Source organism: Zestomonas ipomoeae, assembly GCF_057128665.1.
The window spans coordinates 113252-169342 of sequence record NZ_JBSKHQ010000004.1; the positions used below are offsets into that span (position 1 = coordinate 113252).

General features: G+C 66.0%; 55 protein-coding genes (2 of these 55 only partly in view). 17 read left to right on the plus strand and 38 right to left on the minus strand.

Annotated elements, in window-relative coordinates:
* The 16 genes from atpG to rpmH form a co-directional block, all read right to left on the minus strand.
* On the minus strand, positions 1-210 hold the 5' portion of the coding sequence (gene atpG, locus ACWKV7_RS07580) for a F0F1 ATP synthase subunit gamma (RefSeq protein WP_483857053.1). 651 nt of this gene lie to the left of the window's left edge; only the first 210 of its 861 coding nucleotides appear in the window; it begins with the start codon at positions 208-210; its stop codon lies off the left edge, out of view.
* A gap of 50 nt (positions 211-260) precedes the next feature.
* On the minus strand, positions 261-1805 hold the full coding sequence (gene atpA, locus ACWKV7_RS07585; RefSeq protein ID WP_483857054.1) for a F0F1 ATP synthase subunit alpha: 1545 nt from the start codon (positions 1803-1805) through the stop codon (positions 261-263).
* Positions 1806-1826: 21 nt separating this feature from the next.
* Positions 1827-2363, minus strand: coding sequence for a F0F1 ATP synthase subunit delta (locus tag ACWKV7_RS07590; RefSeq protein ID WP_483857055.1), 537 nt, complete (start codon positions 2361-2363; stop codon positions 1827-1829).
* Between the two features lie 12 nt (positions 2364-2375).
* Positions 2376-2846 (minus strand): F0F1 ATP synthase subunit B, encoded by a 471-nt coding sequence (locus ACWKV7_RS07595; RefSeq protein WP_483857056.1) that lies wholly within the window; start codon positions 2844-2846, stop codon positions 2376-2378.
* Positions 2847-2900: 54 nt separating this feature from the next.
* Positions 2901-3155: a F0F1 ATP synthase subunit C gene (gene atpE / locus ACWKV7_RS07600; protein ID WP_090378669.1), complete on the minus strand. Its 255-nt coding sequence runs from the start codon at positions 3153-3155 to the stop codon at positions 2901-2903.
* A 141-nt stretch (positions 3156-3296) separates the two neighbouring features.
* Complete coding sequence (atpB, locus tag ACWKV7_RS07605; RefSeq protein ID WP_483857057.1) at positions 3297-4166, minus strand: F0F1 ATP synthase subunit A; 870 nt, start codon at positions 4164-4166, stop codon at positions 3297-3299.
* 16 nt (positions 4167-4182) lie between these two features.
* Positions 4183-4590, minus strand: coding sequence for a F0F1 ATP synthase subunit I (locus tag ACWKV7_RS07610; RefSeq protein WP_483857058.1), 408 nt, complete (start codon positions 4588-4590; stop codon positions 4183-4185).
* Positions 4591-4736: 146 nt separating this feature from the next.
* Positions 4737-5609, minus strand: coding sequence for a ParB/RepB/Spo0J family partition protein (locus ACWKV7_RS07615; protein WP_483857059.1), 873 nt, complete (start codon positions 5607-5609; stop codon positions 4737-4739).
* Between the two features lie 9 nt (positions 5610-5618).
* Entirely contained in the window at positions 5619-6407 is a 789-nt protein-coding gene (locus tag ACWKV7_RS07620) for a ParA family protein (RefSeq protein WP_483857060.1), read from the minus strand.
* A gap of 11 nt (positions 6408-6418) precedes the next feature.
* Positions 6419-7066 (minus strand): 16S rRNA (guanine(527)-N(7))-methyltransferase RsmG, encoded by a 648-nt coding sequence (rsmG, locus tag ACWKV7_RS07625; protein WP_483857061.1) that lies wholly within the window; start codon positions 7064-7066, stop codon positions 6419-6421.
* On the minus strand, positions 7066-8958 hold the full coding sequence (mnmG, locus tag ACWKV7_RS07630) for a tRNA uridine-5-carboxymethylaminomethyl(34) synthesis enzyme MnmG (RefSeq protein WP_483857062.1): 1893 nt from the start codon (positions 8956-8958) through the stop codon (positions 7066-7068). Before mnmG ends, rsmG begins: the two co-directional genes overlap by 1 nt.
* Before the next feature lie 517 nt (positions 8959-9475).
* A complete protein-coding gene (mnmE, locus tag ACWKV7_RS07635; RefSeq protein ID WP_483857063.1) occupies positions 9476-10843 on the minus strand; it encodes a tRNA uridine-5-carboxymethylaminomethyl(34) synthesis GTPase MnmE in 1368 nt (455 codons plus the stop codon).
* 81 nt (positions 10844-10924) lie between these two features.
* Entirely contained in the window at positions 10925-12634 is a 1710-nt protein-coding gene (gene yidC / locus ACWKV7_RS07640; protein ID WP_483857064.1) for a membrane protein insertase YidC, read from the minus strand.
* 2 nt (positions 12635-12636) lie between these two features.
* On the minus strand, positions 12637-12882 hold the full coding sequence (gene yidD / locus ACWKV7_RS07645) for a membrane protein insertion efficiency factor YidD (RefSeq protein WP_483857065.1): 246 nt from the start codon (positions 12880-12882) through the stop codon (positions 12637-12639).
* A complete protein-coding gene (gene rnpA / locus ACWKV7_RS07650; RefSeq protein WP_483857066.1) occupies positions 12875-13279 on the minus strand; it encodes a ribonuclease P protein component in 405 nt (134 codons plus the stop codon). The genes yidD and rnpA overlap by 8 nt, the downstream gene beginning before the upstream one ends.
* A gap of 13 nt (positions 13280-13292) precedes the next feature.
* Positions 13293-13427 carry a 50S ribosomal protein L34 gene (gene rpmH, locus ACWKV7_RS07655; RefSeq protein WP_003246698.1) on the minus strand — a complete coding sequence of 45 codons (135 nt, stop codon included), beginning with the start codon at positions 13425-13427 and terminating at the stop codon, positions 13293-13295.
* Between the two features lie 518 nt (positions 13428-13945).
* Between rpmH and dnaA the strand changes: the two genes are divergently transcribed.
* From dnaA to gyrB, 4 genes are read left to right on the plus strand one after another with little or no spacing between them, the layout of a single operon-like run.
* Positions 13946-15442: a chromosomal replication initiator protein DnaA gene (dnaA, locus tag ACWKV7_RS07660; RefSeq protein WP_487249200.1), complete on the plus strand. Its 1497-nt coding sequence runs from the start codon at positions 13946-13948 to the stop codon at positions 15440-15442.
* A 29-nt stretch (positions 15443-15471) separates the two neighbouring features.
* A complete protein-coding gene (gene dnaN, locus ACWKV7_RS07665) occupies positions 15472-16575 on the plus strand; it encodes a DNA polymerase III subunit beta (RefSeq protein WP_483857068.1) in 1104 nt (367 codons plus the stop codon).
* A gap of 8 nt (positions 16576-16583) precedes the next feature.
* Positions 16584-17681 carry a DNA replication/repair protein RecF gene (gene recF, locus ACWKV7_RS07670; RefSeq protein WP_483857069.1) on the plus strand — a complete coding sequence of 366 codons (1098 nt, stop codon included), beginning with the start codon at positions 16584-16586 and terminating at the stop codon, positions 17679-17681.
* A gap of 3 nt (positions 17682-17684) precedes the next feature.
* Positions 17685-20102, plus strand: a complete 2418-nt coding sequence (gene gyrB, locus ACWKV7_RS07675; protein ID WP_483857070.1) for a DNA topoisomerase (ATP-hydrolyzing) subunit B — start codon at positions 17685-17687, stop codon at positions 20100-20102.
* A 215-nt stretch (positions 20103-20317) separates the two neighbouring features.
* On the opposite strand, the gene ACWKV7_RS07680 is transcribed toward gyrB, so the two are convergent.
* Genes ACWKV7_RS07680 through glyQ form a run of 4 tightly spaced genes read right to left on the minus strand, consistent with a single transcriptional unit; the run spans position 20318 to position 24692 of the window.
* Positions 20318-21091, minus strand: coding sequence for a lysophospholipid acyltransferase family protein (locus ACWKV7_RS07680; protein WP_483857071.1), 774 nt, complete (start codon positions 21089-21091; stop codon positions 20318-20320).
* 2 nt (positions 21092-21093) lie between these two features.
* A complete protein-coding gene (gmhB, locus tag ACWKV7_RS07685) occupies positions 21094-21630 on the minus strand; it encodes a D-glycero-beta-D-manno-heptose 1,7-bisphosphate 7-phosphatase (protein ID WP_483857072.1) in 537 nt (178 codons plus the stop codon).
* A gap of 60 nt (positions 21631-21690) precedes the next feature.
* Positions 21691-23745, minus strand: a complete 2055-nt coding sequence (gene glyS, locus ACWKV7_RS07690; protein WP_483857073.1) for a glycine--tRNA ligase subunit beta — start codon at positions 23743-23745, stop codon at positions 21691-21693.
* Entirely contained in the window at positions 23742-24692 is a 951-nt protein-coding gene (gene glyQ, locus ACWKV7_RS07695; protein ID WP_483857074.1) for a glycine--tRNA ligase subunit alpha, read from the minus strand. The genes glyS and glyQ overlap by 4 nt, the downstream gene beginning before the upstream one ends.
* An 80-nt stretch (positions 24693-24772) precedes the next feature.
* On the opposite strand from glyQ, the gene ACWKV7_RS07700 reads away from it, so the two are divergent.
* From ACWKV7_RS07700 to ACWKV7_RS07710, 3 genes are all read left to right on the plus strand, one after another.
* Entirely contained in the window at positions 24773-25333 is a 561-nt protein-coding gene (locus tag ACWKV7_RS07700) for a DNA-3-methyladenine glycosylase I (protein WP_483857075.1), read from the plus strand.
* Between the two features lie 77 nt (positions 25334-25410).
* A complete protein-coding gene (locus tag ACWKV7_RS07705) occupies positions 25411-26298 on the plus strand; it encodes a lysophospholipid acyltransferase (protein ID WP_483857076.1) in 888 nt (295 codons plus the stop codon).
* A 65-nt stretch (positions 26299-26363) separates the two neighbouring features.
* The gene (locus ACWKV7_RS07710; RefSeq protein ID WP_483857077.1) at positions 26364-26630 is read left to right on the plus strand and encodes a PilZ domain-containing protein; all 267 of its coding nucleotides are present in this window, start codon (positions 26364-26366) and stop codon (positions 26628-26630) included.
* A 21-nt stretch (positions 26631-26651) separates the two neighbouring features.
* On the opposite strand, the gene ACWKV7_RS07715 is transcribed toward ACWKV7_RS07710, so the two are convergent.
* The 13 genes from ACWKV7_RS07715 to def all read right to left on the minus strand — a co-directional run bounded on the left by ACWKV7_RS07715 (position 26652) and on the right by def (position 39326).
* Positions 26652-27098 (minus strand): hypothetical protein, encoded by a 447-nt coding sequence (locus ACWKV7_RS07715; protein WP_483857078.1) that lies wholly within the window; start codon positions 27096-27098, stop codon positions 26652-26654.
* A 110-nt stretch (positions 27099-27208) separates the two neighbouring features.
* Positions 27209-28237, minus strand: coding sequence for a Rieske 2Fe-2S domain-containing protein (locus ACWKV7_RS07720; RefSeq protein WP_483857079.1), 1029 nt, complete (start codon positions 28235-28237; stop codon positions 27209-27211).
* Entirely contained in the window at positions 28234-29361 is a 1128-nt protein-coding gene (locus ACWKV7_RS07725; RefSeq protein ID WP_483857080.1) for a GNAT family protein, read from the minus strand. The genes ACWKV7_RS07720 and ACWKV7_RS07725 overlap by 4 nt, the downstream gene beginning before the upstream one ends.
* Entirely contained in the window at positions 29358-30512 is a 1155-nt protein-coding gene (locus ACWKV7_RS07730) for an ATP-grasp domain-containing protein (RefSeq protein WP_483857081.1), read from the minus strand. The genes ACWKV7_RS07725 and ACWKV7_RS07730 overlap by 4 nt, the downstream gene beginning before the upstream one ends.
* Positions 30500-31852 (minus strand): F390 synthetase-related protein, encoded by a 1353-nt coding sequence (locus tag ACWKV7_RS07735; protein WP_483857082.1) that lies wholly within the window; start codon positions 31850-31852, stop codon positions 30500-30502. Before ACWKV7_RS07735 ends, ACWKV7_RS07730 begins: the two co-directional genes overlap by 13 nt.
* Complete coding sequence (locus ACWKV7_RS07740) at positions 31842-32693, minus strand: MBL fold metallo-hydrolase (RefSeq protein WP_483857083.1); 852 nt, start codon at positions 32691-32693, stop codon at positions 31842-31844. The genes ACWKV7_RS07735 and ACWKV7_RS07740 overlap by 11 nt, the downstream gene beginning before the upstream one ends.
* On the minus strand, positions 32690-33688 hold the full coding sequence (locus ACWKV7_RS07745) for an NAD-dependent epimerase/dehydratase family protein (protein ID WP_483857084.1): 999 nt from the start codon (positions 33686-33688) through the stop codon (positions 32690-32692). The genes ACWKV7_RS07740 and ACWKV7_RS07745 overlap by 4 nt, the downstream gene beginning before the upstream one ends.
* Positions 33685-34701, minus strand: a complete 1017-nt coding sequence (locus ACWKV7_RS07750) for a 3-oxoacyl-[acyl-carrier-protein] synthase III C-terminal domain-containing protein (RefSeq protein ID WP_483857085.1) — start codon at positions 34699-34701, stop codon at positions 33685-33687. Before ACWKV7_RS07750 ends, ACWKV7_RS07745 begins: the two co-directional genes overlap by 4 nt.
* A gap of 105 nt (positions 34702-34806) precedes the next feature.
* Positions 34807-35118 (minus strand): tetratricopeptide repeat protein, encoded by a 312-nt coding sequence (locus tag ACWKV7_RS07755; RefSeq protein ID WP_487249201.1) that lies wholly within the window; start codon positions 35116-35118, stop codon positions 34807-34809.
* Positions 35119-35131: 13 nt separating this feature from the next.
* Positions 35132-36505 carry a Trk system potassium transporter TrkA gene (trkA, locus tag ACWKV7_RS07760; protein ID WP_483857087.1) on the minus strand — a complete coding sequence of 458 codons (1374 nt, stop codon included), beginning with the start codon at positions 36503-36505 and terminating at the stop codon, positions 35132-35134.
* 12 nt (positions 36506-36517) lie between these two features.
* Complete coding sequence (gene rsmB, locus ACWKV7_RS07765) at positions 36518-37831, minus strand: 16S rRNA (cytosine(967)-C(5))-methyltransferase RsmB (RefSeq protein ID WP_483857088.1); 1314 nt, start codon at positions 37829-37831, stop codon at positions 36518-36520.
* The gene (gene fmt, locus ACWKV7_RS07770) at positions 37828-38772 is read right to left on the minus strand and encodes a methionyl-tRNA formyltransferase (protein ID WP_483857089.1); all 945 of its coding nucleotides are present in this window, start codon (positions 38770-38772) and stop codon (positions 37828-37830) included. The genes rsmB and fmt overlap by 4 nt, the downstream gene beginning before the upstream one ends.
* Positions 38773-38819: 47 nt before the next feature.
* The gene (gene def, locus ACWKV7_RS07775; RefSeq protein WP_483857090.1) at positions 38820-39326 is read right to left on the minus strand and encodes a peptide deformylase; all 507 of its coding nucleotides are present in this window, start codon (positions 39324-39326) and stop codon (positions 38820-38822) included.
* A 152-nt stretch (positions 39327-39478) separates the two neighbouring features.
* Here def and ACWKV7_RS07780 point away from each other — a divergent pair, with 152 nt between their 5' ends.
* The 3 genes from ACWKV7_RS07780 (at position 39479) to tsaC (ending at position 42320) form a co-directional block, all read left to right on the plus strand.
* A complete protein-coding gene (locus ACWKV7_RS07780; protein WP_483857091.1) occupies positions 39479-40504 on the plus strand; it encodes a LysM peptidoglycan-binding domain-containing protein in 1026 nt (341 codons plus the stop codon).
* 78 nt (positions 40505-40582) lie between these two features.
* Positions 40583-41689 carry a DNA-processing protein DprA gene (gene dprA, locus ACWKV7_RS07785; RefSeq protein ID WP_483857092.1) on the plus strand — a complete coding sequence of 369 codons (1107 nt, stop codon included), beginning with the start codon at positions 40583-40585 and terminating at the stop codon, positions 41687-41689.
* Positions 41690-41762: 73 nt separating this feature from the next.
* On the plus strand, positions 41763-42320 hold the full coding sequence (tsaC, locus tag ACWKV7_RS07790) for an L-threonylcarbamoyladenylate synthase type 1 TsaC (protein ID WP_483857093.1): 558 nt from the start codon (positions 41763-41765) through the stop codon (positions 42318-42320).
* Between the two features lie 195 nt (positions 42321-42515).
* Here tsaC and ACWKV7_RS07795 read toward each other — a convergent pair whose 3' ends face one another.
* On the minus strand, positions 42516-43493 hold the full coding sequence (locus ACWKV7_RS07795; RefSeq protein ID WP_483857094.1) for an NADPH:quinone reductase: 978 nt from the start codon (positions 43491-43493) through the stop codon (positions 42516-42518).
* Between the two features lie 146 nt (positions 43494-43639).
* Between ACWKV7_RS07795 and hemF the strand changes: the two genes are divergently transcribed.
* Both hemF and aroE read left to right on the plus strand, forming a co-directional pair.
* Positions 43640-44554: an oxygen-dependent coproporphyrinogen oxidase gene (gene hemF / locus ACWKV7_RS07800; protein ID WP_483857095.1), complete on the plus strand. Its 915-nt coding sequence runs from the start codon at positions 43640-43642 to the stop codon at positions 44552-44554.
* Between the two features lie 4 nt (positions 44555-44558).
* The gene (aroE, locus tag ACWKV7_RS07805) at positions 44559-45377 is read left to right on the plus strand and encodes a shikimate dehydrogenase (RefSeq protein WP_483857134.1); all 819 of its coding nucleotides are present in this window, start codon (positions 44559-44561) and stop codon (positions 45375-45377) included.
* A gap of 84 nt (positions 45378-45461) precedes the next feature.
* Here the strand turns inward: aroE and ACWKV7_RS07810 are convergent, their stop codons facing one another.
* The 3 genes from ACWKV7_RS07810 to betC all read right to left on the minus strand — a co-directional run bounded on the left by ACWKV7_RS07810 (position 45462) and on the right by betC (position 49948).
* Positions 45462-47027: a SulP family inorganic anion transporter gene (locus tag ACWKV7_RS07810; protein WP_483857096.1), complete on the minus strand. Its 1566-nt coding sequence runs from the start codon at positions 47025-47027 to the stop codon at positions 45462-45464.
* A gap of 457 nt (positions 47028-47484) precedes the next feature.
* A complete protein-coding gene (choX, locus tag ACWKV7_RS07815; protein ID WP_483857097.1) occupies positions 47485-48405 on the minus strand; it encodes a choline ABC transporter substrate-binding protein in 921 nt (306 codons plus the stop codon).
* 34 nt (positions 48406-48439) lie between these two features.
* Positions 48440-49948, minus strand: a complete 1509-nt coding sequence (gene betC, locus ACWKV7_RS07820; protein ID WP_483857098.1) for a choline-sulfatase — start codon at positions 49946-49948, stop codon at positions 48440-48442.
* 109 nt (positions 49949-50057) lie between these two features.
* Between betC and ACWKV7_RS07825 the strand changes: the two genes are divergently transcribed.
* Complete coding sequence (locus ACWKV7_RS07825; RefSeq protein WP_483857099.1) at positions 50058-50966, plus strand: choline sulfate utilization transcriptional regulator; 909 nt, start codon at positions 50058-50060, stop codon at positions 50964-50966.
* A gap of 23 nt (positions 50967-50989) precedes the next feature.
* Here the strand turns inward: ACWKV7_RS07825 and ACWKV7_RS07830 are convergent, their stop codons facing one another.
* Complete coding sequence (locus ACWKV7_RS07830; RefSeq protein WP_483857135.1) at positions 50990-51517, minus strand: dihydrofolate reductase; 528 nt, start codon at positions 51515-51517, stop codon at positions 50990-50992.
* Positions 51518-51654: 137 nt separating this feature from the next.
* Between ACWKV7_RS07830 and ACWKV7_RS07835 the strand changes: the two genes are divergently transcribed.
* The 4 genes from ACWKV7_RS07835 to ACWKV7_RS07850 form a co-directional block, all read left to right on the plus strand.
* Positions 51655-52806 carry a glycerophosphodiester phosphodiesterase gene (locus ACWKV7_RS07835; RefSeq protein WP_483857100.1) on the plus strand — a complete coding sequence of 384 codons (1152 nt, stop codon included), beginning with the start codon at positions 51655-51657 and terminating at the stop codon, positions 52804-52806.
* A 70-nt stretch (positions 52807-52876) separates the two neighbouring features.
* On the plus strand, positions 52877-54283 hold the full coding sequence (locus tag ACWKV7_RS07840; protein WP_483857101.1) for a DUF2868 domain-containing protein: 1407 nt from the start codon (positions 52877-52879) through the stop codon (positions 54281-54283).
* A gap of 180 nt (positions 54284-54463) precedes the next feature.
* Complete coding sequence (locus ACWKV7_RS07845) at positions 54464-55843, plus strand: DUF3482 domain-containing protein (RefSeq protein WP_483857102.1); 1380 nt, start codon at positions 54464-54466, stop codon at positions 55841-55843.
* Positions 55844-55911: 68 nt separating this feature from the next.
* On the plus strand, positions 55912-56091 hold the 5' end (the start) of the coding sequence (locus tag ACWKV7_RS07850; protein ID WP_483857103.1) for a DEAD/DEAH box helicase. It continues 3912 nt past the right edge of the window; the window shows 180 of its 4092 coding nt (coding positions 1-180); its start codon is at positions 55912-55914; its stop codon lies off the right edge, out of view.

The following is a 56091-nucleotide window of genomic DNA, read 5'->3' on the forward strand; positions in this document are numbered from 1 at the left end:
CTCGACCATGAACGGGTGGCGGTATTCCGGGTTGGCGTTGGCCAGATGACCGATCACCTGACGGATGCGCTCGGCGTAAGGACGGCTGGCAGCCATGCGCATTTGTGCCTTGCGCATCTTGCTGACCGCGACCTTTTCCATGGCGCTGGTGATCTTCTGCGTGCTTTTGATGCTCGCAATCTTGCTGCGAATCTCTTTTGCGCCTGCCATTTCACACCTTTCGGGTTAGCAGGCGGGGGCCGCGAAGCCCCCGCTGCGGCTTACCAGGTTTGGGTGGCCTTGAACTTCTCGATGCCGGCCTTGATGCCTGCGTCGATATCGTCGTTGAAGTCACCCTTCTCGTTGATCTTCGCCATCAGGTCGGCATGATCACGGTTGAAGTAGGCAACCAGCGCCGCTTCGAAGCTGCCGATCTTGGCCAGTTCGACGTCGGTCAAGAAACCACGCTCGGCGGCGTACAGCGACAGGGCCATCTCGGCGATGGACATCGGCGCGTACTGCTTCTGCTTCATCAGTTCGGTAACGCGCTGACCATGCTCGAGCTGCTTGCGAGTCGCTTCGTCCAGGTCCGAGGCGAACTGGGCGAAGGCCGCCAGTTCACGGTACTGGGCCAGGGCGGTACGGATGCCACCGGACAGCTTCTTGATGATCTTGGTCTGCGCGGCGCCACCGACGCGGGATACCGAGATACCGGCGTTGACGGCCGGACGGATGCCTGCGTTGAACATGGCCGATTCCAGGAAGATCTGACCGTCAGTGATGGAGATCACGTTGGTCGGAACGAACGCGGAAACGTCGCCCGCCTGGGTTTCGATGATCGGCAGCGCGGTCAGCGAGCCGGTCTTGCCGGTCACGGCGCCATTGGTGAACTTCTCGACGTACTCTTCGGATACGCGGGAAGCGCGCTCCAGCAGACGGCTGTGGAGATAGAACACGTCGCCCGGGTAGGCTTCGCGGCCCGGCGGGCGGCGCAGCAGCAGGGAGATCTGGCGGTAGGCCACGGCTTGCTTGGACAGATCGTCATAGACGATCAGTGCATCTTCGCCGCGATCGCGGAAGTATTCGCCCATGGTGCAGCCGGCGTACGGAGCCAGGAACTGCAGCGCAGCGGATTCGGAGGCGGAGGCGGCCACCACGATGGTGTTGGCCAGCGCGCCGTTCTCTTCCAGCTTGCGCACCACGTTGGCGATGGTCGATTGCTTCTGACCGATGGCTACGTAGACGCAGCGGATGCCGCTGTTCTTCTGGTTGATGATGGCGTCGACAGCCAGGGCGGTCTTACCGATCTGACGGTCACCGATGATCAGCTCGCGCTGGCCACGGCCGACCGGGATCATGGCGTCCACCGACTTGTAGCCGGTCTGTACCGGCTGGTCGACCGACTTACGCCAGATCACGCCCGGAGCCACTTTCTCGACGGCGTCGGTAGCGGTGGCGTTGATCGGACCCTTGCCATCGATCGGGTTGCCCAGGGCATCGACCACGCGACCCAGCAGTTCCGGACCGACCGGAACCTCGAGGATGCGCCCGGTGCACTTGGCGCTCATGCCTTCGGCCAGGGTCAGGTAGCTACCCAGGACCACGGCACCGACGGAGTCTTGTTCCAGGTTCAGCGCCATACCGTAGACGCCGCCCGGGAATTCGATCATCTCGCCGTACATCACATCGGCCAGGCCGTAGATGCGCACGATGCCGTCGGAGACGGAAACGATGGTGCCTTCGTTACGGGCTTGGGAAGAGACGTCGAGTTTCTCGATACGTCCCTTGATGATTTCACTAATTTCGGAAGGATTGAGTTGCTGCATTGCTCTGCTGCCCCTTCAAACTCAAGATTTCAACGCTTCGGCCAGTTTCGCGAGCTTGCCGCGAACCGAGCCATCGATAACCAGGTCGCCGGCGCGGATGACGACACCACCGATAAGGCTGGCGTCCTCCGCGGCGTGCAGACGCACTTCCCGGCTGAGCCGTGCGCTGAGAACCTTGGCGAGTTTGTCTTGCTGTTCTGCGCTCAATGCGAAGGCACTGGTCACTTCCACGTCCACCGACTTTTCCTGCTCGGCCTTGTACAGCTCGAACAGTTCGGCGATCTCCGGCAACAGCAGGAGACGTTCGTTCTCGGCGAGAACATGGATGAAATTCTGTGCCTGGGCGTCGAACTTGTCGCCGCACACCTCGACAAAGGTGGCGGCCTTCTGTGCACTCGTCAGACGCGGGGCCTTGAGTACGCGCTGCAGGGTGTCGTCCTGCGACACCGCTGCAGCCAGGCCGAGCATGGCCGACCAAGCGGCCAGCTGCTGATGGGCCTGGGCGTACTCGAAAGCAGCCTTGGCGTAAGGTCGGGCCAGCGTGGTCAGTTCTGCCATGATCGCCCTCGCTTAGATTTCGGCGGCCAGTTTGTTAACCAGCTCCGCGTGCGCGTTTTGATCGATTGTGGCACCCAGGATCTTCTCGGCGCCGCCGACGGCCAGGGCACCCAGTTGGGCACGCAGGGCGTCCTTGACGCTGTTGAGTTCCTGTTCGATCTCTGCCTGAGCCTGCGCCTTGACGCGATCCGCTTCGCTACGGGCCTGATCACGGGCCTCGTCGACGATCTGGTTCGCGCGCTTCTTCGCTTGCTCGATGATTTCGGCTGCCTGGGCTTTCGCCTCGCGCAGTTGCTGGCTCACTTTGTCTTGAGCCAGCTCCAGGTCACGAGCCGCGCGATTGGCAGCGTCCAGGCCGTCAGCGATCTTCTTCTGGCGTTCGCGCAGAGCCGTGATGACCGGAGGCCACACGAACTTCATGCAGAACAGCACGAAAATGAAGAACGCAACTGCCTGGCCAATCAGGGTTGCATTAATGTTCACGCCAACACCTCGCTCGTTCGTTGTCCGTCCACAACCTCAAGAAAAACTTGAGAGTTACTGAACTTGGGCCAGGAACGGGTTAGCGAAGGTGAAGAACAGGGCGATACCCACACCGATCATGGTCACGGCGTCGAGCAGACCGGCGACGATGAACATTTTCACTTGCAGCATCGGAACCATTTCCGGCTGACGCGCAGCGCCTTCCAGGAACTTGCCGCCCAGCAGACCGAAACCAATGGCGGTACCCAGGGCACCCAGGCCAATCAGCAGTGCAACGGCGATAGCGGTCAGACCAACTACAGTTTCCATTTTTCCTCCCGACTTAATGTCGTATTGGTTAGGTTTTTAGGTTGAAGCGGTAAAGCGAAATCGTTTCCAGCCAGCCCTTGCGGGCCCTCACTGATAACACTGCGCTCCCTGCTGGAACAGCGACGGGAGCGCTCAGTGCCGTTAGTGATTGTCTTCGTGCGCCATCGACAGGTAGACGATGGTCAACATCATGAAGATGAACGCCTGCAGGGTGATGATCAGAATGTGGAACACCGCCCACGCCCAGTTCAGCGCAACGCCCAGCCCGCTGAGCAGCAGCATGCCGCTGCCAAACATCACGGCAATCAGGATGAAGATCAGTTCGCCGGCATACATGTTGCCGAACAGACGCAGGGCCAGGGAAACCGGCTTGGCGATCAGGGTGACGAACTCGAGCAGGAAGTTGACCGGTACCAGCAGCGCCTGCATGACGATGTTCTTGCTGCTGAACGGGTGCAGGGTCAGCTCGCCGAGGAAGCCGCCGATGCCCTTGACCTTGATGCTGTAGAAGATGATCAGGGCGAACACCGACAGGGCCATGCCCAAGGTGGCGTTCGGGTCGGTGGTCGGAACCACGCGGAACGGCAGATGACTATCCCCGGTGATAGTCGCGGCCAGCATCGGCAGGAAGTCCACCGGTACCAGGTCCATCAGGTTCATCAGGAAGATCCAGACGAAGATGGTCAGGGCCAGCGGGGCAATCAGGTTGTTGCGGCCGTGGAAGGTGTCCTTCACGCTGCCGTCGACGAACTCGACCATGACTTCGACGAAGTTCTGCAGGGCGCCCGGCTGGCCGGAAGTGGCCTTCTTGGCAGCCATGCGGAACAGCAGGATGAACACCAGGCCGAGAACCACGGACCAGCCCAGGGTATCCACATGGAATGCCCAGAAGCCCATTTCTTTGGCTTGTTCTGCGGTGTGGGCGAAGCCCCAGTCACCATTCGGCAGCTTCCCGAAAGTCAGGTTCTGCAGGTGGTGCTGGATATAGCCCGAAGCGGTTTGTTCTGCCATATATCCCTCAAACGCTCTAAGGTCTCGAAAGTCTTCTTCTCAGCAGCAGGGGAGCGAACCAGCTGACCATCTGGGTCAGCAGGAACACGCCGAACAACGCCAGCGGTTCCAGTGGCTTCACGCCTGCGAACACCAGTGCGAAGAGCACTGCCGTCAGAATCAGTTTTCCCGCTTCGCCGGCATAAAAGGACCGGACGATGTTCTGCGCCGCCCGCGCTCCACTGAAACGGAACGCCTTGTGGGCGAAATACAGATTGGGCAGCCAGACGATAAGCCCCCCGCACAAACCCGAATAACCTGAAACCGTGCCGCGCCACGCAAACAGAACGACAGCGGCTAACACTAGTACAACGCATTGGGCCAGCAAGACCGGAAATACCGGTAGACGATGGAAGGGCAGGCGGTTTTGCATGCGGGGATCCATCGCAGCTGTTCCTTGAATGTCGGCGTTGAAATCAACAACTTGGCATATTTTATGCCGACAAAATGCGCGCAGAGTATAGGGGGGGTTCCCCCAGGGTTCAACTGCCGGGTAGTGATTTCCGACTACCCGCTACAACGCGAAATGTTTCAGCGAATGTGGGCCAGCACACCCTGCAACTCGTCTAGTGAGTTGTAGCGGATCACCAGTTGGCCCTTGCCCTTCTGCCCGTGCTTGATCTGCACCGGCGAGCCCAGCCGTTCGGCCAGACGCTGTTCCAGGCGGGCGATGTCAGGATCGGCCTTGGCCTTTTCCACGGGCCGTTCCTTGCTGTTCAGCCACTGACGGACCAGTGCCTCGGTTTGGCGCACGGTGAGGCCGCGTGCGACAACATGTCGCGCCCCTTCCACCTGCTGCTCCGCGGGCAGGCCGAGCAGCGCGCGGGCATGGCCCATTTCCAGGTCGCCGTGGGAGAGCAGGATTTTGATCTCCTCCGGCAGGGCAATCAGCCGCAGCAGATTGGCAATGGTGGCGCGCGACTTGCCCACGGCTTCGGCGACCTGTTGCTGGGTCAACTGGAATTCCTGCTGCAGGCGCTGCAGAGCTACGGCTTCCTCGACCGGATTGAGGTCTTCGCGCTGGATGTTCTCGATCAGTGCCATGGCAATGGCGGCTTCGTCCGGCACTTCGCGGACCATGGCCGGGATTCTGTCCAGCCCGGCCTGCTGGCTCGCGCGCCAGCGCCGCTCGCCGGCGATGATCTCGTAGCGCCCGGCGCCGATGGGGCGCACCACGATGGGTTGCATCACGCCCTGGGCCTTGATCGATTGCGCCAGTTCCTCCAACGCACCCGGGTCCATGTCGCGACGCGGCTGGTATTTGCCGCGCTGGATCAGATCCAGCGGCAGGTGTTGCAACTCGCGGGTATCGGCCTGTACGGCTTCCTGTTCCAGAACAGTGACACTGGCGCCCCCGAGCAGGGCGTCCAGGCCTCGTCCCAGACCACGTTTCTTGACGGCCATGCGGATTCCTTAGGCGGTAACGGTTTTACCGTGGGCACGCTGGCGGCGAACCAGTTCGCCGGCCAGCGCCAGGTAGGCGATGGCACCACGGGATTGCTTGTCGTAGACCAGCGCCGGCATGCCGAAGCTGGGCGCCTCGGCGAGGCGCACATTGCGCGGGATGACGGCGTCGTAGAGCTTGTCGCCGAAGTGTTCCTTGAGCTGCGCGGAGACATCGTTGGTCAGGCTGATGCGCGGGTCGTACATGGTGCGCAGCAGACCTTCGATGCGCAGCGACGGATTGAGCCGCTGGGCGATGCGCTGGATGCTGTTGACCAGGTCGGACAATCCCTCCAGGGCGTAGTACTCGCACTGCATGGGGATGATCACGCCATCGGCGGCGACCAGGGCGTTGACGGTCAACATCGACAGCGACGGCGGGCAGTCGATCAGCACGTAGTCATAGTTCTCGCGGATCGGCGCCAAGGCCTCGCGCAGGCGATTTTCCTTGGCCGGCATGTCGAGCAGGGCGACTTCCGCGGCGGTGAGGTCGCGGTTGGCCGGCAACAGCTGGTAGCCGCCGTGCTCGGAGAACTGCATGGCCTCGGCCAGGTTGCACTCGCCGATCAGCACGTCGTAGATGGAATGATCCAGGGCCTGCTTGTCGATGCCGCTGCCCATGGTGGCGTTGCCCTGGGGATCGAGGTCGATCATCAGCACCCGCCGCCGGGTGGCGACCAGCGAAGCGGCCAGGTTGATGCAGGTGGTGGTCTTGCCCACCCCGCCTTTCTGGTTGGCGATTGCGAATACCTTGGCCATGCTGTGTCCCCCTAGACCGAGCGTCGCAGTATCAACAGATGGCGCTGGCCTTGGCAACCGGGAACCTTGAGCAGATGGCAGCTTTGCAGGCGGAAGTCCGCCGGCAGCGCTTGCAGCTCGTCGTCGGGGTGCACGCCCTTCATAGCCAGCCAGCGAGTCTCGCCGTCGCCCAGGTGGCGCGTCCAGCTGGCGAAATCCTCCAGCGAGCTGAACGCCCGGGAGCAGATGCCAGTGAAGGGGCGTTCGGGCGCGTAGGCTTCGACCCGGCTGTGGATAACCTCAAGATTGGCCAGCTTCAGCTCGAGCTTCACCTGGGTCAGGAAGCGGGTCTTCTTGCCGTTGGAGTCGAGCAGGGTGAACTGCCGCTCGGGAAACAAGATCGCCAGCGGTACGCCGGGCATGCCGCCGCCGCTGCCCACGTCGAGCCAGGTCTCGCCACCTTCGGCGACGTAAGGCAGCACACTCAGGCTGTCGAGCAGATGGCGCGAGACCATTTCGTCCGGGTCGCGTACGGCCGTGAGGTTGTAGGCCTTGTTCCACTTGATCAGCAACGCCAGATAGGCGAGCAATTGCCCCTGCTGGCGGCTATCGAGCGGGATGCCAAGCTGCTGGGCGCCGCGGGCGAGTTCGTCGGCATGACGATCGGTGACCTGGGTCATCAGGCGCTCTGCTCCAGCTGGCGGCCGGCGCCGCGTTTCTTCAGGTGGATCAGCAGCAGGGAGATCGCCGCCGGTGTGACGCCGGGAATGCGCGAGGCCTGGCCGAGCGTTTCCGGACGGGCCTGGCCGAGCTTGTGCTGGATCTCCTTGGACAGTCCGGAGATGGCGGCGTAGTCCAGGTCTTCCGGCAAGCGGGTATTTTCGCTGGCCCGCAGGCGGGCAATCTCGTCCTGCTGCCGTTCGATATAGCCGGCGTACTTGGTCTTGATCTCGACTTGCTCGGCCACCTGCGGATCCTCGGCGCCGCCGCCGGTAATCTCGGCCAGTGCGACGTAGTCGATTTCCGGGCGGCTGAGCAGGTTGAGCAGGTTGTATTCATGGGTCAGCGGCGTGCCGAAGCGTTCGGCGATCGCATCCCCCTGGAGAGTGCCGGGCCGCACCCAGGTGCTCTTCAGGCGCTGCTCCTCGCGCTCGATGCCGTCGCGCTTGGCGCAGAACGCGGCCCAACGGCGATCGTCCACCAGGCCCAGTTCGCGGCCCTTCTCGGTCAGGCGCAGGTCGGCGTTGTCCTCGCGCAGGATCAGCCGGTACTCGGCGCGCGAGGTGAACATGCGGTACGGCTCCTGGGTGCCGAGGGTGATCAGGTCGTCCACCAGCACGCCGATATAGGCCTCGTCGCGGCGCGGGCACCAGCTGTCCTTGCCCTGGGCGCGCAGCGCGGCGTTGGCGCCAGCCAACAGCCCCTGGGCGCCGGCCTCCTCGTAGCCGGTGGTACCGTTGATCTGGCCGGCGAAGAACAGCCCGCCGATGACCTTGGTTTCCAGGCTGTACTTGAGGTCGCGCGGGTCGAAGTAGTCGTATTCGATGGCGTAGCCCGGGCGCACGATATGGGCGTTTTCCATGCCGCGGATGCTCTGCACGATCTGCAGCTGCACGTCGAATGGCAGCGAGGTGGAGATGCCGTTGGGATAGAGCTCGTGGGTGGTCAGGCCCTCAGGCTCGAGGAACACCTGATGGCTGTCCTTGTCGGCGAAGCGATGGATCTTGTCCTCGATCGACGGGCAGTAGCGCGGGCCGACGCCCTCGATGACGCCGGAGTACATCGGCGAACGATCGAGGTTGGCGGCGATGATCTCGTGGGTGCGCGAGTTGGTGTGGGTAATCCAGCAGCTAACCTGGCTGGGGTGTTGTTCCCTGGAGCCGAGGAAGGACATCACCGGGATCGGGGTGTCGCCGGGCTGCTCGGTCATCGCCGAGAAATCCACCGTGCGGCCGTCGATGCGTGGCGGGGTGCCTGTCTTCAGCCGCCCGACACGCAACGGCAGCTCGCGCAGGCGCTGAGCCAGCGCGATCGAGGGCGGATCGCCAGCGCGCCCGCCGGAGTAGTTCTGCAGACCGATGTGGATAAGTCCGCCGAGGAAGGTGCCCGTCGTCAGCACCACCGATTGGGCGAAGAAACGCAGCCCCATCTGGGTCACGACGCCCTTCACTTCATCGTTTTCCACAATCAGGTCGTCGGCCGCCTGCTGGAATATCCACAGGTTCGGCTGGTTTTCCAGGATTTCGCGAATCGCAGCCTTGTACAGCACGCGGTCGGCCTGGGCGCGAGTGGCGCGCACCGCCGGGCCCTTGCGGCTGTTCAGCACACGAAACTGGATGCCGCCCTTGTCGGTGGCGATGGCCATGGCGCCGCCGAGGGCGTCGATTTCCTTGACCAGGTGGCTCTTGCCGATGCCGCCGATGGCCGGGTTGCAGCTCATCTGGCCGAGGGTTTCCACGTTATGGGTCAGCAGCAGGGTCTTCACGCCCATGCGCGCGGCTGCCAGGGCAGCTTCGGTGCCGGCATGGCCGCCGCCGATCACGATCACATCAAAACGGGAAGGGAAATCCACCACGCACCTCGGGGGCCTGTCAGAGGAAGGCTTGTCTGGAAAATCGGGAAGGCGGCAAGTATAGGGACATCGGCGGGGTGAATGAAGTCTTTTGCACAAAAAATAGCCAGTCGTGCCGCGATGCGGCTATTCCTCACCCGTCAATGCCTGGGTCCCTTGCCGGCGATGACGTCCGGTGAACTTATAAAGAATAGAAAGAGAGAATTTTTATAAAGCTTATTCTTTATGTTTATGTATAGAGCCAAGCCTTTCTGTGGATAAGTATCTGTAGGCCCTGTCTGCCGCTGTCTGGAGGAAAGGATAAGCCTGTGTCGTTCCTGGGCGGTTCCGCTGGGAAAGCTGGTCGTCGACTGTGGATAAAGGTTGCCGTTATGCACAGGGGGATTTTTCCCCCGCTTTGCCACGGGGTTATATGCAGACTTCAGGGCGGGTTTTCCACAGAGTTCAGGCGACTCGAAAATGCCTCTCCAGGGGCTACGCTGGCGAGCGCAAGTCGCGTCTGACCGGCGTGGACGGTCTACTTGCCGATGCAGAAACTGGAGAAGATGCGCCCGAGCAGGTCATCGGAGCTGAACGCGCCGGTGATTTCGCCCAGGCACTGCTGTGCCTGGCGCAGGTCCTCGGCCAGTAGCTCACCGGCGCCGGCCAGGGTCAGCTGGGCGCGGCCGTGCTCCAGATGGCCCGAAGCCCGGCGTAGCGCCTCCAGGTGGCGCCGACGTGCACTGAAACCGCTCTCGGCAGTCTGTTCGTAGCCCATGCACGCCTTGAGGTGTTCACGCAGCAAGTCGAGCCCCTCGCTGGACCTGGCCGACAGGCTGATGGTCACGTGACCGTCTGCGCTGCGCTCTAGGGCTATGGCCTCGTGGGTCAAGTCCGCCTTGTTGCGGATCAAGGTGACCCGGGAAGGGTCGGGACGAACGTCGAGGAACTCCGGCCAAAGAGCGAACGGGTCGCTTGCTTCCGCTGCGCTGGCGTCCACTACCAGCAGGATGCGGTCTGCTTCGCCGATGGCCTTGAGGGCACGCTCGACGCCGATCCGTTCGACTTGGTCCAAGGTGGCCCGCAGCCCCGCGGTGTCCACCACGTGCAGGGGCATGCCGTCGATGTGGATATGTTCGCGCAGCACGTCGCGGGTGGTTCCGGCGATATCCGTGACGATTGCCGCTTCCCGCCCGGCCAGGGCGTTGAGCAGGCTGGATTTGCCGGCGTTCGGTCGACCGGCAATGACCACCGTCATGCCCTCGCGCAGCAGGGCGCCCTGGCCGGCCTCGCGCAGCACTGTGGATAAGTTGTCGCGGACGCCATCGAGCAGGCGCAACACATGACCATCGGCGAGGAAGTCGATTTCCTCCTCAGGAAAGTCGATGGCGGCCTCGACGTAGATGCGCAGTTCGATCAGCTTTTCGGTAAGGCCGTGCACGCGCCGCGAGAACTCGCCCTGCAGCGAGCGCAGCGCATTGCGCGCCGCTTGCTCCGAACTGGCTTCGATCAGGTCGGCGATGGCCTCGGCCTGAGCCAGGTCGAGCTTGTCGTTGAGGAAGGCGCGTTCACTGAATTCGCCTGGCCTGGCCTGCCGGGCACCCAGTTCCAGGCAGCGGCGCAGCAGCAAGTCGAGCACCACCGGCCCGCCGTGTCCTTGCAGCTCCAGGACATCTTCGCCCGTGAACGAGTGAGGGCCTGGAAAGTAAAGCGCCAGGCCTTCGTCTAGAACCTGCCCATGGCTATCGGTGAACGGCCCGTAGTGAGCATGGCGCGGCGTCAGCTCGCGGCCGGCGATGTGCTGAGCAATCCTCCGCGCCAGTGGCCCGGAAACCCTGACGATGCCCACGCCGCCCCGGCCCTGGGCGGTGGCGACGGCTGCGATGGTGTCCTGGGCTGCATTCATGGCGGCGCTCTCTCGGTCAAACGGCGGATAGCAAGACGCCCCACGAGGGGGCGTCTTGTTCGAGCGTGGCGAGGTGGGGCGTCAGGTTGCCTTGCTCGCGGCCTCGATCTTGCGGGTAATGTACCACTGCTGGGCGATGGACAAGCAGTTGTTGACCACCCAGTACAGTACCAGGCCGGCGGGGAACCAGAGGAAGAAGAAGGTGAAGATCACCGGCATCATCTTCATCACCTTCGCCTGCATGGGATCCGGCGGAGTCGGGTTGAGCTGCTGCTGGATGAACATGGTGGCACCCATGATGATCGGCAGGATGAAGAACGGGTCCTTGATCGACAGGTCGGTGATCCAGAACATCCATGGCGCCTGGCGCATCTCCACGCTTTCCAGCAGTACCCAGTACAGCGACAGGAACACCGGCATCTGTACCAGGATCGGCAGGCAGCCACCGAGCGGGTTGATCTTTTCCTTCTTGTACAGCTCCATCATCGCCTGGGACATCTTCTGGCGATCGTCGCCGTACTGTTCCTTCAGCGCCTGAAGTTTCGGCGAAACCGCGCGCATCCGCGCCATCGACTTGTAGCTGGCAGCGGACAGCGGGAAGAACGCCAGCTTGATCAGGATGGTCAGGACGATGATCGACCAGCCCCAGTTGCCCAGCAGCGCATGGATGTGCTGCAACAGCCAGAAGATGGGCTGGGCGAGGAACCAGAGCACGCCGTAGTCGACGGTCAGCTCGAGTCCGGGGGAAAGCTCCTTCAGGTGGCCCTGGATCTTCGGGCCGGCGTACAGGGTGGCCGAGGTTTCGCCTTCGGCACCGGCGGGCACGGTGAGGTTGGAGCCGACGAAGCCGACGATGTAGTTGCCCTTGGAGTCCTTGCGGGTCTGGATGACGTTGGTCTGGCCCTTGTCGGCCACCCAGGCGGTGACGAAGTAGTGCTGCAGCCAAGCCACCCAGCCGCCGGTCACGCGCTCCTTGAACCAGGCTTCCGGGTTTCCTTCACGGCGCTTTTCCTCCTGTTTGTCCATGTCCTTGATCGAGATCTTTTTATAGGGCTCGTCAGGGGTCCAGACGGCGGCACCCAGGTAGGTGGCCGTGCCGGTGGCGGTGCTGGAGGACGGATCAGCGCTGTTGTCGCGCTTGAGCTGCGCATACATGGCGCCGGTCCAGGGCTGGTTGCTCTGATTGTCGATGAGATAGCTGACCTGCATGTCGTAGTCGCCACGGGTCAGGGTGAAGCGTTTGGTGTAGCGGACGTTGTCCTGGGCGTACGTCAGGTCAACGACCAGCTTGTCCTGGCCTTCCTGCAGTTCGTATTGCTGCTGGGCGCTGGCATAGAGGGGGCGACCGCTGGCCTGTGCGTCCGGCCCATTGCTGCCGATCAGGCCGCTCTGCGCTTGGTAAAGGCGCTCGCCGCCGTTGTCGAACAGCTGGAACGGCACGTCCGGACGATCCTGGCGACGCGGGTACTTGGGCAGGGTGAGCTGCACGATGTCGCCGCCGCGCGGATCGATGGCCAGGTTCAGCACATCGGTCTCGACCCGGATCAGCTGTTCGCTGGCCGCGGCCACGGGCTGGCTGCTGGGCTCGGCGACGGTTTCATCGGTGGCGCTGGGCACATCGTCGCTGGCCGCGGTGGGGCTGGCGGTGTCCGGCAGGGTCGCAGCGGTACCGTTGACTACAGAAGTCTGCTCCGGCAGGGCGGCTTGACCGTAGTCCTGGTTCCACTGGAGAACCATCAGGTAGGACACGACTGCCAGGGCGACGATCAGGATCGAACGTTGGATATCCATGATTACTCGGCCATCGAAGAGGATCGGGAAGAAGAGACGGGTGGAACCGGGTCGTAGCCGCCGGGGTTCCACGGATGGCAACGACCGAGCCGGCGGAGGCTCAGCCAGCCGCCGCGCAGCAAGCCATGGTTGGAAATGGCTTCATGCGCGTAGCAGGAGCAGCTGGGATAGAAGCGACAGTGGCTGGCCATCAGCGGGCTGATGGCGTAGCGGTAGAACTGGATCGAGGCGAGGGCCAGTTTACGCATGGGAGCTGTCGGCCACCCCTGAGTCGGTGCGGGCTTGCGGCCGAGGCCGATTGCGTGCGAGGCGTTTCCAGAGTTTGCCGAACTGCTCTGCCAGCTCGGCATTCTCCAGATCGCCCAGGCCTTTGCGCGCCACCACCACGATGTCCCAGCCGGCCAGGGTGTCCTGGTTCAGGCGAAACGAATTGCGGATCTGGCGCTTGAGGCGATTGCGTTCAACGGAGAGCTTGACGCTCTTCTTGCCGATCACGAGGCCCAAGCGGGGGTGATCGAGCTCGTTTTCACGCGCAAGGAGCAGGACGTTCTTGCCCGGAACCTTGCCGCTGGGGGAGTCGAAGACTGCCTTGAATTGTCGGGGTGTCAGTAGACGTTTTTCCCGACCGAAGCCTCGACTCACCACCCGTTCCGGCTGATCAGACGGTCAGGCGCTTGCGGCCCTTGGCGCGACGACGCGACAGGACAGCACGGCCGTTCTTGGTGGCCATGCGAGCACGGAAACCGTGGGTACGAGCGCGCTTGATGGTGCTGGGTTGGAAAGTGCGTTTCATGATGCGTTACCTGGTGGTCACTACGGGCCGGGAGTGGCCCCCGTTTAAAGAGACCGGCGATTCTAGAGAAACCGGCGGCTCAGGTCAATTTCCAACCAGGCTTCTCGCTTATAAAGAATAGAGAGAAGGAATTATTTAAAGCTTTTCTGAATCTCTTAATACGTTTAGGGCTTGGCCCATCTGTGGAAAACTCGATGCAGACCTTTCGTTCCGTGGCCTGCAGCAGAGGAAAAGCCTGTCAGGAACCGGTGCGCCGACTGTGTGGCGGGCGGGGAGAAGCTGAGGACAACTTCGGGTGTTATCCACAGTGCGGATATCCCCATGCTTTTCCCTACGCTTATACCAAGGGCTCACGGGGTGTTATCCACAGATTTTCGGCAGGCCCACGAACACTGTGGAAAATCGATAACACCTTGATTTTACTTAGCCATGAGGCAACGCATGTGTGGATAACTTCGGGGGCGACGGCTACAATGGCGGCTTGTTTTCTGGCCTTGGCGCCTTTTCACACTTAGGGGATGCCTGTGTCTGTGGAACTTTGGCAGCAGTGCGTGGAGCTTCTGCGCGATGAGCTGCCTGCCCAGCAATTCAATACCTGGATTCGCCCGCTACAGGTGGAAGCCGAAGGTGATGAGCTGCGCGTCTATGCGCCGAATCGATTCGTGCTCGACTGGGTCAACGAAAAATACATGACCCGCCTGCTGGAATTGCTGGATGAGCGCGGTAACGGCTTGGCACCTGCGCTTTCCCTGCTGATTGGCAGTCGACGCAGTGCCGCGGCGCCGCGTGCGGCAGCCAACACATCCGGCGCCTATGCCACGCCGCGCAGCGAGCCGGCCCGGGCTCCGGTGGAAAGTTCGCGTCCGGCGATTGCCGCTGTGCATGACGGCATGGTAGCCAGTGCGTCCACTGCCAGCGTGCAGCCGGCCGCCGTGGTTGCGCCGATGCCGGCCCGCAGCGAACGCTCGGTGCAGGTCGAGGGCGCGCTCAAGCACACCAGCTACCTCAATCGCACGTTCACCTTCGAGAACTTTGTCGAGGGCAAGTCCAACCAGTTGGCCCGCGCGGCAGCCTGGCAAGTGGCGGACAACCCCAAGCATGGCTACAACCCGTTGTTCCTCTATGGCGGTGTGGGCCTGGGCAAGACCCACCTGATGCACGCGGTGGGCAACCACCTGCTGAAGAAGAACCCCAACGCCAAGGTGGTCTACCTGCATTCCGAGCGCTTCGTCGCCGACATGGTCAAGGCGTTGCAGCTCAACGCGATCAACGAGTTCAAGCGCTTCTATCGCTCGGTGGATGCGCTGCTGATCGACGATATCCAGTTCTTCGCCAAGAAGGAGCGCTCCCAGGAGGAGTTCTTCCATACCTTCAACGCCCTGTTGGAAGGTGGCCAGCAGGTGATTCTCACCAGCGACCGCTATCCGAAGGAAATCGATGGCCTGGAAGAGCGTCTCAAGTCCCGTTTTGGCTGGGGCCTGACGGTGGCGGTGGAACCGCCTGAGCTGGAGACCCGCGTTGCGATCCTGATGAAGAAGGCCGACCAGGCCAAGGTCGATCTGCCCCATGACGCCGCCTTCTTCATCGCCCAGCGCATTCGCTCCAACGTTCGCGAGCTGGAAGGCGCGCTGAAGCGAGTGATTGCGCACGCCCACTTCATGGGACGGGATATCACCATCGAGCTGATTCGCGAATCGCTGAAGGACCTGCTGGCTTTGCAGGACAAGCTGGTAAGCGTCGACAATATCCAGCGCACGGTCGCCGAGTATTACAAGATCAAGATCTCCGATCTGCTCTCCAAACGCCGTTCGCGCTCGGTGGCCCGGCCGCGTCAGGTAGCCATGGCGCTGTCCAAGGAATTGACCAACCACAGCCTTCCGGAAATCGGCGATGCCTTCGGCGGGCGTGATCACACCACAGTCTTGCACGCCTGTCGTAAGATTGCGGAATTGAGGGAATCCGACGCGGACATCCGCGAGGACTACAAGAATCTGCTGCGAACCCTGACCACCTGACGCAGCTCCACGAGGCAAGGGACGAGACCATGCATTTCACCATTCAACGCGAAGCCTTGTTGAAACCCCTGCAACTGGTCGCCGGCGTCGTGGAACGCCGCCAGACCTTGCCGGTGCTCTCCAACGTCCTGCTGGTGGTCGAAGGCCAGCAGCTGTCGCTGACCGGTACCGACCTGGAGGTCGAACTGGTCGGTCGCGTCGCACTTGAAGAATCCGCCGAGTCCGGCGAGATCACCGTGCCGGCGCGCAAGCTGATGGATATCTGCAAGAGCCTGCCGAGCGATGCGCTGATCGACATTCGCGTCGACGAGCAGAAGCTGCTGATCAAGGCTGGCCGCAGCCGCTTCACCCTTTCCACCCTGCCCGCCAATGACTTTCCCACCGTCGAGGAAGGCACCGGTTCGCTCACCTTCAGCCTGGTGCAGAGCAAGCTGCGCCGGCTGATCGAGCGCACCAGTTTCGCCATGGCCCAGCAGGACGTGCGCTACTACCTGAACGGCATGCTGCTGGAAGTCAGCGCCGGTGTGCTGCGCGCGGTCGCTACCGACGGCCACCGCCTGGCGATGTGCTCCCTGGAGGCGAATATCGAGCAGGCCGATCGGCACCAGGTCATCGTGCCGCGCAAAGGCATTCTCGAGCTGGCTCGCCTGCTGACCGAGCAGGACGGGACGGTCAGCATCGTGCTCGGCCAGCATCACATTCGCGCGACCACTGGCGAGTTCACCTTCACGTCCAAGCTGGTGGACGGAAAATTCCCGGACTACGAGCGCGTGCTGCCGCGGGGTGGCGACAAGCTGGTGGTGGGCGATCGCCAAGGGCTGCGCGAAGCGTTCAGCCGCACGGCGATTCTGTCCAACGAGAAGTATCGCGGTATTCGTCTGCAGTTGGCGTCCGGCCTGCTGAAGATCCAGGCTAACAACCCCGAGCAGGAAGAAGCCGAGGAAGAAGTGGCGGTCGACTATGAGGGCGGCAACCTGGAGATCGGATTCAACGTCAGCTATCTGCTGGATGTGCTGGGCGTCATGACCAGCGACCAGATTCGCCTGATCCTCTCCGATGCCAATAGCAGCGCATTGCTGCAGGAAGCCGACAACGACGATTCCTCCTACGTCGTGATGCCCATGAGGCTGTAAGCCCTTCAATGTCCCTCAGCCGCGTTACGGTCACCGCGGTGCGCAACCTGCACCCGGTGACTCTCTCTCCCTCCCCTCGCATCAATATTCTCTACGGCGCCAACGGCAGCGGGAAAACCAGCCTGCTCGAAGCCATCCATCTCCTGGGGCTGGCGCGCTCCTTTCGCAGTCTGCGCCTGCAACCTGTCATCCAGCACGAGCAGGGGGCCTGCACGGTGTTCGGCCAAGTGCGTATGGCCGATGGTGGACAGAGCAACCTTGGGGTTTCCCGCGAGCGGCAAGGCGATTTTCAGATTCGCATCGATGGGCAGAACGCCCGGAGCGCGGCTCAGCTGGCAGATACGTTGCCGCTGCAGTTGATCAACCCGGATAGCTTTCGCTTGCTCGAAGGCGCACCGAAGATTCGGCGGCAGTTTCTCGACTGGGGAGTGTTCCACGTGGAACAGCGATTTCTTCCCGCCTGGCAGCGGCTGCAGAAGGCCCTGCGGCAGCGAAACTCATGGCTGCGGCATGGTACACTAGACGGTCTTTCCCAGGCGGCCTGGGACCGTGAGCTGTGCCTGGCGAGCGAGGAGATCGACGGCTACCGACGTGCCTACATCCAGGCGCTGAAACCGGTCTTCGAGCGCACCCTCAGCGAACTGCTCGAACTGGAGGGGCTGACGCTCAGTTACTACCGGGGCTGGGACAAGGAGCGGGCGCTCAGCGAGGTGCTGGCCGCCAGCCTACCGCGGGATCAACAGCTTGGCCATACCCAGGCAGGCCCTCAACGAGCCGACCTGCGGTTGCGACTGGGCTCGCATAATGCGGTGGATATCCTATCCCGCGGCCAGCAAAAGCTGGTGGTTTGTGCGCTGCGCATCGCCCAGGGGCATCTCGTTGATAAGGCAAAGCGGGGGCAGTGCATCTATCTGGTGGACGACCTGCCCTCCGAACTCGATGAGCAGCATCGTCGGGCGCTTTGCAGATTGTTGGAAGATTTGAATTGCCAGGTGTTCATCACCTGCGTGGATAAAGAATTGTTGAGAGAAGGCTGGCATACGGATACGCCAGTCGCCATGTTCCACGTGGAACACGGTCAGATCACCCAAGACCATCGGGAGTGAAGCATGAGCGAGAACAAAACGTACGACTCCTCCAATATCAAGGTATTGAAGGGCCTGGATGCCGTACGCAAGCGCCCTGGCATGTACATCGGCGATACCGACGATGGCACCGGTCTGCACCACATGGTGTTCGAGGTGGTCGACAACTCCATCGACGAAGCCCTGGCAGGTTACTGCAGTGAAATCAGCATCACTGTGCATCCGGACGAGTCCATCACCGTGCGTGACAACGGTCGGGGCATCCCGGTGGACACCCATAAGGAAGAAGGGGTCTCCGCCGCCGAAGTGATCATGACCGTGCTGCACGCCGGCGGTAAGTTCGACGACAACTCCTACAAGGTTTCCGGCGGCCTGCATGGCGTAGGCGTTTCGGTGGTCAACGCGCTGTCCGAAGAGCTGCGCCTGACCATTCGCCGCGAAGGCAAGGTCTGGGAGCAGATCTACCACCATGGCGTTCCGCAGTTTCCGCTGCGTCCGGTGGGCGAGACCGACAGCACCGGTACCGAGGTGCACTTCAAGGCGTCGGCCGAGACCTTCAGCAACATCCACTTCAGCTGGGATATCCTGGCCAAACGCCTGCGCGAACTGTCCTTCCTCAATTCCGGTGTCGGCATCGTCTTGAAGGACGAGCGCAGCGGCAAGGAAGAGCTGTTCAAATACGAAGGCGGACTTAAGGCGTTCGTCGAGTACCTGAACACCAACAAGACCGCGGTCAACCAGGTGTTTCACTTCAACGTTCAGCGCGATGACGGCATCGCCGTGGAAGTCGCCCTGCAATGGAACGACAGCTTCAACGAGCACCTGCTCTGCTTCACCAACAACATTCCCCAGCGCGATGGCGGCACCCACCTCGCCGGCTTCCGCTCGGCACTGACACGCAACCTGAACACCTACATCGAGCAGGAAGGACTGGCGAAGAAGTTCAAGGTCGCCACCACTGGCGATGATGCCCGGGAAGGCCTGACCGCGATCATTTCGGTCAAGGTCCCGGACCCGAAGTTCAGCTCGCAGACCAAGGACAAGCTGGTTTCCTCCGAAGTGAAGACTGCCGTCGAGCAGGAGATGGGCAAGCACTTCGCCGATTTCCTGCTGGAGAATCCCAACGAGGCCAAGGCCGTGGTCGGCAAGATGATCGACGCCGCCCGTGCCCGCGAAGCCGCGCGCAAGGCCCGCGAGATGACCCGACGCAAGGGGGCGCTGGATATCGCCGGCCTGCCCGGCAAGCTGGCCGACTGCCAGGAAAAAGACCCGGCGCTGTCCGAACTCTACATCGTGGAGGGTGACTCCGCGGGCGGCTCCGCCAAGCAGGGCCGTAACCGCAAGACCCAGGCCATCCTGCCGCTCAAGGGCAAGATCCTCAACGTCGAGAAGGCTCGCTTCGACAAGATGCTTTCCTCCCAGGAAGTCGGCACGCTGATCACCGCCCTCGGCTGCGGTATCGGCCGCGAGGAATACAACATCGACAAGCTGCGCTACCACAACATCATCATCATGACCGATGCCGACGTTGACGGTTCGCACATCCGCACGCTGCTGCTGACCTTCTTCTTCCGCCAACTGCCGGAGTTGATCGAGCGCGGCTATATCTATATCGCCCAGCCGCCGTTGTACAAGGTCAAGCGTGGCAAGCAGGAGCAGTACATCAAGGACGACGAGGCCATGGACGAGTACATGACCCAGTCGGCCCTCGAAGGCGCCAGCCTGCACGTCAACGAGAGCGCGCCCGGCCTGTCCGGCGAGTCGCTGGAGAAGTTGGTCAACCAGTACCGCGGCGTGATGAAGACGCTCGGACGCCTGTCGCGCCTGTATCCGCAGGATATCACCGAACACTTCGTCTACCTGCCGCGGGTCAGCCCGGAACAGCTGGCCGACCAGGGCCAGATGCAGAGTTGGCTGGAGCTGCTCAAGGCGCGCCTGAAGAACTCCGAGAAGTCCGGCCAGACCTATGTCGCCAACCTGCGCGAGGATCGCGAGCGTCACCTGTGGCTGCCCGAGGTGGAAATCATGTCCCATGGTCTGTCCAGCTACATCACCTTCAACCGCGACTTCTTCGCCAGCAACGACTACAAGACCGTGACCAGCCTTGGCCAGCAGCTGAACAACCTGCTGGAGGAAGGGGCCTACGTGCAGCGCGGTGAGCGCAAGAAATCGGTCAGCACCTTCAAGGAATCCCTGGACTGGCTGATGAGCGAGAGCACCAAGCGCCACAGCATCCAGCGCTACAAAGGACTCGGCGAAATGAATCCGGACCAGCTGTGGGAAACCACGATGGACCCGAACGTGCGGCGCATGCTCAAGGTCACCATCGAGGATGCCATCGCCGCCGACCAGATCTTCAACACGCTGATGGGCGATGCAGTGGAACCCCGCCGCGACTTCATCGAAAGCAACGCGCTGGCGGTATCCAACCTGGACTTCTAGGGACAACTGCGCGACGGTGGCATCAGCCAACCGTTGAAACAGAAAACCCGGCCGGTGCCGGGTTTTTTGCTGTTTAGAAAGGGCTGTGGCGAGCGCCGGGAAACTTATGCACCTTTCAGCGAACGCGGAGCATCGAATAAATAGTCATATCGATCAAGCAGTTAAAGAATAAAGCCGGCCATGCGCCGGCATTTATCCCACAGCTTATCCACAGGCTAGACGGCGCTGCCGGTTTCCACGGGCATGGCGGTGGCCGGCAGGGCGCCGATTTCCTTCTGTGCCTGCTCGACCCAGGCGAAGGCACGGTCGTTGAGCTCGGCGATGGCACGTGGGCCGCTACCTTCGGCGGCCATCGGCGGTCCGATGACGACCTGGATGGTGCCAGGGAACTTGGCCCAGCCCTGCTTTGGCCAGAACATGCCGGCGTTGTGGGCGATGGGCAGTACCGGCAGCCCGGCGTTGACCGCCAGGGCGGCTCCGCCTCGGGAGAACTTGCCGATCTGCCCCACCGGTACCCGGGTACCCTCGGGAAATACCAGCACCCAGACGCCCTGCTCCAGGCGTTCATGACCCTGCTTGGCCAACTGCTTGAGCGCCGCCTTGGGATTGCCACGGTCGATGGCGATCGGCCGCAACAGGGCCATGGCCCAGCCGAAGAACGGCACGAACAGCAGCTCGCGCTTGAGCACCTGGCTGAGCGGCTCGAAATGTGCCGAGAGGAAGAACGTCTCCCAGGTGCTCTGGTGCTTGGCAAGGATCACGCAGGGCCGCTCGGGCACGTTCTCCTGGCCTTGGATCTCGTAGCGCAGACCGACTACCACCTTGGCCAGCCACACGGCGAAGCGACACCAGGTCTGGATCACCAGCCGATAGCGCGAGCGGAACGGCAGCAGCAGCGCGATGGGAACGCAGAACACGCACCAGAACAGCGAACTGCCGGCGAGCAGCAGGTAGAACAGAACGGTCTTGAGGCGCTGAGTGAGGCTCATCGTTATCCTTCGAGCAGATGGTCGACGACGGCCGCCAGGTCCGGGAAAACCTGGGTGCCGGGCGGCAGCACGCCTTCCAGGGTGCGCAGGCCCTTGCCGGTCTTGACCAGATAGGGAGTGCCGCCCAGCATCAGGCCGGCATGCAGGTCGCGGTGGCTGTCGCCGACGACCGGTACGCCCTTCAGATCGGGCAGGCCGAAGTGTGTGGCGATGGTTTGGAACATGCCCGGCTTGGGCTTGCGGCATTCGCAGCTGTCCTGGGGGCCATGGGGACAATGCACGATCAGGTCGATGCGTCCGCCCTGCTCCATCACCAGCTGTTGCATGCGCAGGTGCATGTCGCCGAGTACGGTGAGGTCGAACAAGCCACGGGCAATGCCGGACTGGTTGGTGGCGACCGCCACGGTCCAGCCTGCCTTGCACAGGCGCGCGATGGCCTCAATCGAGCCTGGGATGGGAATCCATTCCGCAACCGATTTGACGAAGGCGTCGGAGTCCTGGTTGATGACCCCATCGCGGTCGAGAACGATCAATTTCATACAACAGCCTCAAGCGGAAGGCCCCGACCGTAGCGGCTCGGGGCTAGCCGCCACCGGGCGTCAGCCCAGCAGCGAGATATCGGCGACCCCGAGGAACAAGCCGCGCAGCTGCGCCAGCAACGCGTAGCGATTGGCGCGCACGGATGCCAGCTCGGCGTTGACCAGTACGGCCTCGAAGAAGGCATCCACCGGCTCGCGCAGGCTGGCCAGGCGTTCCAGCGCCTCGCGATAGCAACGGGCGGCGGACAGCGGGCCGACCGCGTCTGCGGCAGCTGCCACGGCTTGGGCCAGGGCCTTCTCGGCGGCATCCTGCAGCAGCGCCGGGTCGACGCTGGCCGGCACCTGCCCTTCGAACTTGCCGAGCAGATTGGACACGCGCTTGTTGGCCGCGGCCAGCGCCTCGGCTTCCGGCCGGGCACGAAACGCCTGCACGGCCTGCACGCGTTGGTCGAAGTCCAGCGGCGCGGTGGGCGTCAGCGCTCGCACGGCCTGGTACACGGCGACATCGACGCCTTCGTCCTCGTAGCGGGCACGCAGGCGGTCGAACACGAAGTCCTGGACCTGGGCGGCGAGCCCCTCGACCTTGACCTTGTCGGCGTATTGCTCGATGGCGAAGGCAATGGCCTGGGCCAGATCGAGGTCGAGCTGCTTCTCGATGAGGATGCGCAGCACGCCGAGCGCGGCGCGGCGCAAGGCATAGGGGTCCTTGCTACCGGTGGGCAGCATGCCGATGCCGAAGATGCCAACCAGGGTGTCCAGCTTGTCGGCCACCGCCAGGGCGGCGCCGGTCAGGGTGCTCGGCAGCTCGGCGCCGGCACCGCGCGGCATGTACTGCTCGTTCAGCGCGAGGGCGACGTCTTGCGCCTCGCCGTCATTGAGTGCGTAGTAGTAGCCGGCGATGCCCTGCATCTCGGGGAACTCGCCGACCATCTCGGTGGCCAGGTCGCATTTGCACAGCAGGCCGGCGCGGGCGGCGCGCTCGGCGTCGCCGCCCACCTGGCCGGCGATGAACGCGGCCAATCGGGATACCCGTTCGGCCTTGTCGAACACCGAGCCCAGCTGGGCCTGGAACACCACGTTGGCCAGGCGTTCGTTGAAGCTTTCCAGCTTCTGCTTCTTGTCCTGCTTGAAGAAGAATTCGGCGTCGGTCAGGCGCGGGCGCACGACCTTCTCGTTGCCGGCGACGATCTGCGCCGGGTCGCGGCTCTCGACGTTGGCGACGGTGATGAAGCGCGGCAGCAGCTTGCCGTTGGCATCCAGCAGGCAGAAGTATTTCTGGTTGTCCTGCATGGTGGTGATCAGCGCTTCCTGCGGTACTTCGAGGAAGCGTTCTTCGAAGGAACAGACCAGCGGTACCGGCCACTCCACCAGAGCAGTGACCTCGTCGAGCAGGCCGGCGGGCACGATGGCCCTGCCCTGCTCCGCCGCGGCCAGTTCGTCGACGCGCCGGGCGATCAGCGCGCGGCGCTCGGCGAAGTCGGCCAGCACATAGGCGCCGCGCAGGTCCTCCAGGTAGCTCGAAGGCTTGGAGATATGCACCTGGCCCGGACTGTGGAAGCGATGGCCGCGGGACTCGCGGCCGGCCTTCTGGGCGAGGATCTCGCAGTCGATTACTGTGTCGCCGAACAGCATCACCAGCCACTGGGTCGGGCGGACGAACTCTTCCTTGCGCGCGCCCCAGCGCATGCGCTTCGGAATCGGCAGTTCGTTCAGCGATGCTTCGACGATGCCGGGCAGCAGGTCGGCGGCGGGCTGGCCGGGGATGTTCTGGCTGAATTTCAGCTTCGGGCCGCTCTTGTCGATCTGCTCCAGATCGACGCCGCACTTCTTGGCGAAGCCAAGGGCAGCCTGGGTCGGGTTGCCGCCGGCGTCGAAGGCTGCCTGCAACGGCGGGCCATCGAGGTTGAGGCTGCGGTCCGGCTGCTGGGTTGCCAACTGCTCGACCAGCACCGCCAGGCGGCGCGGCGCGGCGTACGCGCGGGCACCTGCATGGGCCAGCCCGGCCGTCTTGAGGCCTTTTTCAATACCGGCGAGGAACGCGTCGGCAAGGCTCTTCAGGGCCTTGGGCGGCAGCTCTTCGGTACCCAGTTCGACGAGAAAATCCAGTGCACTCATTCCGCGGCCTCCTTCAGCTTGGCCAGCACTTCATCACGCAGTTCGGGTTTGGCCATGGGGAAGCCGAGTCTGGCGCGGGCTTGCAGGTAGCTCTGCGCCACGGCGCGGGCCAGGGTGCGCACACGCAGGATGTAACGCTGGCGCTCGGTCACCGAGATGGCGCGGCGGGCATCCAGCAGGTTGAAGGTGTGGGACGCCTTCAACACCATTTCGTAGGTCGGCAGCGGCAGTTCCAGTTCGCTTAGGCGATTGGCTTCGCTCTCGTAGAAATCGAACAGCTCGAACAGCTTGGGCACGTTGGCGTGCTCGAAATTGAAGGTGGACTGCTCCACCTCGTTCTGGTGGAACACGTCGCCGTAGGTGACGGTGCCGAACGGTCCGTCGGTCCAGATCAGATCGTAGACCGAGTCGACGCCCTGCAGGTACATGGCCAGGCGTTCCAGGCCGTAGGTGATTTCGCCGGTCACCGGGTAGCACTCGATGCCGCCGACCTGCTGGAAGTAAGTGAACTGGGTGACTTCCATGCCGTTCAGCCAGATTTCCCAGCCCAGGCCCCAGGCGCCGAGGGTCGGCGACTCCCAGTTGTCCTCGACGAAGCGGATGTCGTGCACCAGCGGGTCGATGCCGATGCGCTTGAGCGAGCCCAGGTAGAGCTCTTGGAAATTGTCCGGGTTCGGCTTCAACACCACCTGGAACTGGTAGTAGTGCTGCAGGCGGTTGGGGTTCTCGCCGTAGCGGCCGTCGGTGGGACGCCGGCTGGGTTGCACGTAGGCGGCGTTCCAGGTCTCGGGGCCGATGGCACGCAGGAAGGTCGCGGTGTGGAAGGTGCCGGCGCCAACTTCCATATCGTAGGGCTGGAGCACCACGCAGCCCTGCTCGGCCCAGTATTGCTGGAGCGCGAGGATCAGGTCTTGGAAGGTGCGCACGGCGGGCGTAGTCTGGCTCACAAATTCACCTGTGCTGAAGCTTCGACGTAAAGCGCCGGAGTATACCCGATTAGTCCCCGTCTCAACGCAAGGAAAGCCTTATGCCGCGCTGCTTCTGGTGTACCGACGACCCCCTGTACATCGCCTACCACGACCACGAATGGGGCGTGCCCCAGTACGACAAACAGGCCCTGTTCGAACTGCTGCTGCTGGAGGGATTCCAGGCCGGATTGTCGTGGATCACCGTGCTGAAAAAGCGCGAGCGCTATCGCGAGGTATTGTTCGGCTTCGACGCCGAGCGCCTGGCGCGGCTGAGCGACGAGGAAATCGAAACGCTCATGCAGGACCCCGGCATCATTCGCAACCGCTTGAAGCTCAAGGCCGTGCGGCAGAACGCCCAGGCCTGGCTGAAGCTGGCAGACCCGGTCGCCCTGCTCTGGTCCTTCGTCGGCGGCGAGCCGAAGATCAACCGCTTCAGCGGCCGTGGCGACATGCCGGCGCTGACCGACCAAGCGGAGGCGATGAGCAAGGCGCTGAAGAAGGCCGGCTTCACCTTCGTCGGGCCAACCATCTGCTACGCGTTCATGCAGGCGGCGGGCATGGTGATGGACCACACCACCGATTGCGATCGCTATGCCGAGCTGGTGGGCGAACCGGCCTGAGCGGCTCGCAGCCGGCTCGCGCCCGGGACGGATCGCTCGGGTACAATACGCGCCTTTCGATTCACGGGAGACCGTCTGTGGAGAAGCTCAAGGGCGCGCTGGTGGTGGCCTTCCTGCGTCTTTTCGCGCTGTTGCCCTGGCGCCTGGTGCAGCGTGTCGGCGCCGCCATCGGCTGGCTGATGTGGAAGCTGCCCAACCGTTCGCGCGACGTGGCGCGCATCAACCTCGGCAAGTGCTTTCCCGCGCTCGACGCGGCCGAGCGCGAGCGCCTGGTCCGCCGCAGCCTGCGCGACATCGGCATGACCATGACCGAAAGCGCCTGCGCCTGGATCTGGCCGGCGTCCAAGTCCCTCGGGTTGATTCGTGAAGTCCAGGGCTTGCCAGTACTGGAAAGCGCCCTGGCCAGTGGCAAGGGCGTGGTGCTGATCAGCAGCCACCTGGGCAACTGGGAAATGCTGCTGCAGTACGTCTGCTCGAAATGCCAGCCGATGATTCTCTATCGCCCGCCGAAGCTGAAGGCCGTCGACGAACTGCTGCTGCGCCAGCGTACCCAGCTGGGCAACAGCATGGCGGCGTCGACCCGCGAGGGCATCCTGTCGATGGTCAAGTCGGTGCGCAAGGGCGGTGTGGTCGGCATTGCCGCCGACCCGGAGCCGAGCGTATCCAGCGGCCTGTTCGTGCCCTTCTTCGGCGTGTCGACGCTGACCAGCAAGTTCGTGCCGTCCCTGGTGCAAGGGCGCAAGGCCGAGGCGGTGTTCATGCATGCGCTGCGCCTGGAAGACGGCAGTGGCTACCAGGTGGTGATCGAGGCGGCGCCCGAGGCGCTGTACGGCGAGGACATGGACGCCGCGGTGGCCGCGCTCAACCAGGGCATCGAGCAACAGGTGAAGCGCTTCCCCAGCCAGTACATGTGGAGCATGAAGCGCTTCAAGAAGCGTCCTGCCGGAGAGGCCAAATGGTATTGAAGGCGCTTCGTCATCGCTGTAGCGTGGCGCCATCTACCTGAAAAAACACAACAACAGGGTCGATCATGGAAAACAAGCGCGAAAGCCCCCGCACATCGCTCAAGGTTCGCATCCGCATCGACCATCCGCAGCACGGGCAGATGCTGGTGCGCACCCGGGACATTTCCAATACCGGTGTTTTCGTGATCCTCGACGATGCGCAGAGCCTGTTGAAGATCGGCGAAGTAGTCAGCGGCCAAGTACAGGACCTGCCGGTCGAAGCGCCGGTGGTGGCGATGGAAGTGGTGCGCTTCGAGGCCACGGGCATGGGCCTGCGCTTCATCGAGACGTAGGACCGGCCGACGCCCGCCCGCTCAGCGTTCGGCCGGCGCGTCTTCCGGCATCATCAGGACCAGCGGTTCGCAGTCGGCCTGGCGGCAGCCGCGGAACTGCCGGTCGTCCGGTTTCTGCCAGAGGCTGGCGACGGCGGCGGCGTTGATCTCGAAATTCCATACCGTTCCTGCGCGATCGCGCAGCCGGCCTTCGACCCGGCAGGGCAGCCAGTCGAACTGGTAATGCAGCGCCTGGCCATCGACCACCTCGCTGAGGCTGAGGAATCGCTCGGCATCCGCCGCCGATAGCTGCCAGTGGCGGCAGGCTTCGGGCAGTCCCGGGTCCTTGGCGGCCTGCATGCTCAGCAGCGGTTGCCCCACCTCCAGCACTTCGAAGGGTTCCAGCGGCTCCGCCGCGGCCAGGCTGAGGGACGCCGCGCCGCTGGCGGCGAGCAGCAGCAGGACGCGGGCTGGGTGGCTTATCGACATGAACGCACTCCTGCGACGGTGTGAGCATGCAGACCGCGCCGGAACAGTGAAGTGCCGAGCGCCAGCCGGAGTGGAGCACACGCCGAAGGCGGCAGCGAGAGACCCGTCGCTCAAAGGTCGAGCTCCAGGCGGCGGCCGACGAAGCCGTCCAGCGCACCGACTTCGAGCAACTGGCGAATCCAGGGGCCGAGCAGGTCCTGGCGGCTGTCCAGCGGTCGTCCCGGTCCCCAGCCGTGGGGGCTGTCGGCGAAACGTGCGTGGTTGGCGCTCAGCGCTTCGAGAATCCGCTTGTCCTGGCCCAGCACCACGCCGAACAGCGGTCGCAGGGTCAGGCGCTTGAGCCATCCCGGCAGACGGCCACGGCGTGTCGCGACCCGGGCGATCACCTGCAACCGGCCACGCTCGGCGGGCACCAGCCAGGCACTGACCAGCAGGGTGAGGCGACCGGCGCGGTCGCGGTACTCGATTTCCGCCAGTCCCGGCAGCCGAAAGCGACCGAAGCTCTCGCCGCGGCTGCCCTCCAGCAGGCGCGAGACCAGCCCGTCCTGCGTGCCTTCCTCGCTGTAGCGCGCCTCGATGCCGTCGTCGAGTGCGCGCACCTCGGCAATCACTCGTTGCCGCCGCGCGTCCCGGCGAATCCAACCGGCGTGCACGAAGTGGGTATGGAAGGCGTCGAGGAAATTCTCGGCAGCTTCCAGCAGGCTGCAGCGCACCTGGTCATGCAGCCAGAACACGTCCAGCGCCTCCTTCGTCTGCGCCGGCGCACAGGGCGCGCTCCCCGCCCCCGCGGTGGCACGCACCCACACCAGGCCGTGGGCTTCGCAGGTTTGCAGCGACTGCAGCAGCGGCCCCCGGCTGCGTTGCTCGTGCGTGCCGGGGACCCGGGTGCAGTGGCCGCCCGCGTCGAAGCGCCAGCCGTGGTAGGGGCATTCGACGGCGCCGTCGCGCACGCAACCTTGGCTCAGCGGCGCCAGGCGATGGGGGCAGCGGTCCGGCAGCGCCGCCGGCTGGCCGCCGCTGTCGCGGAACAGCACCAGCGGCCGGCCGTGCAGCACCCGCGCCAGCGGCCTGCGGGCGCCGAGCTGGCGGGTGGTCGCCAACGGCCACCACCAGGCAAACGGATCGTCGCCCTGTCTCATAGCTTGAGCATCCTCATCAGCGGCACGCCGATGCCCTGCAGCAGCGCGGCGAGCAGGTGCCAGACCAGGCGCTGGCGCAGCGGCAGATGAGCGATATGCACCAGGCTGTATTCGATTTGCGCCTGGCCGCCGCGCAGGCGCTTGAAGTGCGCGGCACCGGAGCTGAAGTTGAGCACCATGCGCCGGTTCGCTGCCTCCGCCAGGCACAGCCGGGTCAACTGGCGGTAGAGGCCGGCGCGCTGCGGCAATGCGGTGTCGTAGCCGACGATGGGCGCGCTGAGCACCGCATCGCTGGCGAACCAGCCGGCCACGCCGTCGATGCGCCCGCTGGCGCTGCGCAGCACGCGCAACTCCAGCCAGCCGTCGGCCACGCCCTGGCGCAGCCAGGCGGCGCGATAGTGCGGGTTGAGCGGCGAGTACTTGTCCAGGTAGAGCAGGTTGTAGAGCTGCTCCAGGCGCTCGAACTCCACCGCGGCCAGCGCCTCGCCGCGTTCGACCCGGTAGTCGCTGCGGCGCAGCAGGCGGGCGTCGTGGCGGCAGTTCTGGTGTTGCAGGTAACGGCTGTCCGCGCCGGCCCGGCCATCGAACAGGTAGACCTGGCGGCTCGGTACCGCCAGGTAACCCAAGCCCCGCAGCCGGGCGAGCAACGTGCCGTTGTTCGCCGGGTTCAGCGAGCGGAAGCCGAAGGCGTGCTGGGGAAAGCGGGTGCGCAGCAGCTCGGTCAGTTCAGCCAACTGTTCGCCGTGCCAGTCGCCGGGATACAGGTTGGTCGACAGCAGCCAGTTGTTGACCTGCACGATGCGCTCGAGGCGTGCGTCGGCCAGCAGGCGCTCCACGCCGTCGACCAGGGGCCGCAGCAGGCGCGCCAGCCACGGGCGCCGCAGCCGCTGCAATTCGTCGCGGGCGTAGCCGCTGTAGGCGGTCAATGGCGAGACCACGTAGCAGTTGTCCGGCCGCTCGCCGCCATCATTGAGCGACACCGGCATCTGCCAGCGACCGAGATCGAGCAGCAGCAACTGCGTGTGCAAATTGTCGATGCCACGCTCGGCGTGGCCGCGCACATAGCGCGCGGCGGGGCTGTCGCAGGCCGCCAGGCTCGGCTCGTCGGCCGCCAGCAACCTCATGGCTGCGGCGCCTCCAGCGATTGGCCATCCCACTCGATATCCACGGTGGATGCGGCCAGCAAGCCGCGCCGGCGTGCCAGTGCGCGGCCGGTGATCTCGCCGACGCCCACCAGTTGTGCCCACAGCGGACCGAGGTCGCCGTCACGCACGATCACATCGCGGCCCAGCCGATAGTCTTGCCAGAAGTCCCGGGAGAACAGATGGCGCGGTGCGGCCACCAGCAGCATCGCCAGCGCCACCATGCGCGGCGCCGGGCTGGCCAGCAGCGCGCTGGGCCGGGGTTCGCAGAGCGCGGCGAGCAGTTGCTGCGGCTGGTCGTCGAACAGGTGGATGCCGCTGGTGGCGCGCGGGTTGCACTCGAGCACCTGGAACTGGCCGGCGCTGTCCTCGATGAAGTCGAAGCCGACCTGGCCGGTGTAGCCGGTGGCGCGGCCGAACGCCTCGACGAAGGCCAGCACCGCGGCGGGCCGGGTCGGGCTGAAGTAGATGCCCGAACCGCGGCCGACGCGGTAGCGCGGCTGGTAGCAGGCGTGGGCACGCAATTCGCCGTCGACCAGCAGGCTGAAGCTGCAGTGCTCACGGCCGGCGACGAAGCGTTGGGCCACCCAGGGCTGCGCCGGCGTTGGCCGCAACGCGCGAACCTGGCCCGCGGTCGGTCGGATCAGGGTGCGCGAGGCGAAGCGCGAGTAGGCCGGCTTGAATACCCAGGCCTCGCTGTCCGAGGCCAGCGCCTCGGCCTGGTCGCGGGTTTCCAGCAACCGCGTCGGCGGTGCTGCTATCGGCCAACCGCGGGTCAATTCGGCGAACTGCCCCTTGTGATGGAGCTGGTGCAGCAGCGCGAAGTCACTGGTCAGCACGCGGCACAGCGACGCCAGCTGCGGCAACCCATGGGCCAGGTAGAAGACTTCCTCGCAGGTCGGCAGCAGCAGGTCGATGCGTCGGTCCCGGACCAGCGCCGCCAGCGCTTCGATCCAGGTCTGGGGATTGGCACGGGGCTCGGGCAGGCGGACGAAGGCCTGCACGGCGCGGCTGGAACGCGCCAGCGGCCAGGCCAGCGAATCGGCAACCGTCACCCGGTGGCCGCTGGCGGCACAGGCGCGCGCCCATTCCAGGCACGCCGGGGCGCGGGCACCGAGGATCAGTACGTGCATGAAGGCTCCTCCGGGCGCTGTGCCAGCCGCAATCGGCGACGCTTGGCTCCGGCCTCGGGTGCCTGCCAGGGGCCGAATGCCAGTCCTGCGGGGCGCACGCCCTGCCGTTCGAACAGCTCGCCCAGGGCCCGTCCGATCGCCGCCTGCGCCTGTTCCGGCGAATCCGCCAGCAGGCCCAACTGCCAGGTCATGCCCTGCTGGCACACGCTCCACTCGTGGATGTCCGCGGCGGCGGTGGTGATGGCTCGTCGCACCAGGTCCGGATACAGCGGCCGCAGTTCACCGCCGTCCTGCGCCGGCAGCCAAAGCACCTCGTCGGCGCGGCCCTCGATGGCCTCCAGGGTACGCTCCGCCCTGCCGCACGGGCACGGCTGCGCGGCCAGGCGCAGGATGTCGTTCAGGCGGTAGCGCACGATGGTCTGGGTGGTACGGGAGAAGTCGGTGATCACCGGCAGGAAGCGCCGCTGCTCGGCGTCGAGCCACTCGGGTTCGACCATCAGGTGGCTCTCGTTGAGATGCAGGTTGCCCCGCTCGCAGCTGTAGCCGAGAAAGCCCTCGCTGGCCTGGTAGATCTGTGCCGGACGGCGGCCGAAGGCCTGCTCGATGCGCGCGGCGTCGGCTGCTTCGAGCACTTCGGCCACCGCGACCAGATGCCGTGGGGCGATGCGCAGGCGGCCGGCCAGCTTCGCCTCGGCCAGGCCGCGCAGCACCGTGGCTGGGGCCACCAACACGTCCGGCTGCTGGCGCTCGAGCACGGGCCGCGCGGCGTCCAGGCCGAGCAGCAGGTCATGGAAGGCGAAGTCGATCCGCCGGCTGGCCAGGGTGGTGTAGAGGCGGCTGTTGGCACGCAGGAAGAAGGCGATGCGCAGCGGCGGCTGCCCAGGCAGCAGGTGCCTGAGCAGTGCCCGTGGCAGGGTACGGGCGAGCAGCGTGCCGGCCCAGCGCTCGCGTTCCTCGGCGCTGACCAGGAACACCCCGCGATGCCCGGAAGTGCCGCTGGACAGGCCGACGGTGAACTCGCCCAGCAGCGGCGCGAAATCGCGCGATTCCTCGGCCCGCAACGCTACCTCGAGGGCCGGTTGCAGCTCGATGCCGCGCGTGTTGCAGGCGGCGAACTGGCTCATCAGCACGTGCTTGTCCATGTACGGCAGCTGCTCCAGGGGCAACCCGGCCAGTGCATGGAAACGGGGCGCCCGCGGCATCACCCCACGGAGGAATCGCTTCAGCCGGCGCCGCTGCCAGGCTTCCAGCGCGGCGCGGCTGCGAAAACGCAGGCACCAGCGGCTGTGGGCGAAGCTGACGGCGATCCGCGCCAGGCTGCGCAAACGTTCAACGGCCATGTTGGAAGGCCTCCCGGGCCGCGCTGCAGTGCGATGGCAGGATCGCCAGGACCGGTTCGCGCCGGTGCAGCGCACCGAGGGCGGCGAAGGTCGTGCGGTAGGCCCGGACATCGGCGCTGCTGAACCAGAGGGTCGCTGGAGGCGGCAGGCGACCGTCGCGACAGGCCGGCAGGGAGTAGCAGGCGTCCGCCGCGAGCAGCACCGGGCGGCCGCCGGCGTCGGCGATGAACAGGCCGAGCTGGCCGTGGCTGTGGCCCGGCAGCGGCACGCCGAGCAGGCTGCCGTCGCCGAACAGGTCGAGGCCGTCGGCGAAGGGTGCCATCCAGGCCGGCAGCGGCCGCGTCGGGCAGTCGTCGGCCTGGCTCAGGCGGGCCAGGAAGTCGTCCGGCAGCAGGCTGGGCAAATGGCCGTGCAGGGTTGCCTGCCAGCGCTTGCCGCGCAGCCCGAGCAGTTGCTCGCTGTCGGCGCGCAGGGCGATGTAGCGGGCACGCGGGAAGTCGCGCAGGCCGGCGACATGGTCGCCGTGATAGTGCGAGACGATGATGTGGCCAATGTCGTCGGCCGTCAGCCCGCGCGCGGCCAACTGCGCCAACAGGCATTCCTCGGCCGGCAGCGAGACCGGCAGCATGCGGCGATAGAGGCGCTCGGGCAGCCGCTCGGTGGCGGTGAGGAAGTGTTCGGCGTAGCCGGTGTCGTAGAGCATCCAGCCGTGCTGCGGATGCCGCAGCAGGCCGCAGTAGGAGGGAAACTCCACCCGGGCCAGGCGTGCGCCGCGTGCGGCCATGCACTCCAGATGGCGGCACCAGCCGACTCGCAGCCATTCGAACGGTACGCTGCTCATCGGATCTGCTCCCTCCACCAGTGGGCATGGCGGCGGATGCCCTCATCCAGGCCGACGCGCGGCTGCCAGCCCAGCTCGTCGCGAATGGCGCGGGTGTCCAGGGTCTGGCTGAAGGCGAGCACCCCGGCGCTATAGCGGGTCAGCAGCGGTTCGGCGCCCGAGCCCAGGCGCGCGGCGGTCTCCAGTACGCGGGCAAGGGTCGAGACCAGTGGCCAGGGCAGGCGGCGGGTGCGCAGTGGCAGGTCGAAGGCGTCGGCGACTCGGGCGAGCAGATGGTCCAGGCGGATCGGTTCGCCGTTGCTCAGGTTGTACAGGTTGTAGCGGCGCGGCAGCGGGTGGGTCAGGCCGAGGCAGATCGCGTCGACCAGGTTGTCGATGTAGGTCAGGTCCAGCTCGGCCTCGCCGCCGCGCATCAAGGGGATCGCCCCGCGCCGCATCACCCGCAGCATGCGCGGCATCAGGGTGGCGTCCCAGGGGCCGAAAATCGCTCGCGGGCGCAGCACCAGCGTCTGCCCAAGGTCCGCCTGTTGCAGCAGGACTTCCGCCTCGCCCTTGGTGCGGGCGTAGCGGTTGACCGGTGGCGGTAACGGCTCGTCCTCGCGAATACCCAGGCGGTCGCGGAAATCGAAATACAGGCTCGGCGTCGACAGGTGAACCAGGCGCGCCACGCCGTGGGCGCGGCAGGCGTCGATCACCTCCCCGGTCGAGTCGAGGTTGGCGCGGCGAAACGCTTCCTGGCTGCCCCAGGGGGCGGACAGCGCGGCGCAGTGGACCACCGCGTGCGCACCCTCGACCGCCATCAGCAGGCTCGCGGCGGCGCCGTCGGTGCCATGTTCGAGCGGCACGAAGCGCAGCGGAGCCGGCGTCAGGCGCAGTACCTCCTCGGCCGCCGCGCGGTTGCGGCCGCAGAAGACCACCTCGCAGCCCTCGGCTGCCAGACGCCAGGCGATATGCCGCCCGACGAAGCCGGTGCCGCCGGTGACCACGACCTTCATGCCAGCTCCAGCAGCATGCCGCCCAGCGAAAGCCCTGCGCCGCTGCCGAGCAGCAACACCCGCTGGCCGGGCTGGAGACGCCCGTCGCGCAGGGCGATGTCCAGGGCCGTGGGTAGCGAGGCGGCGACCTGGTTGCCATGCTCGGCGAAGATGTCGACCACCTTCTGCGGGGCGAAGCGCAGGCGTCGGGTCAGGTGCTCCATGGCCAGGCGGCTGGCCTGGTGCGGGATCACCCAGTCGATCTGCTCGCGGCTGATCCCGGCCTCGCCGAGCAGGCTGGCGAGGAACCCCGGCAAATGGCTCGAGGCCAGGCGATAGACCGCCTTGCCCTGCATGGCGAAGCGCGTCAGCGGCAGGAAGGCTTCGCCGACCCGCGTCGGATGGTGCCGCGAGCCGCCGGCGGGAATCTGGCAGAACGCTGCGCCCTGGGAATAGGTGCGCAGTTGCGAGGCGAGGATGCGCAGGCCGCGGCCGCTGCCCGGCGCGCCGAGCACCACGGCGGCGGCGCCGTCGCCGAAGATCGTCGCGCTTTCCAGGTGCTGCCAGTCCAGGCCGCAGGAGGCGATGTCGGCGCAGACCAGCAGCACCCGCCGGTAGCGCCCTGCGGCCAGCGGCCAGGACAGTTGGTCGAGTGCGGCGATGAAACCGAGGCAGCTGGCATTGATGTCGAACGCCGGGATGCCGCTGCGGCCGAGGCCGAGTTCGCGGTGGACCAGGGCGGCGTTGCAGGGCATGCCCTGGTCCATGGTGCCGCTGGCGGCGACCACGCAGTCGAGCTGTTCCGCGGTCAGGCCGGCGGCCTCAAGCGCACGCTGGGCGGCCAGCGCAGCAAGGCTGGCGGCGGTTTCGTCAGGGCCGGCGAAGGCGCGGCTGCGTACACCACCGACTCGTTCCACGGTTCCGGCCTTGAGACCCAGCGAATGGTCGAGTTCGGTGCTGGTCAGGCGGCGTTGGGGCAAAGCGCGGCCGCTGCCGAGAAGTGCGAGGCGGCGGACTTGGGAGGAGTCGATCAAGAGGCACAATCCATTGTTCGGACAACGATTCAGCCGTGCATGATGAAGCAGTCGAGCCGGTCCGCCTACCTTGGCGCCGACCGACGCGTATATTTTGCGACGGCGTCAGCTCTGGCGCTGCAACCGACGGAGGAAGACGCTCATTTCCTTCTCCGCCTGCTTGTCGCCATGTTCGCGGGCGGCGGCCAGGCCCTGTTCCCAGGCGTGCCGGGCCGCATCCTTGTCGCCTTGAGCGTCGAGGGCTTTGCCGAGCAGCTTCCAGGCGGCCGAATACTTGGGGTCGAAGGCCACGCAGCGTTGCAGGTGCTCGGCGGCCCTGGCACTGTCGCCGCCGTCCAGGTAGGCCTTGCCCAGGCCGAAGCGCAGCATGGCGTTGTCCATGCCCTTGGCCAGCATCTTCTCCAGGGATTCGATCATCACGAGGCTCCGCTCAGAAGAAGGTCAGGCCGACCTGGAACAGCCGCTCGACGTCGCGGATGTATTTTTTGTCCACCAGGAACAGGATCACGTGGTCGCCGGATTCGATCATGGTGTCATCGTGGGCGATCAGCACCTCCTCGTCGCGAATGATCGCGCCGATGGTGGTGCCCGGCGGCAGCGGGATGTCCTCGATGGCGCGGCCGACCACCTTGCTCGACTTGGCGTCGCCATGGGCGATGGCCTCGATGGCTTCGGCGGCGCCGCGGCGAAGGGAGTGCACGCTGACGATGTCGCCGCGGCGCACGTGGGTCAGCAGGGTGCCAATGGTGGCCAGCTGCGGGCTGATGGCGATGTCGATCTCGCCGCCCTGCACCAGGTCGACGTAGGCCGGGTTGTTGATGATGGTCATCACCTTGCGCGCGCCGAGCCGCTTGGCCAGCAGCGACGACATGATGTTGGCCTCGTCGTCGTTGGTCAGCGAGAGGAAGATGTCGGCGTCGTTGATGTTCTCCTCGACCAGCAGGTCTTTGTCCGAGGCGCTGCCCTGCAGCACGATGGTGCTGTCCAGGGTTTCCGACAGGTAGCGACAGCGGGCCGGATTGCGCTCGATGATCTTCACCTGATAGCGGCTCTCGATGGCCTCGGCGAGGCGCTCGCCGATGTGCCCGCCGCCGGCGATCACCACCTTCTTGTAGCTGTCCTCGAGGCGGCGCATCTCGCTCATCACCGCGCGGATATGGCCCTTGGCGGCGATGAAGAACACCTCGTCGTCGGCCTCGATCACCGTATCGCCCTGGGGGATGATCGGCCGGTTGCGACGGAAGATCGCCGCCACCCGGGTATCCACGTTGGGCATGTGCTGGCGCAACTGGCGCAGCTCCTGGCCGACCAGTGGGCCGCCGTAGTAGGCGCGCACCGCCACCAGCTGGGCCTTGCCTTCGGCGAAGTCGATCACCTGCAGCGAGCCGGGGTATTCGATCAGGCGCTTGATGTAGTTGGTCACCACCTGCTCGGGGCTGATCAGCACGTCCACCGGGATCGCCTCGTTGTCGAACAGGCCGGCGCGGGTCAGATAGGCCGACTCGCGCACGCGGGCGATCTTGGTCGGGGTGTGGAACAGGGTGTAGGCGACCTGGCAGGCGATCATGTTCACCTCGTCGCTGTTGGTCACCGCGATCAGCATGTCGGCATCGTCGGCACCGGCCTGGCGCAGCACCGTCGGGAAAGAGCCACGGCCCTGCACGGTACGAATATCCATGCGGTCGCCGAGGTCGCGCAGGCGATCGCCGTCGGTGTCCACCACGGTGATGTCGTTGGCCTCCACCGACAGGTGTTCGGCGAGGGTGCCGCCAACCTGGCCGGCGCCGAGAATGATGATCTTCATGCGAGTCCTTCCTCAGCCGCGGACGGAGGCGGCGATCTTGATCAGCTTGGCATAGTAGAAGCCGTCGTGGCCGTGCTGCTGTGCCAACAACTGGCGGCCATGGGGCTGCTTGATGCCGAACGGGCCGGCGATGTCCAGTTCGCGGGCACCGGGGGTGCGGGCGAGAAACGCGGCGATGGTGTCGGAGTTTTCCGCCGGCAACGTCGAGCAGGTGGCATAGAGCAGCACGCCGCCGACTTCCAGGGTTGGCCAGAGGGCGTCGAGCAGCTCGCCCTGTAGCTGGGCGAGTGCCGGGATGTCGTCGGCCTGGCGGGTCAGCTTGATGTCCGGATGACGGCGGATCACCCCGGTGGCCGAACAGGGCGCGTCGAGCAGGATGCGCTGGAACGGCTGGCCGTCCCACCAGGCCGCGACGTCGCGGCCGTCGGCGGCGATCAGCGTGGCGTCCAGGCCAAGGCGTTGCAGGTTCTCGCGGACTCGCGCCAGGCGGCTTTCCTCGAGATCGACGGCAACCACTTCGGTCAGGCCCGGCTCGGCCTCCAGCAGGTGGCAGGTCTTGCCGCCGGGCGCGGCGCAGGCGTCCAGTACCCGCTGGCCGGGAGCCAGCTCGAGCAACTCGGCGGCCAGTTGCGCGGCTTCGTCCTGCACGCTGACGCGGCCTTCGGCGAAGCCGGGCAGTCCGGTGACGTCGCACGCCTCGTGCAGGCGAATGCCGTCGCGGCTGAACGGGCAGGCTTCGGCGGCGATGTCGGTCTGGCGCAGCTCGGCGAGATAATCGTCGCGACTACCGTGGCGTCGATTGACCCGCAGGATCAGCGGCGGATGGGCGTTGTTCGCCGCGCAGATCGCTTCCCACTGCTCTGGCCAGTGGGCCTTGAGTGCCTTCTGCAGCCAGCGCGGGTGGGCGGTGCGCACCACCGGATCGTGCTCCAGTTCGGCCAGCAGTTGTTCGCCTTCGCGCTGGGCGCGACGCAGCACGGCGTTGAGCAGGCCCTTGGCCCAGGGCTTCTTCAACTTGTCGGCGCAGCCGACCGTCTCGCCGATGGCGGCGTGGGCAGGGATGCGGGTGTGGAACAACTGGTAGAGGCCCACCAGCAGCAGCGCTTCGACGTCCTTGTCGGCGCTCTTGAAGGGCTTCTGCAGCAGCTTCTCCGCCAGTGCGGCGAGGCGCGGCTGCCAGCGCGCGGCGCCGTAGGCCAGGTCCTGGGTCAGGCCGCGGTCGCGCGGTTCGACCTTGTCCAGCTGCGCCGGCAGGCTGCTGCCCAGCGAAGCCTTGCCGGCAAGCACGGCGCCGAGGGCGCGGGCGGCGGCCAAGCGCGGGTTCATGCGCCCAGCACCGAACCGATGGCGAACTGGTCGCGGCGGCTGTTGTACAGGTCGGCGAAGGCCAGCGGCTTGCCGCCGGGCAGTTGTAGGCGGGTCAGGCGCAGCGCGCCCTGGCCGCAGGCGACGGTCAGGCCCTCCTTGCTCACGGCAAGGATGCGACCGGGTTCACTGCTACCCTCGCCCAGCTCCGCCGCCAGCACCTTCAGCGGCTCGCCGTGCAGCGTGCTGTGGCTGATCGGCCAGGGGTTGAAGGCGCGGATCTGCCGTTCCAGCGCTATCGCCGGGCGGTTCCAGTCGAGACGTGCCTCGTCCTTGTTCAGTTTATGGGCGTAGGTCGCCAGGGAGTCGTCCTGCACTTTGCCGACCAGCGTGCCGGCCGCCAGTGCGGCGACGCCCTGCACCAGAGTCTGCGCGCCGAGGCTGGCGAGGCGGTCGTGCAGGCTGCCGCCTGTGTCTTCGGGGGCGATCGGGGTGATGGTCTTGAGCAGCATCGGCCCGGTATCCAGGCCGGCTTCCATTTGCATCAGCGTCACCCCTGTTTCGCGGTCGCCGGCCTCGATGGCCCGCTGGATCGGCGCCGCACCGCGCCAGCGCGGCAACAGCGAGGCATGGCTGTTGACGCAGCCGAGGCGCGGAATATCCAGCACCGCCTGCGGCAGGATCAGGCCATAGGCGACCACCACCAGCAGGTCGGGAGCGAATGCTGCCAGCTCGGCCTGGGCCGCCGGGTCGCGCAGTGTCTTGGGCTGCAGGACCGGAATGTCGTGGCGGACGGCGAGCTGCTTGACCGGGCTGGGCATCAGTTTCTGGCCGCGACCGGCGGGGCGATCCGGTTGGGTGTAGACCGCGACGATCCGGTGTGGGGTTTCGAGCAGGGCTTGCAGGTGTTCGGCGGCGAATTCCGGGGTGCCGGCGAAAACGATGCGCAGGGAATCGGACATGCTTTCTCGCTAAGAAAAAAGGCTTGCCGAGGCAAGCCTTTGGGTTGTTACGCCTGGAGCCGGTGCTGTTTTTCCAGCTTCTTGCGAATGCGGTCGCGCTTGAGGCTGGACAGGTAGTCGACGAACAGCTTGCCGTTGAGGTGATCGCACTCGTGCTGCACGCACACCGCCAGCAGGCCCTCGGCGATCATCTCGAAGTGTTGGCCATCGCGGCCCAGCGCCTTGATGCGCACCTTCTGCGGACGCTCGACGTTTTCGTAGAAACCGGGGACCGACAGGCAGCCTTCCTGGTATTGCTCGCATTCCTCGGTCAGCGGCTCGAACTCGGGATTGATGAACACCAGCGGTTCGCTCTTGTCCTCGCTGACGTCGATCACCACCAGGCGCTTGTGCACATTGACCTGGGTAGCCGCGAGGCCGATGCCGGGGGCGGCATACATGGTTTCGAACATGTCGTCGATCAACTGGCGCAAAGCGTCGTCAACCACGTCCACCGGCTTGGCAATGGTGCGCAGGCGCGGATCGGGAAATTCGAGGATGTTCAGGATCGCCATATGCGTTTGTGATGCACTTGTGGAATAAAGTAAAAATCCGCTGCTAAGATGATGAGCAGCATTGAAAAAACGGGTTCACGCCGCGCTTCCCTAGGACAAGCCGCGGCGCTAGGGCGCTTCACGTGAATACACATAATAAAGGGATTCACCGTATGAGGAAATCACTACTCGCCCTGCTGCTGCTTGCCGCAGGGGGTTTGGCCCAGGCCGCAGTCGAGCTCAAGCAGGGGCATCCCGAGCAATATACGGTGGTCAAAGGCGACACCCTATGGGATATCTCCGGACGCTTCCTGAGCCAGCCCTGGAAGTGGCCGGAAATCTGGCATGCCAATCCGCAGATCGAAAACCCGCACCTGATCTATCCGGGCGATACCCTGAGCCTCGTCTATGTCGACGGCCAGCCGCGCCTGATGCTCAACCGCGGCGATTCGCGCGGGACCATCAAGCTGTCGCCGCAGGTTCGCAGCACGCCGATGGCCGAGGCGATCCCGACCATTCCGCTGGAGGCGATCAACAGCTTCCTGCTGTCCAACCGCATCGTCGATACTGCCGAAGCGTTCCAGAAGGCGCCCTACATCGTCGCCGGCAATGCCGAGCGCGTGGTCAGCGGCACCGGTGACCGGGTCTATGGCCGCGGCGAGTTCCCGGACGAACAGCGTATCTACGGCATCTTCCGCCAGGGCAAGACCTACATCGATCCGGAAACCCAGGAATTCCTCGGCATCAACGCCGACGATATCGGCAGCACCGAGGTGGTTTCCGAGGAAGGCGACATCGCCACGCTGAACCTGACCCGCACCACCCAGGAAGTGCGCCTGGGCGACCGCCTGTTCCCCACCGAGGAACGCGCGATCAACTCGACCTTCATGCCCAGCGAGCCGGATAGCCAGATCAACGGCGTAATCCTCGACATACCGCGTGGCGTGACCCAGATCGGCCAATACGACGTGGTGACCATCAACAGGGGCAAGCGCGACGGCCTGACCGAAGGCAATGTGCTGGCGATCTACAAGACCGGCGAAACCGTTCGCGACCGCGTGACCGGTGAAAGGGTCAAGATCCCGGATGAGCGCGCCGGCTTGCTGATGGTGTTCCGCGCCTACGACAAGCTCAGCTATGGTCTGGTCCTGGCCGCCAGCCGCTCGCTGGAACTGATGGACAAGGTTCGCAACCCGTAATACCCCAAGCCCCGCTCCGCGGGGCTTTTTTCGTTTCCCCTGCCGCTTCGGCGGCGCGACTGATCAAGGACGATCGCCATGTCGCAGTCTTCTGTCCATCGCATCACCCCTGCCGAGCTGGAAGCCCGCCTGCGCCTGCATTGCCTGCCGGAGCTGGGTCCGCGGCGTTTCGCCAGGTTGCTTTCCGCGTTCGCTAGCGCCTCGGCCGCTCTCAGTGCGCCAGCCGCTGCCTGGCGTGCCCTGGGTTTACCTTCAGCCAGCGCCGAGGCTCGTCGCAGCGTACCCGTGCGCGAACGTGCCGCCGCCGCATTGGCCTGGCTGGAGCAACCCGACCAGCACCTGCTGATGTGGGACGATCCGCATTACCCGGCGCTGCTTGCGGAACTGAACGATGCGCCGCCGCTGCTGTTCGTCGCCGGCGATCCCGCACTGCTGGAGCGACCGCAACTGGCTATGGTCGGCAGTCGGCGTGCTTCGCGACCGGGTCTCGACACCGCCCGCAGCTTCGCCCGCAGCCTGGCTGGTGGCGGTTTCGTGATCACCAGCGGTCTGGCCCTGGGCATCGACGGCGCCGCGCATCAGGGTGCCCTGGACGCCGGCGGCGGTACGGTGGCGGTACTCGGCACCGGTTTGCAGCGGCTCTATCCGCAGCGGCATGTGCGGCTGGCGGCGGATATCGTTGGCAATGGCGGCGCGCTGATTTCCGAGCTGCCGCTGGACTGCCCGCCCCACGCGAGCAACTTCCCCCGGCGTAACCGCATCATCAGCGGCCTGTCCCTCGGTGTGCTGGTGGTGGAAGCCAGCCCGTCGAGCGGTTCGCTGATCACCGCGCGGCTGGCGGTCGAACAGGGGCGCGAGGTCTATGCGATTCCCGGTTCGATCCACCATCCCGGCGCGCGCGGCTGTCATCAGTTGATCCGCGAGGGTGCGACTCTGGTGGAAAGCATCGAGCACATCCTCGAAGCGCTGCGTGGCTGGCAGGTATCGGCGCCTGCCCAGGCGACGCCGGCGAAGGCCGGAGCAAGCCACCCCTTGCTGGATTTGCTGCGCGCCGCCCCCCACAGCAGCGAGGCGCTGGCCGCCGCCAGCGGCTGGCCCCTACCCCAGGTGCTGGCGGCACTGACCGAGCTGGAGCTGGACGGCCAGGTCGCCTGTGAAGCCGGCCATTGGGTCGGCTGTGCGTAAGGTAACCATTCGGCAATAGACGCTCCGCTCGGCTTGGTTAAACTGCGCGCAGTTCAATCCGGGGAGCATGGCGATGGTAAGCAGTTGGCGAGTGCAGCGGGTGGCGCGAATCGTGCGCGAGGGCGGGGTCATCGCCTATCCGACCGAGGCGGTCTGGGGGCTCGGCTGCGATCCGTGGAACGGCGAGGCGGTCTACCGCCTGCTGGCGCTGAAGGAGCGGCCGGTGGAAAAGGGCTTGATTCTGGTGGCCGACAACATTCGGCAGTTCGACTTCCTGCTCGCCGACCTGCCGGATGCCTGGAAGGCGCGCCTGGCCAGTACCTGGCCGGGGCCGAATACCTGGTTGGTGCCACACCAGGACCGTCTGCCGGAGTGGATCGTCGGCCGCCACAGCAGCGTCGCCCTGCGGGTCAGCGACCACCCGCTGGTGGGTGAACTCTGCGCGCTGACCGGGCCACTGGTGTCCACCTCGGCCAACCCTGGCGGGCGCCCGGCGGCGCGCACGCGGCTGCGGGTCGAGCAGTACTTCCCGCGCCAACTGGATGCCGTGCTCGGCGGTGCGCTGGGTGGGCGCAAGAACCCCAGCATCATTCGCGACCTGGTGACCGGCGAGGTGGTGCGCCCGGCATGAGAGGCTCTGCGCCGCAATGCTTCCGTAGGTTGGGTGAGCGGCACAATGCCAGGTGCCAGCCAGCCGCTTAGCCGTTCGGGCGCCGCGTAGTCCAACGGTGCGAATGCTCGGTGGGTTACGGCGCGCCTTGGCTGCAGGGTGTTCCTGCCCACCGTGCTTGTGCGCGCCTAACCCACCCTACGGTGCTGCTACGATTCAGGGCAGCAATACAGTCGAGCCGGTGGTCTTCCGGCCGGCCAGGGCGCGATGGGCGTCGGCGGCGTCCTGCAGGGCGAAGCGCTGGCCGATTTCGATCCTGATCTTGCCGCTTTGCACCATCTCGAACAGCTCGTCGGCCATCGCCTGCAGGTGCTCCGGCGTGTCTGCGTAGCCGCCAAGGGTCGGACGGGTGACGTAGAGCGAGCCCTTCTGCGCCAGCATGCCGAGGTTGACCCCGCTGACCGGCCCCGAGGCGTTGCCGAAGCTGACCAGCAGGCCACGTGGCGCCACGCAGTCCAGCGAGGTTTCCCAGGTGTCCTTGCCCACCGAGTCGTAGACCACCGGGCACTTCTTGCCGTCGGTCAGCTCCAGAACCCGCTGCACGACGTTCTCCCGGCTGTAGTCGATGGTCGCCCAGGCGTCGAGGGACTCGGCCAGCGCGGCCTTCTGCGCCGAACCGACGGTGCCGATCAACTTGACCCCCAGGGCCTTGGCCCACTGGCAGGCGATACTGCCGACGCCGCCGGCCGCCGCGTGGAACAAAATAGTTTCGCCGCCCTGCAGGCGATAAGTCTGGCGCAGCAGGTATTGCACGGTGAGGCCCTTGAGCATCATCGCCGCTGCCTGCTCGAACTCGATGGCCTCCGGCAGCTTGACCAGATGGCCTTCCGGCAGCGTGTGCAGCTCGGCATAGGCGCCCAGCGGGCCGGTGGCGTAGGCCACGCGGTCGCCGGGGCGCACACGGCTGACCGCACTGCCCACCGCTTCCACCACGCCGGCGCCTTCGCTGCCGAGGCCCGAGGGCAGGGCCGGCGGCGGATACAGGCCGCTGCGGTAGTAGGTGTCGATGAAGTTCAGACCGATAGCGTGGTTGCGTACCAGTACCTCATGGGGGCCGGGTTCGCCGGGATTCTGGTCGATCCACTGGAGGACTTCGGGGCCGCCGTGGGTGCTGAACTGGATGCGTCTGGCCATTGCGTGGTTCCTTCTCGGAGGGCCTGGGAGCGCCTATCCAAGCGCCGCCGCCGGCCTGCGTCAATCGTCGCAGATGCTATGCTAGCGCCTCTTTTCGCCGCCGGCCCAAGCGCCGCGCGGCTTTGCCAGCGTTTCAAGGTGACCCCGTGAGTGATCGCACCGAAGCCGTGAAGGCCTATCTGCTCGACCTGCAAGACCGCATCTGTGCCGCCCTCGAAGCCGAGGACGGCGGTGGCCGTTTCTTCGAGGACAGCTGGCAGCGGCCGGCCGGCGGCGGCGGGCGCACGCGGGTGATCGAGAACGGCACGCTGATCGAAAAGGGCGGGGTGAACTTCTCCCACGTCTTCGGTGATGCCCTGCCCCCCTCGGCCAGCGCCCACCGCCCGGAACTGGCCGGGCGCGGTTTCGAGGCGCTCGGCGTGTCGCTGGTGATCCACCCGGAAAATCCCCATGTGCCCACCTCCCACGCCAACGTGCGCTTCTTCAGCGCCGAGAAGGAAGGCGAGGAGCCGGTCTGGTGGTTCGGCGGCGGCTTCGACCTGACCCCCTACTACGCGGTGGAGGAAGACTGCGTGCACTGGCACCGGGTCGCCCGCGAGGCCTGCGCGCCGTTCGGCGCCGAGGTCTATCCGAAGTTCAAGGCCTGGTGCGACCGCTACTTCCACCTCAAGCACCGGCACGAACCGCGCGGCATCGGCGGGCTGTTCTTCGACGACCTCAACGAGTGGGACTTCGATACCAGCTTCGCCTTCATGCGTGCTATCGGCGACGCCTATCTGGAGGCCTACCTGCCCATCGTGCAGCGCCGCAAGCTGGTGCCCTATGGCGAGCGTGAGCGCGAGTTTCAGGCTTATCGCCGCGGGCGCTACGTGGAATTCAACCTGGTATTCGACCGTGGCACCCTGTTCGGCCTGCAATCAGGCGGGCGTACCGAATCGATCCTGATGTCGCTGCCGCCGCACGTGCGCTGGGGCTACGACTGGAAGCCCGAGCCGGGCACGCCGGAGGCACGCCTGACCGAGTACTTCCTCACCGACCGCGACTGGCTCGGGGAGGCGTGAGATGATCGACCGCTATGCCGTGTTCGGCAATCCCATCGGCCACAGCAAGTCGCCGCTGATCCATCGCCTGTTCGCCCAACAGACCGGCCAGGACCTGAGCTACGAGGCTTTGCTCGCGCCGCTGGAAGACTTCCCCGGCTTCGCCCGCGCCTTCTTCACCGAGGGCAGGGGCGCCAATGTCACCGTGCCGTTCAAGGAAGAAGCCATCCGCCTGGCCGATAGCCTGACCGCCCGCGCCGAGCGTGCCGGCGCGGTGAACACCCTGAAGAAGCTCGATGACGGTCGCCTGCTTGGCGACAACACCGACGGTGCCGGGCTGGTGCGCGACCTGACGGTGAACCACGGGGTTGCGCTGGGCGGCAAGCGCATCCTGCTGCTCGGCGCCGGCGGCGCCGTGCGCGGGGTGCTGGAGCCGCTGCTGGCCGAGCGCCCGGCAGAGCTGGTCATCGCCAACCGCACGGTGGAAAAGGCCGAGGCCCTGGCGCGGGCCTTCGCCGACCTGGGACCGGTGGCCGCCAGCGGCTTCGACTGGATCGATGCGCCGGTGGACCTGATCGTCAACGGCACCTCGGCCAGCCTGGCCGGGGACGTGCCGCCGATTGCGCCGGGGCTGATCGCGCCGGGGCATACGGTGTGCTACGACATGATGTACGGCAAGGAGTCGACCGCCTTCAACGCCTGGGCCGCGCAGCATGGTGCGGCGCGCACCCTGGACGGACTGGGCATGCTCGCCGAGCAGGCCGCCGAGGCGTTCTACGTCTGGCGCGGGGTGCGCCCGGATACCGCACCGGTGCTGGCGGAACTCCGTCGCCTGCTGGGGTGAATGCCTGCGCCCTTCCGTCTAGCGTAGGTTGTGGTTGAGCGCAGCGAAGCCCAACGCAAGGCCGCTCGCCGCTGCATTGATCTATCAATCCTCGAAACGCACCGGGCAGTGCCCGGCGCCTTCCAGCTTGAGCACTTCCTCGATTACCTGCGGCCGGGCATGGCGCAGGTGCAGGCTGCGGTTCTGCGCCAGTAGCCGGCGCGCCTCCTGGTGCAGCATTTCCACCCCGGCGTAGTCGATGAAGTTGACGTGGCTGGCGTCGATGACCAGCCGGCGCCCCTGGCAGCGCTGCAGGCGTTGCTGCAGATAGGCGCAGGCGCCGAAAAAGATCGAGCCCTCTAGCCGCAGCACCTCGTCCTCGCCCTCGCGCCACTGCTGCACCCGCGGCCGCGAGGTGCGCTTGAGGTAGAAGAACAGCGAGGCCAGCACCCCGGCATAGATCGCCGTCTGCAGCTCCAGCAGCAGGGTGGCGGCGAAGGTCAGCGCCATCACCACGAACTCGGCGTGGCTGAGCCGCCACAGCGCCTTCACCGCCCGCAAGTCCAGCAATCCCCAGCAGATCAGCAGGATGCTCGCCGCCATCGCCGGCAGCGGGATATGGGCGATCAGCGCGGCGCCGAACAGGGCGAACAACGCTACCCACAGCGCCGAGAACACCCCGGCCAGCGGCGAGCGGGCACCGGCCTGCTGGTTCAGCGCCGAGCGGGTGAAGGAGCCGGCCGACAGGTAGGCGGAGAACCAGGGGCCGATCAGGTTGGAAAGGCCCTGGGCGCGCACCTCCTGGTCGACGTTGAGCATCTGCTGCGACTTGCTCGCCAGGGCGCGAGCGATGGACAGGCTGGTGACCAGGCCGAGCATGCCGAGAGCCACGGCGCTGGGCAGCAGCTGCAGCAGGTTCTGCAGGTTCAGCGGCAGCGGACTGAACGGCGGCAGGCTGCCGGCGAAGGCGCTTACCAGCGGCACCTCGGTGAAGACTCCTGGCAGGGCGAGCACCACCAGACTGGCGGCGACGATACCGAGCAGCAGCGCCGGCCAGCGCGGCAGCAGGCGGCGTATCAGCAGCGACACGCCGAGGGTGATTGAACCTACCAGCAGCGAGGGCCAGTGCACGTCGCCCAGGTGGCCGCCCAGTGCCAGCAGATCCTGTACGGCGGTGGGCTGGCTGGGCTGGTCGAAACCGAGCAGGTTGGGCATCTGCCCGACGGCGATCACCAAGGCCGCGCCATGGATGAATCCGAGCACCACCGAGGGCGAGACGAAGTTCGCCAGGGCGCCGAAACGCAGCATGCCCAGTAGCCATTGGAACAGCCCGGCGAGGAAGGTCAGCAGCAGCGCCAGGGCGATGAATTCGACGCTGCCCGGCGTGGCCAGTGGGCTGATGCTGGTGAACAGCACGATGGAGATCGCCGCGGTCGGCCCGCTGATCAGGTGCCAGGACGAGCCCCAGAGGCAGGCGACCATCACCGGCACGATGGCCGCGTAGAGCCCGTATTCGGCCGGCAGCCCGGCGATCAGCGCATAGGCGATGGACTGCGGCAGGGCGAGGATGGCGCCGCTGAGGCCGACCAGCAGGTCGTTACCCAGGTCCGCCCGCCGCAGTTGGGGTAGCCAGGCGAGGAAGGGGAACAGCTTGAGCCGCTTTCGGTGCATGGAAGCTCTCTAGCGCGATGCAGTGGAGTGAACGGTCCTGGATGAGACGATACCCGATTCATCCAGGATGGCCTTGGTATGGGGTGGACGTTCGAGCATGGCGAGGCGAGTCTCCGTGCAATTCCACTGGACCCCGGCCTTCGCCGGGGCGACGGGGTTAAGAGTGCGGTGGATGGTTGAGGGTTCGATTGGGCTGGTGGTCATGGACATTCTCCCGCAGCTCATCTCTCACGCGTCATACCGGCGCAGGCCGGTATCCATGGGTAGGCGCCGCCGGAGTGACGGTGAGCCTCCTGGGCCCCGGCCTTCGCCAGGGCGACGGGCTTGAGAGTGCGGTGGATGGTTGAGGGTGCGGATGGACTGATGGTCATAGGCACCTTCCGCAGCTCATCTTTTACACGTCATACCGGCGCAGGCCGGTATCCATGGGCCGGCAGCGCCAGAGGATCATGATCCTTCAGAGCCGCGCCTTGACCGCCACCAGCGCCTCGCCGCCGTCCAGGGTCTTCACGCCCTGCAGCCAGGGCTCCAGTACCTGTGGGTGGGCGGCGAGCCAGGCCTTCACCGCCTCGGCGGTGCTGCCCTTGTTTTGCTCCACCGCGGCCATGATGGCGTTCTCCATCTCCTGGCTGAAGCGCAGGTTGGTCAGCAGCCTGGCGACGTTCGGGCAGTCCTGCGCATAGCCCTTGCGGGTCAGGGTGTGCACGCTGCCGCTGGCGCCGAAGTAGGCTTCGCCGCCCTTCAGGTAGCGCATGTCGAAGCGCACGTTCATCGGGTGCGGGGTCCAGCCGAGGAAGACGATGAAGCGCTGGCGCTTCACCGCCCGCTCCACTTCCGAGAGCATCGCCGGCTCGCTGGATTCCACCAGCTTCCAGTCGCCCAGGCCGAATTCGTTCTTGTCGATGATCTGCTGGATCGACTGGTTGGCCGGCGCGCCGGAGCCGATGCCGTAGACCTTCTGCCTGAACTCGCCGGCGTGTTTTTGCAGATCGGCGAAATCCTTCACCCCCGCATCCCACACGTAGGCCGGCACCGCCAGGGTGAATTCGGTGCCCTCCAGGTTCTGCGCCAGCTGCACCACCTGGCCGGTGGCGACGAAGCTGTCGTAGTAGCTCTGCTGTGCCGGCATCCAGTTGCCGAGGAACACGTCCACCAGCCCGTCGCGCAGGCCGCCGAAGATGATCGGCACTGCCAGCGAATCGATCCGGGTCTGGTAGCCCATGCCTTCCAGCAGCAAGCTGGCGATGCCGTTGGTCACGGCGAGGTCGCTCCAGCCGGCGTCGGCCAGCTTCACCGTGCGGCATTGTTCCGGCTCGGCCTGGGCCGGCAGGGTGGCGGCCAGCAGCAGGCCGGCGAGCAAGGCGTTCAATCGGTTCATGCCATCTACCTCTGTTGTTGATGTGCGTGTTGGCTCAGGGCTGTGGAAAACGGGCACGGCGCTCCAGATCGTCGAGGTCGATATGGTTGCGCATGTACTGCTGGCTGGCATCGACCCAGGGCTGGTGATCCCAGCTCTGCAACCGGCCGATGCGCAGGGCCTCGGCCACCAGCCGTCGGCGGCGCTGGCTGGCGAGTACCTGCCGGTGGATGGCCGGCATGTCCCACTTGGCCCGCGCCTCGGCGAGGAAGGCGGTGAACAGCGCGTGGTGCTGCGGCGACTGGCTCAGCTCCTCCAGCTCCTGCGGGTCGTTGTGCAGATCGAACAGCAGGCAGGGGTCCTGTTCCGAATAGATGAACTTGTACGGTCCGCGGCGGATCATCATCAGCGGGCTCTGGGTGCCCTCGGCCATGTATTCGCCGAACACCTCATCGTGCCCGCCCTCGCCGCGCAGGTGCGGCAGCAGCGAGCGGCCGTCCAGCGGCAGGTTCGCCTGCACCGCGCCGCCGGCCAGCTCCACCAGGGTCGGCAGCAGGTCGGCGGTGGACACCGCCGCGCTCACCCGCCGCGCGCCGAAGCGACTCGGTGCGTGCACCAGCAACGGCACGCGCGCGGACATCTCGAACCAGTGCATCTTGTACCAGAGCCCGCGTTCGCCAAGCATGTCGCCGTGGTCGCCGGAGAAGACGATCAGGGTGTCCTGCGCCAGCCCGGTTTCCTCTAGGGTCGCCAGCAGCTTGCCGACGTTGGCGTCGATGTAGCTGCAGGCGCCGAAGTAGGCACGCCGTGCATCGCGGATCTTCTGCTCGGGCAGCGGCTTGTCCCACAGGTCGATGACCTTGAGCAGCCGCTGCGAGTGCGGGTCCTGCTGGTGCTGGTCGATCCGCACCCGCGGCAGCGGGATGTCCTCGTCGCGGTACAGGTCCCAGAACGGCCGGGTGATGGTGTAGGGGTCGTGGGGGTGGGTCATGGACACGGTCAGGCAGAACGGCTGGTCGTCGCCCCGGCGCACGTGGTCGTAGAGATACTGGCGGGCCTTGAACACTACCTCTTCGTCGAAGTCCAGCTGGTTGGTGCGCACGCAGGGACCGGCCTGCAGCACCGAGGACATGTTGTGGTACCAGCTCGGGCGCACGTCCGGCTCGTCCCAGTTCACCGCCCAGCCGTAGTCGGCCGGGTAGATGTCGCTGGTCAGCCGCTCCTCGTAGCCGTGCAGCTGGTCGGGGCCGCAGAAGTGCATCTTGCCGGACAGCGCGGTGCGATAGCCGAGGCGGCGCAGGTAGTGGGCGTAGGTCGGCACGTCGGCGGGGAAGTCGGCGGCGTTATCGTAGGCGCCGATCTTCGACGGCAGTTGGCCGCTGACCAGGGTGAAGCGCGACGGCGCGCACAACGGGCTGTTGCAGTAGGCGGCGTCGAACAGCACGCCCTCGCCGGCCAGGCGGCTCAGGTGCGGCAGCTTGATCGGCGAGTCGGCGGCGTACAGCGGCAGCAGCGGCGCGGCCATCTGGTCGGCCATGATGAACAGGATGTTGGGACGTGACATGCCGGTTAATCCATTCTGCGAGTTATGCGATAGTGCCTGGGCCGATGGTGCGACCCACGCCGATTCGCGTAAACCACAGCGCGGAACATGACTCGGATAAGCATGGATTATGGATAACGACGACGCGGAACTGCCCCTCGACCTGCTGCGGACCTTCGAGTCCGCCGCGCGCCAACTCAGCTTCACCGCCGCCGCCCAGGAGCTTGGCACCACCCAGCCGGCGGTCAGCCAGCAGATCAAGCGCCTGGAACGACGGCTGGCCACGCGGCTGTTCGACCGGGTCTACCGTGGCATCCAGCTCACCGAGGCCGGGGCGATCCTGCTGCGCCACGTGCAGGAGGGCCTGGCTGCCTTCGACGCCGGGCTCGCGGCGATACGCCAGCCGCAGCACGAGGTGTTGCAGGTGGCCACCGACTTCGCCTTCGCCGCCTACTGGCTGATGCCGCGCCTGCCGCGCTTCCACCAGGCCAACCCGGACATCGATGTCAGCCTGGTGACCGGCGAGCGCGACATGAGCGTGCTGCGCTCGGAGATCGACGTGGCTCTGGCCTTCGGCGACGGCCGCTTCAAGCACGGCGAGGCGCTGGCGCTGTTTCGCGAGGAGGTGTTCCCGGTGTGCAGCCCGCAGTTGCTCAAGGGGCGCGCCTGGCCGCTGGCCCCGGAGGCGTTGCTGGAACTGCCGCTACTGCACCTGAAGCCGGAAGTGCGCAGCCGCTGGTTCGACTGGAAGGGCCTGTTCGCCGCGCTCGACCTGCAGCAGGCGCCGGCGCCCGGCCTGCTGCGCTTCGACAACTACACCCTGCTGATCCAGGCGGCCATCGCCGGCCAGGGCGTGGCCATCGGCTGGCGCCACCTGGTGGACGATCTGCTGGAACAGGGCCTGCTGAGCCGGGTGATCGCCGGCAGCGTCAGCTCGCCGTACGGCTACTACGCAGTGTTGCCGGAACGTAAACGCCGCCAGCGGCTGGTGCAGCGCTTCGTCGACTGGTTGCGGGAGGAGACCGGCGGCATCGGCTGAGCCGCCGGAGGTTGAGCGGCCTGTTAGCGGCGCTCCCAGACTTCGAAGGCGTACGCCGGGGTCTCGCCGCCGGCCGGATGCTCGATGCTGGAGGCCAGGTGCCAGGCACTCTGGTCGAATTCGGGGAAGAAGGTATCGCCCTCTGGCTCGCTGGCGATGCGCGTCAGGTACAGGCGCTGGGCACGCTCCAGGCCCTGGGCGAACAGTTGCTCGCCGCCGATCAGCATCAGTTCCTCGGCATCTTCTTCGCGGGCCCACTGCTCGGCACGGTCCAGCGCGGCCTCCAGGCTGTGCTCGACTTCGGCGCCGTCGAGTTGCAGGTCCGGTTGGCGGCTGACCACCAGGTTGAGCCGGCCCGGCAACGGGCGGCCGATCGAGTCCCAGGTCTTGCGGCCCATGATCACCGGCTTGCCGAGGGTCATGGCCTTGAAGTGCTTGAGGTCCGCCGGCAGGTGCCAGGGCAGTTGGTTGTCGCGGCCGATCACGCGGTTCTGCGCGAGGGCGACGATCAGGGCGAGGGGAAGGTGGGTCTGGTTCATGGCGGCGAGCATAGCAGAGCTGGAAATGTGCATCAGCCGGCCTTTCTGGCGGTCGCTCCGGCGGCTGTCATGCAATTGCCACCGGGCGGCGGTCGAATCGTGCTGCCAGCGCAGTGCTGGACATTCCGACAACCGCATGGAGATGCCCCATGGCTCGCAAGACCACCGCAATCCTGCGTCATTGGCTGGCCGCCGCCGGCCTGCTGTTGCCGCTCGCTTCCTTCGCCGCACCGGACCCGGTGCAATCCGCCATCGACTGGGCGCGCCAGCAAGCGCCCGTCGCTTCCGGCCCGCGCACCGAGCAGGCGCCCATCGTCATCGGCCATCGTGGCGCCAGCGGCTACGTGCCGGAGCACACCCTGGCCTCCTATGCGATGGCGATCCTGCAGGGTGCCGACTACATCGAACCGGACCTGGTGATGACCAAGGATGGCCAACTGATCGCCCGCCACGACAACGAACTGGGGCTGACCACCGACGTCGCCAAGCGACCTGAATTCGCCGCGCGCAAGCGCAGCCAGACCGTGGATGGCGTGAGCATCGACGGCTGGTTCAGCGAGGACTTCACCCTCGCCGAGATCAAGACCCTGCGCGCCATCGAGCGCATTCCCCAGGTCCGCCCCGGCAACGCCCGCCTCGATGGCGCCTTCCAGGTGCCGACCCTGCAGGAAATCATCGACCTGGTGAAGTCCCTGCAGCTCAGCCAGCGACGCATCATCGGCCTGTATCCGGAGACCAAGCACCCGAGCCACTTCCAGAGCCTCGGCCTGGCCATGGAGAAGCCGCTGGTGCGCCTGCTGGCCCGCAACGGTTACGCCAGCCGCAGGTCGCCGGTGTTCATCCAGTCTTTCGAGGTGGATAACCTGCGCGAGCTGAACCGCCTGACCCCGCTGCGCCTGGTGCAACTGCTGTGGATCGATGGCCAGCCCTACGACCAGGTCGTGGCTGGCAGCAAGCTGACCTACCAGCGCATGGCCAGCGCCGAAGGGCTGCGCGCCATCGCCCGCTATGCGGACGGCATCGGCCCGGAAAAGAGCATGATCATTCCGCTCGACGCCAACGGCATGCTCGACCCGGCCAACGCCACGGACCTGGTGACGAACGCCCACGCCGCCGGCCTGGTGGTGCATCCGTATACCTTCCGCGCGGAAAACAACTTCCTGCCGCGCAACCTGCGCGAGGGCGACGACCCGCAGGCACGCGGCGACCTCGCCCAGGAGATCCGCTGGTTCCTCGACGCCGGCATCGACGGCCTGTTCAGCGACCAGCCGGATGTGGCGGCGCAGGTCCTGCACCCCTGAGCGAACACCCGACGCGCGCGGCAGCGGCGCGCGCCGGGCTTCGATTTAGCCGTGGCGCTCATCAGCGGTTATGCTCAAGGGCCTGATACCGACGAGACGCCGCGTGCCCCTCACCTCTCTCGACCGCCTCTGGCTGACCGAAGCCATGCGCCTGCGCGAAGAGCAGGCCGGCCCGCTGGAAGACAGCGAGGCCAACCGCCGCGCCCGGGCCGCCGGCGGCGACCTCGCCCAGCGCATCCAGGCCCGTGCCCTGCTGCTTGCCGAGCGCGACGGCCAGCTCGAGGCGCTGCGCCACTGGCACCAGGGCGCCCGCCTGGCGCTGCTCGGCTTTTTGCTGCTCGGCCTGTTCACCGGTTTCGGCCTGGCCCTGGCCGCTCTTGGCGACGGCCAGCGACCGGTCAACGTGTTCTGGGCCCTCGGCAGCCTGCTTGGCCTCAATCTGCTGACCTTGCTCGGCTGGGCCCTGGGCTTTCTGCTGGCCGGCGACAGCGGCGGCGCCCTCGGCCGCCTGTGGTTGTGGCTCAGCGCCAAGCTGGCCCGCGATGCCCAGGCCGTGCACCTGGCGCCGGCGCTGCTGGTGCTGCTGCAACGCCAGCGGCTGGCGCGCTGGGGGCTCGGCCTGCTGATCCACGGTTTCTGGCTGTTGACCCTGGGCAGCGCCCTGCTCGGTCTGCTGGCGCTGTTCGCTGCCCGCCGCTATGGCTTCGTCTGGGAAACCACCATTCTCGGCAGCGACAGCTTCGTTGCCTTTACCCAGGCCCTGGGCGCCCTGCCGGCGCTGCTCGGCTTTCCGCAGCCAGACATTGCGCTGATCCGCGCCAGCGCCCAGCCGCTGGACCTGGACGCCGCGCGCCAGGCCTGGGCCGGCTGGCTGCTCGGTGCGCTGCTGGTCTACGGCCTGCTGCCGCGCCTGCTGCTGGCGTCGTTGTGCCTGTGGCGCTGGCGCCGCGGCCGGGCGCGCCTGACGCTGGACCTCGAGCTGCCCGCCTATCAATTGCTGCGCGAACGTCTGCAACCGGGCAGCCAGCGCCTCGGCGTCAGCGATCAGGCGCCGGCGCTGCTCGACCAGCCCCAGGGCGGCGTGCACCTCGGCACCAGCACCGGGGCGCTGCTGGTGGCTATCGAACTGGACCCCAGTCGCCCCTGGCCGCCGGCGTTGCCCAAGGGGATCAGCGACGCTGGCGTGCTGGATAGCCGCGAGCAGCGCCGGCATCTGCTCGACCAGCTCAGCCGCTTTCCGCCGGCGCGCCTGCTGGTAGCCTGCGACCCGCGCCGCTCACCGGATCGCGGCACCCTCGCCCTGCTCGGCGAGCTGTCCCGCTCGGCGACGCAAACCCGCGTCTGGCTGCTGCAGGCGCCGCCCGGCGAAGCGCTGGACAGCGAGCGTCTGGCCGACTGGCGCGACGCCCTCGACCGCCTCGGCCTGCGCCACGGCTGCGCCGCCCCGCTGGCCTGGCTGGAGACGGGACATGATTGAGTACTTCACCCGTAGGTTGGCGTTGAGCGCAGCGAAGCCCAACAGGAATGTGCAGCCCTGTAGGGTGGATGATGCCTTTTTCATCCACCGTTACGGCGGGTGGAGGGCTGAAGCGCCATCCACCCTACGAAGCCCCGGAGGCCGGATGCGATACGGGGTGACCTTGCCGAGACCGGCACTATGAGCAAACCGCTAAGGCTCGCCGTGGTCGGCCATACCAACGTCGGCAAGACCTCGCTGCTGCGCACCCTGACCCGCGATGCGGGCTTCGGCGAGGTCAGCCACCGGCCGAGCACCACCCGCCACGTCGAGGGCGCGCGGCTGTCGGTGGACGGCGAGGCGCTGCTGGAGTTGTACGACACACCTGGCCTGGAAGATGCCATCGCCCTGCTCGACTACCTGGAGCGGCTGGATCGCCCCGGCGAGCGGCTCGACGGGCCGGCGCGCATTGCCCGCTTCCTCGACGGCAGCGAGGCGCGCCAGCGCTTCGAGCAGGAGGCCAAGGTGTTGCGCCAACTGCTCGCCTCGGACGCCGGCCTTTACGTGATCGATGCCCGCGAGCCGGTGCTGGCCAAGTACCGCGACGAGCTGACGGTGCTGGCAATGTGCGGCAAGCCGCTGTTGCCGGTGCTCAACTTCGTCGCCGGCAGCAGCCCGCGCGAACAGGACTGGCGCGAGGCCCTGGCCCGCCTCGGCCTGCATGCGCTGGTGCGTTTCGACACGGTGGCGCCGCCGCTGGATGGCGAGCGCCGGCTGTATGAAAGCCTGGCGCTGCTGCTGGAGAAATCCCGCGCGTCGTTGCAGCGGCTGATCGACGACCACGAGGCCCAGGCCCGGGCGCGAATGCAGGCCGGCACCCGCCTGGTCGCCGAGCTGCTCGTCGACGCCGCCGCCTGCCGGCGCAGCGTGGCCGCCCAGGCGGTGATCGAACAGGGCGCGATCCGCGAGCTGCACCAGGCGGTGCGTCAGCGCGAGCAACACTGCGTCGAAGCCCTGCTGCGGCTGTATGCGTTCCGCCGCGAGGACGCCCAGCCCGGCGAGCTGCCGCTACTGGACGGCCGCTGGGGCGACGACCTGTTCAACCCGGAAACCCTCAAGCAGCTCGGCGGTCGGCTGGGCGGCGGCATGGCCGCGGGTGCGGCGGCGGGCGCGGGGGTCGATCTGCTGGTCGGCGGCCTCACCCTCGGCGCCGCTGCGCTGCTCGGTGCGCTGGCCGGCGGCGGTGCGCAGGCTGCCCGCCACTACGGTCGGCGCCTGCTCGGCAAGCTCACGGGCCAGCGCGAACTGACCGTCGACGATGCCGTGCTGCGCCTGCTCGCCTTGCGCCAGCGGCAGTTGTTGCAGGCCCTCGCCGCCCGCGGCCACGCTGCGCAACAGGCGATTCGTCTCGACCTGCCGCAGGACCAGGGCTGGCGCGACGGCCCGTTGCCCGAACCGCTGCACAAGGCCCGCGCCCACCCGGAGTGGTCCAACCTCAACCCCGACGCGGAGCCGCAGCAGATCGAACGCCAGGCGGCGGTGGCGCAGCTGGCCGCCCTGTTGCCCACCGAATCGTCGTGACCGCAGGCTTGCTTTGACGGGGCCAAGCCGTGACCATTCGATAATTTTGCCGCCCCCGCAGGATGATCATGAGTAGCGCCGAACTCCCTCACGCGACCGTGCCGGAACATGCCGCCGCAGCGCTTTACCTCCTTGCCCTGCAATTTCCTGGCGAAACCAAGTCGGCATTGCTCAAGCAACTGATTCGCCTGAACGCGCGCACCCAGGCAGGCAAGGCGTTCGATCACGCTGCGCTGACGACCTTGCTC

Coding starts and splice junctions, on each gene's coding strand:
- atpA (WP_483857054.1), bottom strand. CDS start 1,805: ATGCAGCAACTCAATCCTTCCGAAATTAGTGAAATCATCAAGGGACGT.
- ACWKV7_RS07590 (WP_483857055.1), bottom strand. CDS start 2,363: ATGGCAGAACTGACCACGCTGGCCCGACCTTACGCCAAGGCTGCTTTC.
- atpE (WP_090378669.1), bottom strand. CDS start 3,155: ATGGAAACTGTAGTTGGTCTGACCGCTATCGCCGTTGCACTGCTGATT.
- atpB (WP_483857057.1), bottom strand. CDS start 4,166: ATGGCAGAACAAACCGCTTCGGGCTATATCCAGCACCACCTGCAGAAC.
- ACWKV7_RS07610 (WP_483857058.1), bottom strand. CDS start 4,590: ATGGATCCCCGCATGCAAAACCGCCTGCCCTTCCATCGTCTACCGGTA.
- ACWKV7_RS07615 (WP_483857059.1), bottom strand. CDS start 5,609: ATGGCCGTCAAGAAACGTGGTCTGGGACGAGGCCTGGACGCCCTGCTC.
- ACWKV7_RS07620 (WP_483857060.1), bottom strand. CDS start 6,407: ATGGCCAAGGTATTCGCAATCGCCAACCAGAAAGGCGGGGTGGGCAAG.
- rsmG (WP_483857061.1), bottom strand. CDS start 7,066: ATGACCCAGGTCACCGATCGTCATGCCGACGAACTCGCCCGCGGCGCC.
- mnmE (WP_483857063.1), bottom strand. CDS start 10,843: ATGAATGCAGCCCAGGACACCATCGCAGCCGTCGCCACCGCCCAGGGC.
- yidC (WP_483857064.1), bottom strand. CDS start 12,634: ATGGATATCCAACGTTCGATCCTGATCGTCGCCCTGGCAGTCGTGTCC.
- yidD (WP_483857065.1), bottom strand. CDS start 12,882: ATGCGTAAACTGGCCCTCGCCTCGATCCAGTTCTACCGCTACGCCATC.
- rpmH (WP_003246698.1), bottom strand. CDS start 13,427: ATGAAACGCACTTTCCAACCCAGCACCATCAAGCGCGCTCGTACCCAC.
- dnaA (WP_487249200.1), top strand. CDS start 13,946: ATGCCTGTGTCTGTGGAACTTTGGCAGCAGTGCGTGGAGCTTCTGCGC.
- dnaN (WP_483857068.1), top strand. CDS start 15,472: ATGCATTTCACCATTCAACGCGAAGCCTTGTTGAAACCCCTGCAACTG.
- recF (WP_483857069.1), top strand. CDS start 16,584: ATGTCCCTCAGCCGCGTTACGGTCACCGCGGTGCGCAACCTGCACCCG.
- gyrB (WP_483857070.1), top strand. CDS start 17,685: ATGAGCGAGAACAAAACGTACGACTCCTCCAATATCAAGGTATTGAAG.
- ACWKV7_RS07680 (WP_483857071.1), bottom strand. CDS start 21,091: ATGAGCCTCACTCAGCGCCTCAAGACCGTTCTGTTCTACCTGCTGCTC.
- gmhB (WP_483857072.1), bottom strand. CDS start 21,630: ATGAAATTGATCGTTCTCGACCGCGATGGGGTCATCAACCAGGACTCC.
- glyS (WP_483857073.1), bottom strand. CDS start 23,745: ATGAGTGCACTGGATTTTCTCGTCGAACTGGGTACCGAAGAGCTGCCG.
- ACWKV7_RS07700 (WP_483857075.1), top strand. CDS start 24,773: ATGCCGCGCTGCTTCTGGTGTACCGACGACCCCCTGTACATCGCCTAC.
- ACWKV7_RS07710 (WP_483857077.1), top strand. CDS start 26,364: ATGGAAAACAAGCGCGAAAGCCCCCGCACATCGCTCAAGGTTCGCATC.
- ACWKV7_RS07715 (WP_483857078.1), bottom strand. CDS start 27,098: ATGTCGATAAGCCACCCAGCCCGCGTCCTGCTGCTGCTCGCCGCCAGC.
- ACWKV7_RS07720 (WP_483857079.1), bottom strand. CDS start 28,237: ATGAGACAGGGCGACGATCCGTTTGCCTGGTGGTGGCCGTTGGCGACC.
- ACWKV7_RS07725 (WP_483857080.1), bottom strand. CDS start 29,361: ATGAGGTTGCTGGCGGCCGACGAGCCGAGCCTGGCGGCCTGCGACAGC.
- ACWKV7_RS07730 (WP_483857081.1), bottom strand. CDS start 30,512: ATGCACGTACTGATCCTCGGTGCCCGCGCCCCGGCGTGCCTGGAATGG.
- ACWKV7_RS07735 (WP_483857082.1), bottom strand. CDS start 31,852: ATGGCCGTTGAACGTTTGCGCAGCCTGGCGCGGATCGCCGTCAGCTTC.
- ACWKV7_RS07740 (WP_483857083.1), bottom strand. CDS start 32,693: ATGAGCAGCGTACCGTTCGAATGGCTGCGAGTCGGCTGGTGCCGCCAT.
- ACWKV7_RS07745 (WP_483857084.1), bottom strand. CDS start 33,688: ATGAAGGTCGTGGTCACCGGCGGCACCGGCTTCGTCGGGCGGCATATC.
- ACWKV7_RS07755 (WP_487249201.1), bottom strand. CDS start 35,118: ATGATCGAATCCCTGGAGAAGATGCTGGCCAAGGGCATGGACAACGCC.
- trkA (WP_483857087.1), bottom strand. CDS start 36,505: ATGAAGATCATCATTCTCGGCGCCGGCCAGGTTGGCGGCACCCTCGCC.
- rsmB (WP_483857088.1), bottom strand. CDS start 37,831: ATGAACCCGCGCTTGGCCGCCGCCCGCGCCCTCGGCGCCGTGCTTGCC.
- fmt (WP_483857089.1), bottom strand. CDS start 38,772: ATGTCCGATTCCCTGCGCATCGTTTTCGCCGGCACCCCGGAATTCGCC.
- def (WP_483857090.1), bottom strand. CDS start 39,326: ATGGCGATCCTGAACATCCTCGAATTTCCCGATCCGCGCCTGCGCACC.
- ACWKV7_RS07780 (WP_483857091.1), top strand. CDS start 39,479: ATGAGGAAATCACTACTCGCCCTGCTGCTGCTTGCCGCAGGGGGTTTG.
- dprA (WP_483857092.1), top strand. CDS start 40,583: ATGTCGCAGTCTTCTGTCCATCGCATCACCCCTGCCGAGCTGGAAGCC.
- tsaC (WP_483857093.1), top strand. CDS start 41,763: ATGGTAAGCAGTTGGCGAGTGCAGCGGGTGGCGCGAATCGTGCGCGAG.
- ACWKV7_RS07795 (WP_483857094.1), bottom strand. CDS start 43,493: ATGGCCAGACGCATCCAGTTCAGCACCCACGGCGGCCCCGAAGTCCTC.
- ACWKV7_RS07810 (WP_483857096.1), bottom strand. CDS start 47,027: ATGCACCGAAAGCGGCTCAAGCTGTTCCCCTTCCTCGCCTGGCTACCC.
- choX (WP_483857097.1), bottom strand. CDS start 48,405: ATGAACCGATTGAACGCCTTGCTCGCCGGCCTGCTGCTGGCCGCCACC.
- betC (WP_483857098.1), bottom strand. CDS start 49,948: ATGTCACGTCCCAACATCCTGTTCATCATGGCCGACCAGATGGCCGCG.
- ACWKV7_RS07825 (WP_483857099.1), top strand. CDS start 50,058: ATGGATAACGACGACGCGGAACTGCCCCTCGACCTGCTGCGGACCTTC.
- ACWKV7_RS07830 (WP_483857135.1), bottom strand. CDS start 51,517: ATGCTCGCCGCCATGAACCAGACCCACCTTCCCCTCGCCCTGATCGTC.
- ACWKV7_RS07835 (WP_483857100.1), top strand. CDS start 51,655: ATGGCTCGCAAGACCACCGCAATCCTGCGTCATTGGCTGGCCGCCGCC.
- ACWKV7_RS07840 (WP_483857101.1), top strand. CDS start 52,877: ATGCTCAAGGGCCTGATACCGACGAGACGCCGCGTGCCCCTCACCTCT.
- ACWKV7_RS07845 (WP_483857102.1), top strand. CDS start 54,464: ATGAGCAAACCGCTAAGGCTCGCCGTGGTCGGCCATACCAACGTCGGC.